Consider the following 57,671-nt stretch of genomic DNA (forward strand, 5'->3'; position numbering starts at 1 on the left):
CTGAAGATACCACTCAACAGCCTATTATTTTAGTCAACAACAAAGAATTGAAGATCGAAGGTGGAAAAGGAATCTATCAGGTTCCGGCTACTTCGCCAGGAACCTATAAATGGGGGGGGATTATAAAATATAAAACTCCCGAAGGCGAGTACAAGAACTACGAATTCGAAGAAGAATACCAGGTTAGCAAACCTTCGGTTACCATATCGCCCATAAAAATGAACGTCTTTTATATGGGTGTTCCTAACCCGGTAAGCGTTTCTGTCCCAGGAGTACCTTCTGAAAACCTGCAAGTTACCATGTCAAATGGTAAAATCGACCGGGATGGCAAAAACTACCTGGTTTATCCAAAGGTGGAAGATATTAATGGAAACCGCACAAAAGTTTCTGTGAGTGCTGACTTTGAAGGCAAACTACGATTTATAGGAAGTATGGACTTCCGGGTAAAACAAGTACCCGATCCTGTAGCAACAGTTGCAGGGCAAAATAGTGGTGTTTTGCGTAAAGAAGATCTTCTGGCTGAAGATGGAATTTTTGCCGCTTTAAAAGATTTTGACTTTGACTTGAAATTTAAAATCACCCAATTTGATATTACATTTACCGGAGCTGGTGGATACAACAATACCTGGTCGTCAACCTCAAATCGTTTTACTGATGAGCAGCGCACTCAGTTTAACACACTTGCTCCCGGAAGTATTATTTACATTGATAATATATTTGCACATGGTGACGATGGAACCGATCGGGAATTGTCTCCAATAAGCTTTAAAATAAGATAAGGCATGAAACGGAATTTGCATACAGCTAAATCACTATAAGCGAATTCCTTCGAATAGTTTTGAACGTTAAAATTGAACGAGATGAAAAAGTTTTTTGTAGCTATAGGAATTGTTTGCTGTGCAGTTAGTTTCTCGGCGAAAGATACACAGGCTCAGATTATTGATGGAGCTTTCAAGCGTAACAATATTGAAAATAAAAAACCCATGGCTTTTGCTCCTATCCGTGAGGCAGATGTGATGTGGTCCAAAAAAATATGGCGAATCATTGATTTAAGAGAAAAAATGAACCAGGTTTTGTATTTTCCAACTACCAATATGGATGGTCGTACAAACTTGATTAATTTATTCATTGAAGGAATAGAAAACGGACAACTGACTGCTTATGATGCCCGTACCGACGATGAGTTTAAAGTACCAATGACATTTGAGCAAGTAAAAGAAGCATTCGGCGCAACAACCCGGACACGACAAGTTCGTAATTTGGATACCGGAGAGTTAGAAGATCGAATTGTAGTAGGAGAAATTCGTGCTGAAGAAGTTAAGCAGTTCATGGTTAAAGAAGAATGGTTCTTCGATAAGCAGACTTCAACACTAAATACCCGCATCATTGGTATTTGCCCAATTCAGGAATACTACCGAGATCAGGACATTAACAGAGAAAATGTTCAACGTCGTCAAGTATTCTGGATCTATTACCCGGAAGCACGAGAACTGATGGCCACACACTCGGTTATCAACCCAAACAATACAGCTCAAAACATGTCTTTCGACGACCTGTTTATCAAGCGTAAATTTAACAGCTACATTGTAAAAGAATCCAACGTATACAACAACCGTGCAGTTAGTCAATACTTAAGCGGTCGTGAAGCCATGCTTGAATCCAGAAAAATTGAACGTGAGATTTTTGATTTTGAACAGGATTTGTGGGCATATTAAAATATTATACGCATACAAAGCTCAAACGCCTTATGAGAATATCTCATAAGGCTTTTTTCAATTTAAGAATTGTACAATATTGATATTTGTAACACGTTAACTTAAAGCGTACCATACTGCCCAATTTTGTAAATGAATAGATCTTTTGTCATATCTGTATTTTTTGTGCTCATTCTCGTCGCTTCGTGCAAAAAGGATGATACACTCAACTACCTGTATCCGGAAGAGTCGAGACCATTTTATGAGCCTGCACCATTTGGAATGACATTTATTGAACGAGGAAGCTATGTGATGGGGGCTGAAGATGACGAGCTACAGAGTTTCAATACAACTTTAAAGCGAGTTTCAGTCGAGGCCTTTTGGATGGACGACACCGAAATTACCAATAACGAATATCGGCAATTCGTTTACTGGGTGAGAGATTCGATTGCCCGCACTCTTCTGTCTGAAACTTATCCCGAATTCATGATCACAGAAGATGACTTTGGGAACTTTTATGAAACTCCTCATTTAAATTGGCAAGACCCGATTGAGTGGAACAACCCGGATTTTCAATTAGCTATGGAAGAGTTGTACATTCCGGAGGAAGAACGGATGTTTTTCTCAAAATCGCTGGATACCAGAAAATATACTTACGATTATTATTGGGTTGATTATAAGCAGGCGGCCAAGAGTCAAAACCGATACAACTACGAAACTCAAACTTACGAAGGATCAATTATTAACCAGGACGGAGAGGAAGTTCCAATTTCAAACAGATCTTCATTTATTTTTAAAGAAAGTGTGCCAATATATCCAGATACCTTGTGTTGGATACGTGACTACACATATTCGTATAATGAGCCCTTAACAAAGCAATATTTTGCTCATGTTGGTTTTGATGACTACCCCGTGGTTGGAGTTAACTGGCATCAGGCAAAAGCCTTTTGCGACTGGCGAACTCAAATGATGAACAAGTATCAAACGTTAATGGAAGCTCCTTCGGTTCACGCCTATCGACTTCCAACTGAAGCCGAGTGGGAATATGCCGCTCGCGGTGGACATGAACGAACCTTGTACAGCTGGGGAAGTTATTACACGCGCAATTTGCCGGGTTGTTTTAAAGCGAATTTCAAGCCGCGCCGAGGGAATTATGTGGCAGATAGCGAGTCGAGCACGACAACAATGAAAGTAGCTAGTTTTGATCCCAACGATTACAAACTATATGATATGGCCGGGAACGTTGCAGAGTGGACCAGTTCTGCATTCAACGAAGCAGCATACGAAAACATCAATGATTTCAATCCGTCGTACGAGTATAATTCTTCGCCAGACGATGCACCGGTTATGAAACGAAAAGTTATAAGAGGAGGTTCCTGGAAAGATGTTGCTTATTATATTCGGAATTCAACTCGAAGCTTTGAATATGAGGATACCACAAAATCGTATATTGGATTTCGATGTGCCCGGACTTCATTTAAAGACGAGTTCAGAGAATAAAAAAAGCTTCCTCATCACTGAAGAAGCTTAAACTTTTCGTCAATATTTTATCTATACAAACTCATCACCTTTCACCATCTTCACATCGCTTACAAACTGACGTATTTGTTGCTCGTCCTTCTTTCTGCAAACAAGCAAGGTATTATCCGCCTCAACAACAATATATCCATCCAGCCCTTGTAAAACGACAACCTTTTCTTTCGGAACATTGACCACGCAATTTTCAGTTTGATAGGTAAAAACATCTCCTCCATTAATTGAATTATTGGCATCATCTTTTTTACCATTTTCATACAACGAGCCCCAGGTTCCCATATCACTCCATCCAAAGTCAGCACATAAAACATATACGTTTTCGGCCTTTTCCATGATGCCATAATCCAACGAAATATTCTGGCATTCAGAGTATGTTTTGTTGATAAAGTGGACCTCATCTTCGGTGCCATACAATTTTATGCCTTTCTGAAATAGGCCTGACACATCCTCAAGGTGTTTGTCAAAGGCTTTCAAAATACTTTTCAGCGACCAAATAAATATCCCCGAATTCCAGAAGAACTCCCCACTTGAAACAAACACCTCGGCCATCTCCCGATTGGGCTTTTCCGTAAATGTCTTCACTTGATACAGGTTCTCGTAGTTCTGGTACTCCGTTTTTCCATCTATCTGAATGTATCCATACCCCGTTTCAGGCCGACTGGGAGTAATCCCTAAAGTCACCAATACATCATTGTTCGAAGCATAATCAATCCCTTTTTGAATTTCTGCTACAAATTCGTTCTCTTTCAAGATCAAATGATCCGAAGGAGCTACAATGACATTGGCATCGGGATTTATACTTTTTATTTTATAACTCGCATAAGCCACACAGGGCGCGGTATTTCTTCTCAGAGGCTCTAATAAAACCTGATCTTCTTTTAACTCAGGTAGCTGATCCAGTACTAACTCTTTATAATCAACACTTGTTACAACATAAAAATTTTCAACCGGACAGACACGTTTAAACCGATCAAATGTCATTTGGATAAATGTTCGACCGGTTCCTAAAATATCTAGAAATTGCTTAGGCATAGAGCTTTTACTCATGGGCCAAAAGCGGCTTCCTATTCCCCCGGCCATAATAATACAATAATTGTTATTCATTCGTCAAATTTTTTTGTGACATACTTCAAATATACCTAATTTGAAGGTAAACCATAAAGTTATTTCGTGGTTTCCTTCTAAGTAGGTTGATCGTTATTCATAGATCTAACGCATAAATAGGTTTTTTCATATGCTATTATTTGTAACTTTAGGCTAAAGTATTGTTATGAAGTTTTTCTTTCACGTAGGACGCTATTTTACTCTGTTGGGGAGAGCTTTTTCCCGCCCCGAAAAGCATCGTATTTATTTACGGAGGCTCTTTATAGAACTAGAACAACTAGGGCTTGATTCGGTTGGTATTGTTGCTATAATCTCCATCTTCATGGGTGGGATTATTACCCTACAAGTTGCCTACAACATGTCAAGTCCGCTATTCCCAAGTTACTTAATCGGACTGGGAAACAGAGATACACTAATTCTGGAATTTTCGTCAACCATTCTGGCGCTGATCATGGCAGGAAAAATAGGATCAAACATCACTTCCGAAATTGGGAGTATGCGCGTTACCGAACAAATTGATTCACTGGAAATCATGGGAATTAATTCTGCAAGCTTTTTGATCATGCCAAAAACATTGGCTGTCGTATTTATTTTCCCCTTTTTGTTTGTGTTGAGCGTATTTTTCGGACTGATTGGAGGTCTCATTGTAGGACCAGCAGTTGGTGCAGTTACTGCTCCCGATTACATCAATGGTATTCAATATATGTTTACGTCATACTATGTTACATTTTCAATGATTAAAACCTTATTTTTTGGTTTTCTAGTGGCCACCGTCCCAGCCTACTTTGGGTATTTTGTTGAAGGAGGAGCATTTGAAGTTGGGGCTGCAAGCACAAGAGCTGTCGTAAATACAAACATATTAATTTTGGTCTTCGACCTGATTCTAACACAACTTTTATTCTAATGATTACCATTCAAAATATATTTAAGTCATTTGAGAACAAACAAGTTTTGAGCAACATCTCTACTGTTTTCGAGCCCGGAAAAACGAACCTGATCATTGGGCGAAGTGGTAGCGGAAAAACTGTTCTGTTGAAATCAATTGTTGGTCTTCATGATGTGGATGAAGGAACTATTTTTTATGACGACCGTAATTTCACTCAAATGAATGAAAAGCTGCGAAAAAAACTACGCCAGGAAATGGGCATGGTTTTTCAGGGTGGTGCTTTGTTCGATTCATTTAATGTTGAAGAAAACGTGAGATTTCCACTTGACATGTTCACAAACAAAACAGCGAAAGAGAAACAAGAACGGGTTGATTTTTGCCTCGACCGGGTTAATATCGACAAAGCCCACAAGCTTTATCCGGCCGAGATATCAGGCGGTATGAAGAAGCGAGTAGCGATCGCCCGCGCCATTGTCATGAATCCGAAGTATTTGTTTTGCGACGAACCAAACTCAGGGTTGGATCCCGAAACTTCATTGGTTATCGATGAGCTGATTCATGAACTCACCGTAGACTTCGAAATGACCACAGTTATTAATACCCACGACATGAATTCGGTAATGGAAATCGGCGATAAAATTTTATTTATCAGTGAAGGAGTAACCTGCTGGGAAGGTGATAAAGATAAAATATTAGAGGCCGAAAACCAGAAGCTCCAGGAATTTGTATTTGCCAACAAAACATACCGCCAACAGCGAGACGACAAAATTGACAGTAAAAATTAAGATTTTGGAGACAATGTAATCACCGGAATAATCATTTCTTCAAGCGATATTCCACCATGCTGATACGTATCGCGGTAATACTGAACATAGTGATTGTAATTATTGGGATAGGCAAAAAAATCGTTATCCATCGCAAAAATATAACTTGAGCTGACATTTCGTCCAGGCAAGTGGGCTTTCTCAGGATTTGTAATTTCAAATACCTGTTTTGCTTTATAGTTTAAATTTCGTCCAATTTTATATCGAAGATTGGTATTCGTCTCCCGGTCACCAATCACTTTCAAGGCATTATCCACTCTTATTGTTCCATGGTCGGTTGTCAAAATCACTTTTATTTTGTGCTCTGATAATGTTTTCAACAGCTCAAACAAGGTCGAGTGAATAAACCAACTCATTGTTAACGAGCGGTATGCTTTCTCGTCGCTGGCCAGTTCTTTCATCATCTCCATTTCGGTACGAGCGTGCGAAAGCATATCCACAAAATTAAACACCATAACCGACAAATCATTTTGCAAGATATTTCCCAGATTATCGTTGAGTCTTTTCCCCGCTCTGGGATTGGTAATCTTTTCAAAGTACAATTTATCCATGCGCCCTCTGCGCTTCATCTGCGTTTGCATCAGCTCACGTTCGTGCACATTCTTGTTGCCTTCGTTGTCGTCGTCCTCCCAATATTCGGGGAATAACTTGGCAATTTCAGCAGGCATTAAACCCGCAAAAATTGAATTTCGGGCATACATGGTTGCTGTGGGTAATATACTATAGTATAGATCTTCTTCTTCGGTTTGATAATACTGACTAACTGCTGAGCTTAGCACACGAAACTGATCATATCGCAGGTTGTCAATAACCAAAACCAGCACTTTGTGTCCTTTATCAAGCTGTGGAAAAACTTTCTTCCTGAAAATATCAGGAGACAAGATTGGCCGATCTTCTGCATTTTTATCGAACCAACTGAGGTAATTTGCTTTAATGTACCGGCTAAACGCTTTGTTAGCTTCAGCCTTTTGCATTTTCAGCACTTCATCCATTGTGGAATCTTGCGAAGCACTCAACTCCAATTCCCAAAACACAAGTTTCCGATACACGTCAGTCCATTCTTTCCAATCCAACCGCTCGTTGATTCGCATACCGATTTTGGCAAATTCGCTCTGGTAAGCTGAAGTAGTTTTTCGAGTAACCAGTTCATTCTGGTCAACATTCTTTTTTATTGTAAGAAGAACTTGTTTGGGATTAACCGGCTTAATCAGGTAGTCAGCCATTTTTGAACCGATGGCCTGATCCATAATATCTTCTTCCTCACTTTTAGTAATCATTACCACCGGAACATTCGGATCAATGGCTTTTATTTCATCCAGTGTTTCCAGCCCGGTTCGCCCCGGCATATTTTCATCCAAAAAGATGATGTCAAAATGATTTTCACGGACAAGGTCGATACTGTCAGCTCCGTTATTCGCTGTCATTACATCATAACCTTTTTCTTGCAGGAAAATAATATGGGCTCTTAATAAATCAATTTCATCGTCAACCCAAAGTATATGTATTGTCTTCATATTTTTTGTCTTTTTAAAGAGATAACACCTATACTAACAAAGAATGTTCCCCAAAATGTATATCCTTAACACAATTTAACGCTACTAGCGATTCAAGTAGTAAGTTTTGTAGAAATCAAGGTATTTACTTGTATCCTTATTGTCAAGCAATATGGATAAATTATCCGGGGTAATTACAAAATTGCGGTAGCTGACTTCCGATAGTGGTTGATAAACCTGCTGATTGCGAACAATGCTTCGGAGATAATTCAAACCCGATTCCTGATCTTGAATACCAGTAACAGTTAGAATGTAGTTGTCAACATTGAACTCGTCTCGTTCAACCGCCAGGTTCATAGTTGGGAAGTTACTTGCATTGTGTGCTTCTATGGCTGACTTAACTGCTGTGTCATCAACTCCATTTTTAGGAATGATCAACACGAAATTTTGCTTGCCGGCTACATTGGTATTGAAAGGCCCTTCGTACGTTGGTTTAGCCGGCTGAACCGGAGCAACCGCTGATGTTGTGTTATTTACTGGTGTTGTTGAAGCTCCTGTTGGGTGTGATTCATTTTCAGCAAAATTACCGCTAATGTAATAATCGCGGAAAAACTCAATATAATCATCAATAGAGCTTTCAGAGATCATTTTCTCCAGGTTCGTCTCCGAAATAACAAAGTTGCGGTAACTGCGGGTTTTCAGACTTTCGTATAAATTACGATTGGCAACCACCTTGCTAAAATACCCCATTGCTTCGCGAATATTAGTTGACGATTTAACGATCATCAGCTGATAATCTCCAAACTTTCGCTGCTCGATCGTCAGATTTTTACCACCAAATTGCGAGCGGTTGTATTGGTTAAATCCAGGAATAAGTGCCCGCAAATCAAACTTCGGATCGTTAACCGCGATGACAAAATACTGAGGCACATCGGTCTCTTTAGTGTACAAACCTTCCGTTTCATCAGCTTTCACCACGACAAAAGAACCTTTTTCAACCAGCTTATCTTCCTCCGCACGAGCTTTTGCCATCAATTCTTCCGGGTCTGCTAATTCATCTGCAGGGAAGTCGTTGCTAATAAATCGACTATAATTCTTAACGAAGTATTTCAGGTATTCCAGGTAACTTTTGTCTGATAAAATTTCGCGATAGTTGTATGACGAAGCCACAAAGTTGACATACTTAATATCCTGAAGGGTTTCAAAAACTTCACGCTTGCGAATGATTGAACGGAAATAAATCAAACTTTGCTCTTTGTCAGGCAGCGGCCTCACCACAACCAATATCGTTTCGTCATTCAAATTTTCGGTTTCAATGTCGAAATCCATCTTTGTATAATGGTCGATGTTATAGTTGGCAATATCGAACTTCAAGCGGTTTAAGTCAACCTCAGCACTCCGGGGAATTGCAATTACGAAATAATGCAGCAATTCTTCATCATACGAAAACTTACCACCAAACTCATCCTGATCGGCCTGATTTTCAGGAAGCAACTCCTGATTCTGAATTTGATCATTCAAGTACCCAATTTCCACCAGCTTCTGATAATCAGCCAGGGTACTATCTTCAATCAATTTAAGTATTTCGTTTGCCAATGGCACGGTGCCGCTTTCAGGATAAGTCTGAACATGTTCATTCAACATCTTCCCAAACTGTGTCCAGTCGGTTTTAATACCATCAGCAATGGTTTCAATAAAAGCAACCTTAGGCATTAGCAAGGTGTCAGGCTCCATGTTTTTGATTTGTCCGGCCAATTCTCCGGCATCTTGATAATTACCTTGCCGATAGTTGTAAAATGCCTTTTGATACAAGTTATTCATGCTGTCTTGCCGGGCTTCAAGCTCAACAAAAAAGAACGGATTAACCAGGTATTTGGCATATTTACTATCGGGGTATTCGGCAACAATCTTGCTTTTGTAATACTCCGATTTTTGGTCATCTCCAAGCTGTTTATATAAATCCCACAACTCAAAATAGGCTGTAAGTTCATATACCGTATTATCATATCTTGTCAGCAATTCTTCATACTCGTTAATTGAGCGCTCGTAATTTTCAAAGTCTTGCTTAAAAATTCGTCCGGCATTATACAAGGCTTCTTTAATTCGCTGATGAGATTCAGCCATTTCCTCTTCTGTTGTTGGAACATCTTGCAGGTAGAATTCACGTTCCATAGGGTCGGCCACCCGCATCTCGCTGCTATCAACACCCGATTCATTATCAACCAACTCGTCCATTTCAAAGTCGCCTGCTGAACCTTTGTTGCTTCGACGCCAGTTGTCCTCCAATTTACGGTCACCCCATATCTGCTGGAATTCAACCTTACCGTAAGCCACCGTTGTTGGGTTGTAAAAATACCAACCACTCCCCTGTCTCTGCTGGCTTAATCCCATACGCGATTGGTTCATTCGGAAAAAATTCCGGTCCATCATCTCTGCATTGGCCAACTGACGCTGGCGTTGCTCCTCTTCGCGTGCTTGGTTAATCCATTCAGTAACTAGATCGTTTCGCTCCTTTTCGCTTAAAGAGGCGATGTGTTGCAAACTATCCTCCCGCTCAACAGTATACAAGTTGTTTGTCAGTCGGGTTAAACTGTTATACCGTTCAACAATTGCTTCATATTTAGGATATGTTTCATCGATAACAACCATGGCGCTATCGTAATAGCTTTGAGCATTTTTATATTCCTGATCATTGAAATAAATATCAGCTAAGGTGAGGCACGACAAGGCGCGCTGGAACGTATTCACGCTACTTGCAGCTGCCGATTGGATATAATTATCAGTAGCGACCTGTTTGTTTCCTTCGGTCATGAAAATATTTCCCAAAGCAAAATAAATCTGATCGCGATATTCATAATTCTTTGAGTCACGCAGCATTTTATTCAACTCCTTTTTCAACTTCGCGACATCGCCTTCACCTGAAAAAGACCCGGCAGCATTGATCCGGGCGTTGAAAGCCATCTCATAGGGAGGATTCATTCTGGCAACTTCGCGATAGGTTTCAGTAGCCAAGGCATTTTGCCCGGTTTCTTCATACAGCTGAGCCAAAATATACTTTAACCGAACTTTATTTTTCTTACCAGAAGTTTTATCTATCGCTACTTTCAGATTTGGGATAGCCTCATTAAATTCATTTTGCCTGAAGTAAAAGTCGGCTACAGCCAGCGCAAACTCTTCGTCGTACTTTTTGGGGAAATCTTCACTGGCATCTACATTTTGGATCAGTTCCAGTGCCTCATTGTAGCGCTCTAATTCAGTATAACAACGAACCAGCCAAACGTATGCCTCATACTTGGTGTCCTCCTCACTGAATTTACGAACCACATGCGACAGGTTCTCGATGGCAGCCATATAGTTTTTCATATAGAAATAGGCCTTCCCCATCAATATATAGCTGTCGTCCACCCAATTGTTATATTCTTCCTTACTTGCCAGTCGTATGTAAGCGCGGCTTCTGTTTTTCCTTCGTTTGGGCTTTTTGGTAATCGAGTGCACCTTTATCAGCTTCGATGCTTTCATGATGGCATACTCCATATCAGATTGGGCCATTTGTCCGGTTCCCGGTTGGCTCGACTTATAAATTGGAAGCAGTTTGGTAAAGTCATCTTCCACTGATTGGTTGATGCGCTCAACGCCGGACTTAAGACTCTCCTTGCCATTGAAATACACATTGTAATGCGATGTCAGGTTGTGATAGGCTCGCGATATACGCGTATTTTTTTCGGTGGAACAACCACTAAGAATTGCCAGTACAAATACGATGAAAAAGGTATGTAGTAAATTTCTGCTCAAACGAGTATATTTTAACACTGTAGGATAAACTTATTTATTCGAATAATATTGTTTGCTTTAACATGGAAAAGTAGCATCTGGAATAATTGATATCGCCTACTTAGCCCGTGCCCACGAAACGCCTTTATCTTTAGTTTATTTCAACTTTCAAAAAGTTTACAATAATACAAAAAACAAGCTAATTTATTGGGACTTGAATGCAAAATGATTTAACCGATGGACGACATCTTTTGAAACAATGGTCCATCAGCATCTACTTCAAAATAAAAATCCCCGGATCACAATGATTCAGGGATTTAAAAGTCATCTCAACGATCGTTTATTTCCTACTTACCTTCACTTTTTTAGTAGGATCTATATCTTTATTTCTCAATGCTACCTGCTTAATCGTATTGGCAGCCACATCGAGGAATGCCTTCCCCATAGGAGACTGTTCGTCAACTGCAGCAGGAACGCCGGAGTCGCCCCCTTCGCGAATTCCCTGCACTAGCGGAATTTGACCCAACAATGGAATCTCCATCTTTTCGGCCAGGTTTTTAGCACCATCCTTTCCAAAAATATAATACTTGTTATCAGGCAGTTCTTCAGGAGTAAACCAAGCCATATTTTCAACCAGCCCTAAAACCGGCACATCAACATTTTTTCCCCGGAACATGCCTACCCCTTTAATGACATCAGCCAAAGCCACATCTTGCGGTGTAGATACTATGACAGCTCCTGTAACCGGAACGGTTTGCACCAAGGTCAGGTGAATATCACTTGTGCCCGGAGGAAGATCAATCAGCAAATAGTCTAACTCTCCCCAATTTCCTTCGGTAATCATCTGCTTCAACGCATTGCTCGCCATCGGGCCGCGCCAAACCAAGGCATCGTCGCCAGCCACGAAAAAGCCGATCGAAAGGATTTTCACCCCATGCTGAAAGACAGGCTCAATCATCTCTCTTCCATCTTTTTTGACTCCGCTCGGCTGAATTTTCTCTGCCCCAAACATTTTAGGCACAGAAGGGCCAAAAATATCAGCGTCAATCAATCCGACTGAAGCGCCGGTTTTGGCCAACGAAACAGCCAAATTAACAGCCACAGTTGACTTCCCAACGCCTCCCTTACCAGACGACACCGCAATAATATTTTTTACGCCCGGTAAAATCGGACGCTCCATTTGATGGATTGCTTTGGCTGTAATATTTCCTTTTATCTCAATATCGGAACCGAGTTCTTGCTCAATGATTTGCTCACACTGCTGGATCACTGTTGCCATGTTCGGATCATCAGAACGCTGAAAGACAAGAGAAAAACTCACTTTCTTTCCAGCTATTCTGATCTCCTGAACCATGTCCAGATCAACAATATTTTCTTTTCCTCCGGGAAATTGTACTTTCCGAAGTACATCGGTTACATTTTTTGGAACGATAAATTTTCTTGGTGTATCAGACATCTTATTTTGTTTTTATTGAATTCCTAACTCTTTGACCGGATCCCAAAATACCTCTTCAAAATTGAGAATTTGGTCATCTTCAACAGTAATCCCTTCACTTTCCAGCAATTCTTTCATCACCTGCTGTCCTTGAAAATGATTTTTACCGGTAAGCAATCCCTTGCGATTAACAACCCGGTGTGCGGGAACATTAACTTTTGATGCACGGGAATTGTTCATTGCCCAACCAACCATTCGAGCAGAACGAGCCGTACCCAAATAACGGGCAATAGCGCCATAGCTGGTCACCCTCCCCACCGGGATCTGACAGGCTACTTCCCAGGCCTTTTCAAAGAAATTATCCATGATGCTTATTCTCTTGCCGAACGACCAAAACTACGGTACGGATCTTTTTCTATCTCAACATCGGGCTCGCGCAATGGTTTATCAGCATTCAGGTGAAACGACAGGTATTTGATCGGAATGCCGCGTTCCCGCCACTGTTTCTCATAAAAAGTTTGAATGGACAGAACTTCATTTGCCGAGGGAGAATGATCAATATCCTCAATTTCTGTCAAAATGGGAAAGTCATTCTCCTTAACCATCGCTAAGGTATATTGATATTGAAAATTACTATCGGTTTTTAAATGAATGACACCTTTCTGCTTCAGGAAACGTCTGTACCGATTCATAAAGGTTGTAGCAGTAAGTCTCTTGGTGTGCTTTTTCATTTGCGGATCGGGAAATGTCAACCAGATTTCGGACACCTCTTCAGCTCCAAAAAAAGAATCTATAATTTCAATATTGGTTCGGATAAAAGCAACATTTTTCAGTCCCTTTATATGAGCTGACTTCGCCCCTCTCCACATTCGGGCTCCTTTTATATCTACTCCTATGAAGTTCATCCCGGGAAAATATTCAGCCAATGAAACGGTATATTCACCTTTCCCACATCCTAATTCTAAAACAATCGGATTTTCATTCTCAAAAAAGTCCTTTGCCCAGCTTCCCTTTAATTCATGATCTTTATGATTATGCTTATTGTAAGGAGCCTGGATAACATGATCAAATGTGGCCATTTCAGTAAATTTGGCCAATTTATTCTTTCCCACTTTTAACGCTAATTATTTAATTTCTCAATTCGAAGTCCAATATCGTGGATACCCGTCAGCATTTCAGTTCGCATGCCTTGTTGAATGCGAAATTGGTACGTGCCCTCTTTCTCAAAAACAACATTTTTTCGATAAACAAACTGATTGTCAAACAAATCGCCAATTCCACTTCCGCGCCATTTTCCCGATTTCTCAGCCAAAATATATTCGACCGTATCGGTTAACAACTTCCCTTCCGGCTCCTGAATTTCCATGAACAACCAGAGGTTACTATTCGGATAATTTCCTTTATTTCGAACATTGATGTAAATATTGTATGGCTGATCTATTTCAGGCACATGGACATCGAACTGAGCAACAGAATCCTTATTCCAACCGGATGGATCGATGGTTTTATAATCCTCATACACTCTGTTGGTATCACAAGCCACCAACAGAAGCAAAGAACCGAAAATGTAAATCAGATTCCTCATTTTTTATTTCTTGGAGGTCGTGATGATTTGTTCTTTGTAAACCGCTTTTTCTTTTTTCGATGGCGTGCCTTAGGCTCATCGAAACGAGTCAGGCTTTCTTGCGGAATGACATCCTCAAAACCTTTGTTCTGTTGCGTTTTGACTTCAATAATACGGTCAGCAACTTTCTCGACCTTTTTGCCTCTTTTATTTAATCGGATGATTTCCTTGGCCCGCTCAACACTAACGGCAACAGGCCCTGAAACAGAACTACTGTTTGATGTGTAATAAAGTGTGCGGTTAAATACATCAGCCTTTTGAAAATAGAATCGTCCCTCTTCTGATTCCAAAGGAATATTACTCGGTGGAAAATCCCTTTGAGCATCAATGTAAGCGTCAACTTCAAAGTTCAAACAACATTTTAGTTTTCCACATTGCCCGGCCAGCTTCTGCGGGTTTAGTGAAATTTCCTGGTAACGGGCAGCATTAGTGGTTACCGAAACAAAGTTGCCGATCCAGGTAGCACAACAAAGTTCACGCCCGCATGGCCCAATTCCACCAATTCTTCCGGCTTCCTGACGAGCACCTATTTGCTTCATTTCAATACGAATACGGAATGTATCAGCCAGCACCCGAATCAGCTGCCTAAAATCAACACGTTCATCAGCAATGTAGTAGAAAATGGCTTTGGTGCGATCCCCTTGGTACTCCACATCGCCAATTTTCATATTTAAACGAAGGTCGGCAGCAATTTTACGTGATTCAATCATCGTTTGGTGCTCCAGACTCATTGCCTCGCGCCATTTGTCAATATCAACTGATTTTGCTTTTCGGTAAACCTTGCGAAGTTCGCCATTAATCAAGGTTACCTTGTGCTTTTTCATTTGGTGTTTCACCAAAGCTCCGGTTAATGTAACAAGGCCAATATCGTGCCCGGGACTTGCCTCTACAGCGATAATATCTCCCGATTTCAGTTTCAGGTTATTTACATTTTTGTAATAATCTTTTCGCGTATTTTTAAACCGAACTTCAATAATATCGTCATCACCTGACTTATTGACCACATCGTCCAGCCAATCGTAAACTTCTAGTTTTGCGCATGTTCCGGCAGATTTCGCACAACATCCCCGCTCGATTGATAGTTGATCATCCATACATTTACAATTAATCCCGGATTGATACTGATCCGGCAACAGCCTTTTGCTATAATCTACAAAAATAATTAATAAAGCTGAGAAACAAAGTACTTGTGACAGATGTCAACAAAATTGACCAACCAGAGAGTCAGACCACAATAATATCTCACGATTATATTGTATAACCTAGATTCTTTCAAAGAATTATTCTAAATTAGTTCTCTGAGGCATTAATATTTTATGAATCGAGGTGAATCCTTCAATTTATTATCGAAGAGTTACATTCAAAATCGACCCAGAAATGACAAACGATTCGTCAAAACTACCACAATATCAATCCGTATTTAGAGAAATCCCTCTGGGTTGCTCGCTCAATAAAATCATTTATAACTCAAAGAATACCCCCATCGATTTTCAGGCTTACGAATTAAATGAGGCATTTGAAAAAGCAATTGGACTTTCCTCAATGCAAGTAATTAACAAACCGGCAACATCGTTATTTAAAGACCTGGAAAACAAGTGGATTAAAAAATTTGCTTCAGTTGTTAGAGCAAAAACTAAAAAGGAATTTATTGAGTTTACTTTTGACGGTAACAGCTTTTATAACATCCTCGTATCTCCGATAGACGAAAACGATTTTGCACTCATACTAAGGGAAAAAATAAAATCCATCAAACCGGAAACAGGCCCAATCCGATTTTATGAACGATTGATGGATCATTTGCATGAGGGGCTTTGGGTTACTGATAAGGAGGATAAAGTTTTCTACACCAATTCAGGAATGACTCTAAACACCGGAACTCCAAGAAATAAGCTTATCGGCAAAAGCATATTAGATCTTGAAAGGCAAAACATCGGGACGTTTATTGACGATTATTTAAAGGCAAAAAACTCATTAAAACCCCGACAATATGAGTCAGAACTAACAACACTTGAAGGAAAGCCTATTGTTATAGCCGGCTGGTTAGTGCCTCTGATCAAAAACTACCGCTTTGATGGGATGATTTGTACTCTCAGAAACATTAGCGAAGAAAAAAAGAACAGAAAAAGAATAAAAGAAAGCGAAGAAAAGCTCCGTAATATTATTGAGCATAGCACAAATGTATTTTACGAACATTCTACCAACCATGAGATCACGTTCATAAGTCCTCAAATTGAGAATTTGGTTGGATACACGCCTAAAGAAGCGATGGTCAAATGGACTTCGCTGGTATCAGATAACCCGGCCAACTCCATTGGTTTTGACTTGACAGTAAGAGCAATTAAAACGGGCGAAATTCAACAACCTTACGAACTTGAAATGGTTCATAAAGATGGAAGTTTAGTTTGGGTTGAAGTGCGCGAAGCTCCTGTTATTGAAAATGGAAAAACAACGGCGATTGTTGGTGCCTTAATCAATATCACCAAGCAAAAAAAAATTACACAAGAATTAATCGAGAATCAAAAAGGGCTGAGAAATCTCGTTGATGAGTCTCCAATTCCAATTGCCATTAACGATAAAAGCGGGGGTGTCGAATACCTGAATAAAGAATTCACCTCAACTTTTGGCTACACAATTGAAGATATTCCTACTGTTGAAAAATGGTTTGAAGCGGCCTACCCCAAGAAAGCTTACCGCGAAAAAATAGAAAACCTCTGGCTTAAAGAACTTGAAAGAAGTCCGGAGAGTAAAAACACCCGGCCTCCTTTTGAAGCAAGAGTCGCGTGCAAAGACGGCACCGTAAAGTTCATCCAGGTATTATGGAGTTATATTGGCGATAAGCTTGTACTTATTTTGAATGATTTGACAAATCACAAGAAGCTCCAAAAGCAAATACTTGAGAAGAATGACGAACTGCAAAATGCATTAAACGAATTGCAGAAGCTAAATGTAGAATTGCAAAAAGCCACAGAGAAAGCCCAGGAAAGTGACCGATTGAAATCTGCTTTTCTGGCTAACATGTCGCATGAGATCCGCACCCCAATGAACAGCATTATTGGGTTTTCAAGTTTATTATCGCTACCATCGGTAGACCAAAAGAAACAGGAAAAGTACACCGAATTTATTCAAAAGTCGGGCACCCACTTACTCCGAATTATTGATGACATTATAGACGTAGCCAAAATTGAATCAAACCAATTAAAAGTTGATAAGAGCTATTTCTCCATTGTCCCTTTTCTAAAAAATATCTACGACTATCACCATCAGAGTCCCTTATTCAACTCAAAACCCAATATTAAACTAGCTACAGAACACCGGATAATCCAGAAACCTTTAATTCTATTTACCGACCCTGTACGGTTAAAACAAGTCTTCGATAATTTGCTAACCAACTCCATGAAAAACACCAATGAAGGATCCATCACTTTTGGTGTTTACTCATTGGTTGAAAACGACATTACCTTTTTTGTAAAAGATACCGGGATTGGAATTCCCGAGAAATTTAAGGACACAATCTTTAACCGCTTCACCCAGGTGGAGTCAAAAAGTATTAAACCGGGAACCGGACTTGGGCTAAGTATCATAAAAGGGATTACAAACCTTCTGAATGGTGAAATTTGGTTTGAATCGGAAGAGTTAGCAGGAACCACATTCTATTTCAAACTTCCTGTACTGCCCAAAGAAAAATCAGATTAGCTCTTACTTTACTTGTTATTTACGGATCAGCTTCACGATCTTCAGTGCCATGTCGGTAAAAATAATCCGAGGATTGCCATTCATTGAAATATGCTGAAACGCTTTCTCCAGCTCTTCACTAATAGGCACGATGTTTCGTTCGTTGATAAATGGCGAGAAACGCGCCGAAAAAGCCTGCTCTTCTTCATGCATATAAGTCAGGGTCGGATTTTTCAGATTGTACACAAAGTTCTCGCGAATTAGCCCCATGCAGTAGTGCAAAAATATTTTTTGCCGCTCGCGCCCCATATTCGATACTTCACTAATCCACTGAAAAAGATCCATAAATTTGCGTCCATACGAAAAGCGCATCAGCTCTTTAAATCGCTCTAAGTTGTAGCGGGTGCTTTCGTTAAGCTCCAATAAGTTTAAGGCCTGCCTGTAATTTCCGCGGCTCAAGTGAACCAGGTTATCGACATCTTTACCGGCAGCTCCTTCTAACTTCCCAATAGCTATTTTCATGGGGTCGGGCTGAATTCCCGGAATTTTAATCAGCTGACAACGCGAGCGAATTGTCGTAATCAACTCCTCTTCATTTTCGGTGACCAGCAAAAACAAGGTCTTCACCGGAGGCTCCTCAATCATTTTCAACAACTTGTTGGAGCAGGAAACGTGCATTTTCTCGGGCATCCAAATAATCATCACCTTGTACTCCGCTTCAAATGATTTCAGGTTGAGCTTGCGAATAATCTCCTCACTTTCGTGTGAGTAAATTAAGCCCTGAGCATTTTCCACTCCTACAAAATTGAACCAGTCTTCGAGGTTGAAATAAGCATTTTCCAATACAAGCTTTCGCCATTCGCCAATAAAATTATCGCTTACCGGATCTTTAAACTTTGGCGTTTTAACTACCGGAAAAACAAAATGCAAATCGGGGTGAATTAACTTACCGTACTTTTTACACGACGAACACTCACCACAGGAATCACCATTTTGCTTATTTAAGCACGAAACATATTGCGCATACGCCAAAGCCAAGGCCAACTTACCCGATCCCTCGGGCCCGGCAAACAATTGCGCATGGCTAATACGCTCTTCATTCACTGACTGAATTAATCTTTTTTTGGTGGCTTCCTGCCCAATTACGTCGCGAAAAAACATAGGCTAATTTTAGTAGAAAACAAAAATAATAAAACCTACCTCGTTTACATCCTTTTCCGATGAAGTTTGTAAAAAAGTGCCTCGACGCAAAATCTTAAAACTCAAGTTTACCTCTGCATTAATATTTCTTTATTAAGCGAATAGACCATACTCAAAAAGCTTGCTTTTTCTTATCTTTGGAACGATTTTTTAAGCAACTAAAAAAAACAATTATGCAGACTATTGAAACCTATGATTTCGCAGGAAAAAAAGCACTAATCCGTGTTGACTTCAACGTTCCTTTGAATGACAAATTCGAAATCACTGACGATACCCGTATGCGTGCTGCCTTGCCAACAATCAAAAAAGTGATTGAAAAAGGTGGTTCTCCTATTATCATGTCTCACCTTGGTCGCCCAAAAAGCGGACCGGAAGATAAATTCTCGTTAAAGCACTTGGTTGGTCACCTATCAGAATTATTGGGTGGTGCCACAGTAAAAATTGCTCCCGATTGTATTGGCGACGAAGCAAAATCAATGGCAGCTGATTTGAAACCGGGTGAAGTATTGATTCTGGAAAATCTGCGTTTCCACAAAGAAGAAACTGCCGGCGACGTAGAATTTGCTAAGAAATTGGCCGAAAACGGCGACTGCTGGATTATGGAAGCTTTTGGTACGGCACACCGTGCTCATGCTTCGACTGCAGTAATTGCTCAATTTTTTCCCAATGACAAATTGTTTGGATACCTGGTTGACAGCGAAGTAGCTAGCTTGGATAAAGTAGTAGCTGATCCTCAACGTCCGATGACTGCCATTATGGGTGGAGCAAAAGTTTCAACTAAAATTACAATCATCGAAAACATGTTGAACACCGTGGACAACTTGATTATCGGTGGTGGAATGATCTTTACGTTCGTAAAAGCAATGGGTGGAAACATCGGCTCATCACTTTGCGAAGATGAATACCTGGAATTGGCCAAAAGCATTATTAAGCAAGCGAAAGAAAAAGGGGTAAACCTGGTAATCGCTTCAGACTGTGTTGCAGCTGATAAATTTGCCGCTGATGCGAATACTGAAATTTGCCCTGCCGGTGAAATTAAAAACGGTTGGATGGGATTGGACGTAGGTCCTGATACCATTGCTACTTTCAACAAAGTAATCAGTAATTCAAAAACGGTACTTTGGAATGGTCCTGCCGGTGTTTTCGAAATGGAAAAGTTTGCCGAAGGAACTAGAGTAATTGGTGATGCTGTTGTTGAAGCAACTAAAAAAGGCGCTTTCTCACTTGTAGGTGGTGGCGACTCGGTTGCAGCGGTTAACAAATTCGGTATTGCCGATGGTGTTTCATACATCTCTACTGCCGGTGGAGCATTGTTGGAATACCTCGAAGGAAAAGTTCTTCCCGGAATTGCAGCTGTTCGCGGCGAGTAATTCTCAAAATTGAAACAAACAACATAACTATAACTCAGGCCCGGAGAATTTTCTTCGGGCCTTGTTTTTGGCTCGAAAAAAAGCCAATCATTCCCCAAACTCCTAAACATTCGGGCAAATTATCGGTTATTGGTGAATACGAGTAACGATTAAAATAAACCCATGGAACTGAAGATTGAAAAGATGGCTTTTGGTGCCAGACCCAACAAATATATGCCCGATCAGGAATTATACAACTACTTGAAAGAGGAAGGTGTGCGCCAAATGGTGAGTGACCATTACGACCTGCTGGCTCAAAGTTCTTTTAAGCACCTGTTTCCATCGAACCCCGTTGGGCTGGATGCTGCCAAAGAACGATCGGCCGACTTTTTTGTTCAGCGACTGGGAGGACCCGACTACTTTAACCAGCACCGTGGGAAACCTGTTTTGGTGCGCAGGCATTTGCCCTTTAAAATTACGCCCGATGCCCGTATTGTTTGGCTCGAATGCTACCGCGAAGTACTGCTGAAACTCGATGCTCCCGAACACTTAGTGAAGGCCTTTTGGCTGTTTTTACACGACTTCTCCAACTGGATGGTAAATACACCCGATGGTTCGTTTTCGATGCCAAAGCATGAAGAAGGGACGGAATAACGATTGGTACATGTTTTCAGTACTGATTTCTGAGAGCGTTCCTGTCCGCGAGGACATGAACTGCGATGCGAGAATCCGCCGTTGATTGCCGCACCGACCCCGCTCTGAAATATGCACTTTGTTAGCGTTTCGTTATTTTATTTCATCATATTCGTATCTATAGATATACTGGCTACAACAAGGAGCAAAACATGGGTCTGTGCCATAATAATTTGTTCGTTTTTCAATAAGTGTCCCATTTTCATACTTTCGGATTTCAATAACATTTTCTTGGTTTATCACTTTGACTAAACGATTTTGCTCATCGTATTCATATTTCGTAATATATTTTGCCCTAAACTCATTTTTAAATCTAAGATGGGTAATCCTATCATAAAATCGACGTAGGTTGTATCTGGCGTTGCTATAAGATACTTTCTTTTCTAATGTATTCTCTTTATTATATTTAAATCTGTTTAGTAATCGGTCGTTTTTAAATTCCTTTAAAACTTTGCCACTTTTGTCATATTCGTAGCTATAAATCTGCATGTTAGAACCACATCTGACTATTTTTCTTAGTAACTGGTCCTCCGTTGAATATTGATAATCATTGGTCAGGTTATTTCCTTTTTCATCAGCAAACCCGGAGTGGATAAGAAGACCTTTAGCATTGTATTTAAAAATCCTGGTTCGCTGAAATACATCATCATATCCTTTGGCACCTACAAACGTTTTTGTTTTTAAAGAATCTAACAGTCCGATGGTTGAGTAATAATATTCCACAATATTTGTATCAGATTCTTCTTTTGTATAAGTCTTAAAAACCTGTTTTAATTTTCCGTCTTCATAATAACTTAAATCTTCAGTCGAGTAATCTTGATTTGGATTTGATTGGCAGGAACATATAACTTTCTTCAACGGAAATGTCGGAAAATCAATTTCTGATGTTATTTGTCCAAAAGATTTTGTAACAATCAAAACCCAAATAAGCAATATAAAATATCTCATCAAAGTGCTGTTTTTCATAATGAACGCTAACATATGTGAAATAGAACTTTTATTCCTCTTATTTTTTCTATAGGTGTGACAAAAGGTGCTGTTTACAATACAATTTACCTGGAAATAACACTTTATTTGTGAATAGTTTATCAATCCACCAAAGTAGTCAATTTATTATAACAATCACGTTTCGGCAGTACATCCTGTTCTTAAAACTTGTCAAAAGATAGTAACTCCATACAGTCAGAGGCAATTTAGTTTCATTCAAAATAAAGTCTATTTAACATGTAAAGGGGTACCCCGGAGGTGCATCAGGGTACTTCGGAAGTGGGGGTACCCACTTCGAACATGCTCGCTTGCACTGTGGTGGTGCAATGGAGCATGAAAAACATTCAAGCGAGTACCCCGGAGATGCAACGCTGCCTGATTTTGATTCAACGGAGCATCTTTTTGGTTCAGCGTTGAAGCTTTTTGTTGAAAACTTCCGCGAAAAATATTCGGGCTTGCAGTATTTTGCTTCAAGCTTGCAGCAAATTGATGAACATTTCCACAAGAAAGATGCAAGCTTGGTGCCCCGAACCGCTCGATTGAATATAAAAGGTGGAGGTTTTCGCTTCCAAACTTCATCGGATCATCGAAATGTTGCATCGCTCCATCATCCTGCTCACTGGTTAAACCCGGGAAGCTGATCATGAAAGGATAACCCTGATTATGAATACGGATAGTATTTTCCTTTCAAAAAAAACGGAAACTTTCAAGAAGTTTCCGTTGAATGGCTTATACCGTTGTCCCATTCTTTGAGGAACTTCTTTTTGCAAAACGTTCCTTCAGATCTTCGTAAATCGTTTTTGCTCCGGGAATACTCAATTTGGCGGCCTGCTTCACCGAGTTGTAATAAGTCAGTGCAGCAGTGTAGCTTTCCGATCCGGCTTCGGTGGTCGTGTCATCCAGGTTCTGCATCAGTTGCTGAACAGGGCGTAAAACAGCCATTAATTTTTCCCAGGCATCCATATCGTTTTTAAAGCCTTCCACATCCAGATAAGGAGGTGCAAACTGCTCATCGCTGTTGCAATAATCGAGACATTTCTCGACAAAAGGAACGGTGCCATCACTCATTTTAGGTAGCGACTGCCGTTCTTCGCTATTTAAGGCAATCAGGTAAGGTTTTAACACGTTGATTGCTTGATTGATTTGATCAGCCGCTTGACCTGCGACATCGTCGGGTAACTGGTAGTTGATTTTATTTTCCATACGTATTGATTAAAAATTAAAAAATGAAGTAACAGGCAACAAGTTAGGATATTGAAAACTAAATGATATAATGTTTTCGAAGTGTTTTATGAATGGGCTGTTTTGCGATGTAAACAAGGCGATTTCTCACACGAACGAACAAAATCAATGCTTTTCCACCTGTTTTTTCGATGAATATTTACTTGGCTTGGAGCCGTTTTTTTCCGAATAAATGTCATTTTTTGTGATTTAGGGGTAAAAAGTCGCAGTGTACAGTTACAGTATTCAGTAGCAATTCCCCCACTTCGCCAATAGGCGAAAAAGCGATGGCCGTCAAAACGCCCGGCCGAGGGTTCGGCTTGACTTGATTTTTCTTTGTTTCGTTTCTTTTCCTTACATGAAAAGAAATGAAATCCCGTCCGGAAGGACAAGACAAAAAGGTAACTGGGGTTTGGGGAAACGCTTCAACCAGTTGGCATAAATTCCGATAGCTATAAAGCCCCATGCAATTGGATTCCAGCAGGCCACAAAGTCCCCTTCAGGGGATTTAGGGGTAAAAAAGCACAACATCCGATTAACAGATTTCAAAACCATTTTCCATTAGGGCGCATAAAACGTTCACACCATTCAACACCCACCGATTGCGCCATTTCAACTACTAACGCATTTTACCCCAGGCGTTGCCTGTGGCTATTGTTGTATAACCCTTTCAGGGTAGAGAAGGAAATTCTAATTGCATTGAGCAACTCGCTAATAGATCCTGAAACAAGTCCAGGATGACGAGCACTCAATTGGGACAGCAAAATCCCCCACTTCGCCGACAGGCGAAAAGCTCGGCCTACGAGGGTTTTGAATCAGAAAACAAGGGAAGGAAACAGCGAAGGGACTCGCTAAGAAAACCCTGTTTGGCGACTGAAAGGAGGAGTTTGGTTTTCGGGCAGTGACTGATCCGTAGTTTTCGTTCAAAAGCATCGTCAGCCTTGATTCTTTTGGTTCCTTTTCTCATCCAAGGAGAAAAGTAACTAGGGCTTGGGGAACACCCCAACACATGCAATAAAAACAAGACCCTAGATATTAGACGTTAGATACAAGAATAAAGAACCAAGAGCCAAGAGGGTGAGATAGCAGTAATCAGCTGAAAGATTGCTTCACTTTGCTCGCAACGACAGAAGCTATTAGAAAAAATTCCAATAGCGATAGAGTTGTATGCAATTGGATTCCAGCAGGCCACAAAGTCTCCTTCAGGGGATTTAGGGATAAAAAAGAGCAATTCAAATCGCAGTGAGCAATCCACTGAAAGATCCCGAAACAACTTCAGGAAGACGAAAAGTCTGGTTATCAGACCCACCGAAAAAGCAAACAGTCACCATTTCTCTTAAATATCAAAACATATGGTCGAATTATCATAACTGTTTTATTCATTCTTCTTATCTTTATATGAAAATTTACCATCATGCAAAAATCAAAAAAAGCATTAGAAAAATTCCCTTCATACAATTGCGCACAAACTGTTTTCTCCACATTTGCAGACGAACTGAATCTGGATGAAGAAACAGCCCTCAAATTAGCCAGTGGTTTTGGTGGCGGCATGGCCCGTGCCGAAACCTGTGGAGCAGTAACAGCCTCATACTTGGTTATTGGACTAAAACATGGTCATGCCAGCACCGACCTGTTAGAAAAAAACAACACGAAAGAACTCATCCTGAAATTCAACGAAAAATTTGTTGCGAAACACGGCTCTCTAATTTGCAAAGAACTGGTTGGCTGCGATATTTCCACACCGGACGGACAAGTAAAAGCCAAAGAAAAAAATGCATTTAATGAGTTCTGCCCTCATTTTGTAGCAACAGCCTGCAACATTTTGGAAAATGACTTTTAACCGGGAGCAAAGGAGAGACGATTCTCCTGGCCAAAGCCTCAAGAAATTAGTTGACTAAAAACAAGAAGGCGGAAAGTGATTGATCACTTTCCGCCTTCTTGTTCTTTTATGAATGAGGCTTCGCTATTTTACTCAGACTTCATGGTTTAAAATAACATACCAGTCCCAATCATCCGGATCACCAGCTCCTACACTCGGTTGATACAGGAATAAACCTACTTTTTTGCCCGAACTGATGTACTCGTCAACAATGCTCAAATCATCAACCGCATCCCAAATGGCAGCATAGTCGATGTTTTCCTCACTTGTGGCACTATGAATTAACTGGAAATTGGTCTCAGCCGGTTGATCAACCGGTGTATCGATCGTTAAAAACGAAGACGGAGCAACCCAATGGTAAGGGTATTTAACTTCGCCTTTTCCATTCCAGACAACTGTTCCGAAGAAAAATACATCATCTGTTGGTGCGTAGTACAACGAAACATTTCCAAAATCGCTCGGTTCGTCGTAATCTACACCAATTGGTATTGTGTCTGAGGTTGATATCGGATCAGAGAAAAGAAACTCTTGTCCAGCCTCCAACTCATAGCTTGAGTAATCAACCTGAAGCATCAATATGCTATTGTTCCAATCGTCAATATAATTGTCATCATCATCATTACATCCAACCAAAAACAGGAAGGCAAAAAGTGTTGCAACAATCTTCAAGTTCATATATTTTCTCATCATTTTTCTGTTTTTAAAGTTTAAACTATTTATTCATTATTGTCCCATAAATAGCCACCATAGTCATTCCAAAATCATTCAACCTGAAAAACTCTCCCGCTGAAAAAACGCTATAAGCAAGACATCATCCAACCTACATTATTATCTCACGCCAAAAAACATAAACCAAGGCCGGCTCCCGTAACCGGATGACACTCTTCTACACCCTGGGTAAGAACTTCAACAAATAAATTCAATCGGAAACCACAAAAAAGGGGATTGCCGCTGCAATCCCCTTTTCGTTGATCCTATTTTGAAGGTAGTTCTATTCTTCTTCAACCACTTTCGGTGTTTGATTATCTTCTGGCAGCAGTCCCATCATCTTTTTAATGCGGAAATTAATCCGGATGGTCAACATGTACATCACCGGAGCAATAAGCAAGGTTAAGAATGTAGCGAATGTTAATCCGAAGATAACGGTCCACGACATGGGTCCCCAAAAAGCCACACTTTCGCCACCCAGCGAGAAGTCAGGTTGAAAATGAGTGTAAAGGGTAATGAAATCGAAGTTTAATCCAACAGCTAGTGGCACCAGTCCGAGCACCGTTGTTATGGCCGTTAAAAGTACCGGCCGCAACCTGGTTTTACCGGCCAGAACCAAACATTCAACCTCAACACCAGCCGGAAGGAAAGCCCCTTCGCTAAAGCCCAATTCCTCACGCTTCTGTTTACGCATCAGGTCGATGTAATCGATCAGCACAATTCCGTTGTTCACCACAATTCCGGCCAACGAGATGATTCCGATACCGGTCATGATCACTACAAATTCCATTTTGAAAGTTGCCAGACCGAGGAATACACCGATAGTACTAAACAACACGGTCATCATGATGATCATTGGGCGGATGAACGAGTTAAACTGGGTAATCATGATCAATCCAATTAACGCAATGGCAACCAACAAGGCAAAAATCAGGAACTCGCTACTTTCGTCCTGCGACTGCTGCTCACCGGTAAAGGCATAATCGTAACCCCGTGGCATATCGTACTCCTGCAATACCTGTCTGATTCGGTTGTTAATCTCGTTGGCGTTGTATCCTTCCACGACATTTGAACTGATGGTAATCGTACGTTTAAAGTCGATCCGGTTTACCTTATCGTAAGTGGAAGAGTACTCGAAGTCAGCTACTGATGAGATCGGAATCTTATTGCCCTCAACCATCAGCTTTTGGTTCATCATGGATGAAACATCGTTGCGGAATTCATCTTTTAGACGAATAAAAATGTCATATTCATCTTCACCATCTTTATAGTCGCCCACGTCATATCCATATAACGAGTTGCGCAGTGCCATGGCAATCTGCTGGGTCGACAATTCATACCGACGTGCTTTATCACGATCAACTTTGATCAGCATTTCCGGCTGATTCACATTGATATCCAGTTTCAATTCGTCAATTCCCGGAATATTGTCTTCGTTGATTTTCGTTACAAAATCGTTGGTAATTTTGATCAGCTGGTCGAAGTCATCACCCGACACTTCAATATTGATAGGAGCTCCAACCGGAGGCCCCTGGTCTTCTTTTTCGACAAATATTTTAGCCCCCACGAATCCTTCCAGGTTTGCTGAAACCTCCTTCATAACATCCGATGTATTGATGTCGTCGCGCAATTTAAATTCGACAAAAGAGATGGTTGTCAGCGATTTATTTGGACTGGAACTATCTGAACTCTCGAACATGCCTCCTTTTCCGGTACCCACCGAAGTTGTTACCGATTTTACAATTTTCTGATAAGGCTCAATGGTTCTGTTGATGATACTTTCAACCCGTCGTGAAACTTCATCGGTTTTCTCAATGGCAGTTCCGAGTGGCAGTTCCATGGTTACATAAATCGTTTGTGGATCGGTATCGGGGAAAAATACGACACTCGGCTGACGGACAATGTAAAAAGAGACAGAACCCATCAGCAATACAAATGTTCCGACAAAATACACGATTGGTTTCCACCCGGTTAACGCTGAACGCAATTGCCCTTCGTAGAAATTCTCTAACCACACCAAAAAGCGCAACTGAAACCATCGGGCCAGAGGGCGAAATGCAACCACATTCAATACCATAATGAGCACAACTGTCATCAGGATATTTCCGATCAAATATATTTTGGTGAAATAGAATACTATAGAAATCAGGGCAAGTATTCCCGCTATTTTAAGCGTCTTCTTCCATTCAACCTTTTCCCGAATATCATCAATCTTCATAAAACGAGCAATAAACGGGGGATTGAGCACGAGTGCTACAAATAAAGATGATGCCAGTACCACAATCAGCGTTTGGGGCAAAATTCCCATAAACTCACCAACAACACCCTCCCAAAACATTAGAGGAACGAATGCTGCCAGCGTGGTCAGTGTGGAAGAAATAATCGGGAATGCAATTTCACTAACGCCCTTCTTTGTTGCTCTGGAGGCTGAGTAGCCCATGCCGTGAAGGCGATAGACGTTTTCAACAACAACAATAGCATTATCGACCAGCATCCCTAAGGCCAAAATCAATCCATACAATACCATCGAGTTAAGTGTAGTACCCGACTGATCAAGAATAACAAAGGACAGGAACATCGACATCGGAATAGCTAAACCCGAAAATAAGGCATTACGGAATCCAAGGAAGAGGTACAAAACGAAAATTACCAAAATCATTCCAAGGATAATGCTGTTTTCCAGAGTCGCAATATCATTCTTCACATAGGTCGACATATCGTTGGTAACGATGATATCCAGGTTTTTGGGCAAATAACCATCATCTACCTGATCTTTCAGCACCTGACGAATCTCGTCGGTTGCTTCCAATATGTTTGCCCCACTCTTTTTTACCAACGACAGCGATACCACCGGCTTATTGTCCAACCTCGAGATGGTCGATTGTTCTTTGTAGCCATCAACAACATTAGCAACATCGCGCACATAAACCGGCTTGCCATTGTTCAGCTTGATAATGGTGTTTCGCAGCTGATCCATATTGGTATAATCGGACTCAGTGCGCACCACCCGGCGGGTGTTATCCGCAGTAAACTGTCCGGCACCAATCGTGACATTTTCGGATTGAAGGGCAAGGGCAATATCGTTGTAACCGACACCACGCGCTTCCATTTTATGTGGATCTACATTGATCTGAATCTCCCGATCGTCGATCCCCTGAATATTCGCTTCAGAAATCTCCGGGAGACTTTCAAATTCATCTTGAAGAATTTCGGCAAAGTCTTTCAACTCACGCATACTGTAGTCGCCCGAAAGGTTGACGTTCAGAATGGGGAACTCGGAAAAATTCAAATCCATCACCAAAGGGTCATTCTCCAGGTCATCCGGCAAATCAGACTGCGCTTTGTCCACATTGTCTTTGGTATCCTGTAAGGCTTGTTTTATTTCAACATTGGTACTAAACTCAACCACAATGGTACTTACATCCTGATACGATGCTGACGACACCTTTTTCACTCCGTCCATTCCCTTCAGTTCCTGTTCAATGGGTCGGGTAATCAGATTTTCGATATCAACCGGCGAGTTTCCCGGGTAAACGGTTTGTACAAAAATGTAGGGAATAACAATCTCGGGCATCGCCTCCCGAGGCATTTGCTGATATGAAAAAAGCCCGAAAAATACCAACATTAACGTCAGAATATAAACCGTAGTTTTATTCTTCAGTGCCAGATAGGTTGGCTTAAACTTCCGTGTTATACTTTGCGACTTGTCGCTTGTTTTTTCTTTATCCATTTTCTGCTTGTTTAAAGCTTTTCAAACTGAATCATTTATTATCACGGATTGGTGAACCGTCAAAAACCTGGCTAAAACCTTCAGAAATGATTTTTGTACCCACACTTAGTCCTTCTTTTACCTCAGTCATATTATTATTGGAAACTCCAGGCGTAACATATACCTTTTTGGCAACCAGTCCACGTTGGCCTTTTTCGGCAACATAGGTGTACTTGCCTTTAAAATCTTCTTTAATCAAAAGCGAAGGAATGACGATAGCCTCTTTGGCAGCATAATCGCGAATTTTAACGACAGCCTCCATGTTGGGTTTAATCATTTTATCCTGATTTTTCAGATCCAGGCGAATGCGGAACGTTCGATTATCCGGATCAATATAATTTCCGATTAGCTGAATTTTTGTTTTACGCTCTTCGCCAATAGCCGGAAAGTAAACCGACACCTTGTCATTTTCATTAATCTTTGTTAGGTACGACTCGGACACATCAGCATAGATTTTAACTTTATCGATATTCACAATTTTACCGAACGGAATCTGTGGGCTGGCAATTTGACCTTGCTTTTGGTAAATTACATCGAGAATTCCGTTAACCGGTGCTTTAATAATCGACATGTCTTTCTGTGCCTGCAAATTTTCCAATTGTTTTTCGAGAGATTCCATACTTGATTTCGCTTGCAGGTATTGCAGTTCCGAACCAATATTTTGGTTCCACAGGTTTTCTTGGCGTTCGAAGGTTGTTTGTGCCAACTGGAGGTTAATTTTAGTTTGTTCTATTGAACGGTCAATTGGCTCGGAATTGAGTACCGCTAAAACGGTTCCTTTCGCTACCCGTTGCCCTTCTTTCACCTTAATATCGAGTATTTGACCTGATCCCTCCGGGCTTACATTCACTTCCTGATCGGCCTCAACGCTACCCGTCACTTCAATAAAGTGATCAAAGTCGGTAGCTTGCAAGTCGGTCAATACAACTTCCACTCTTTCTACATCTGCAGTTTTACTAAGCTCTGCTTCAAGCTCTTTAATTTTCAAATTCAAGTCGTGAGCCTGTTGCTTATATTCTGCCAGTTGAGCCTGCTTTTCCTGCCTGTCATCATTGCCTGCATTTCCTGAAGAGCAAGAAACCAGAGCCACTGCGAATAACAGAATGGCAAAATGGCTCATCAATTGTTTGTGTGTAAATCTTCTGTTCATTGTTTTATTATTTAAAGTTTTCCGATTGCTTTTTCCAATGTAATTTTTGAGTTCAATAGCTGAATGACTGATGCCACCCAGGCTCCCTGAGACTGAATGTACTGAGTTTCGGTTTGCGAAAGCTCTATACTACTGCTGATCCCATTGTTGTATTTTATGGTTGTCTTGTCATAAATCTTCTTCGCCAGTTTCTTATTATCAATGTCATTATGGTACTGGTCGATGGCACTTTCGATGTCTGCCACAGCCGACAGGTAGTCCTTTTTCAAGGTTTGCTCAGCCAGGGCCTGCTCGTTTTCCGACTGTTGATACGAAAACTTGGCTTGCTGTACTTTAGCCATTTGCTGACCTGATGTAAAAATTGGAATCGAAAGATTGAATCCAAACATGGAAGATTTATACCAGGGAACACTGCTTTTATATAAGTTCGCATTGTCTCCGAACGACATTTTGCTCCAATTGTAAAATGCAGTAAGACGAGGCAGATAGGCTGCCTGAGTAAGCCTTAATTCCTTCATGCTTAGCTGACGTTGGGTATCCAACATTCGATAATCGATATGCGAAGAATAGTCGAATCCTCCCAAATTTTCTTCACCATCAAGCAAGGGATTCAAAAACTCAGTCAGAGGTTGAGTCAGTACAATGCTTTCTTCAACATCTATCCCCATCGTATACTTTAACACCATACGAGCCACCCTGATTTCGCGTTCAGCTTTCAAAATCTCATTTTCAGATTTCTGAACCAGCAAGCGCATCTGATCGACATCTTGCTCCTCGGTAAACCCATTTTCGTAAAGTGCCTTGGTGTCCGACTCCAGCTTCTCAGAGTTTTTCAGATTTTCCTTCATTACTTTGAGGTTTTCCTCAGCCGCCAGCACCAAAAAATAAGACTGAGCCACGGCCTGCTTGATTTCTATCTCTGTTTTCTCCTTTGTTTGCGAAGCCATCTGGAGGTAAATCTTCGCAGAATTAACGCCTACAATATAAGAACCATCAAAAATGAGTTGATCGATTTTAAAGCCATAGTCTGCGTTGAATTTTTGAGCAAATGAAATAGGAAACGTACCATCAAGGGGAGTATCCTCCGGAATTCCAAGTTCAGACCAAAAGTCCCGGGGAATAATTGCAACTGGCATTGGGCTTTTGGCTGCATCGATGTTTTTCGTATAATTTGATGTTCCGGAAACCTGAGGGAGCCCCATCGCAATGGTTTCCCATACCTTTTTCTTCGCCACATCAACATCAAGCTTACTGTTCCGGATAACGTAAGAATTGCTTAGCGCATACTCCTGAGCTTCGGCTAAAGTAAAATCGAATTCATCCTGAGCCTTTACCCCGGAGCTGGCAATCAGGAATAAAAGCAAGATAAATAATTGTTTTGTTTTAGTTTTCATTCTGAACTTTGTTTAATTGTTTCTTATAGTATTTTAAGCCTTCGTCGGTACAAATGCCATGAAAATGATAATCCATAACCTGATCGAAAAGACTAATGTTTCGCACCTCATCTTGTGTAAACAAACCGTAATCAGGATTAAAAACAAGCAGGAACCGACCTACGCTCAGTCTCGATACGAAATCTGAATCCACTTCCGCTCTAAAAAATCCTTCTTGCTTCCCTTGTTCTATAACCGAAAAACTATCCTCATAAAACCGCTCTTTCTTGTATTCTGAAATCTTCTTGTACAGTTTTGGGTAGCTCTTTTTCAAATCGTACTCCAAATTATTGTGTGCAAGCTTCAACAAGTTATTTAAATGTTCTCGCATCCAAAACACGCGATCAATTGCATTTAGCGAATCATTTTCATGACAATGGCATTGCTCATCTTTCGATAAAAAAGATTCAACCACTTGTGAAACCAACTCTGCTTTGTCTTTAAAGTTTTGATAAAGTGTTTTCTTCGAAACACCCAATTCTGCTGCAACATCATCCATGGTCACACTTCTGATGCCATGCCGCATGTACATTTTTCCAACCTCCTCTAGAATATACTGTTTCTTGTCTTCCATAATTTCGGCAAATATAAAGCACCTTTTTAAGACGGAAACTATTATAACGACAAAAGTTTCTTTCGTTTACAAAACTTAACGCTAAAAAAAGAAATTCTTTACAATCCGGCACGAAACTATACTATCACACAAAGTTTCCTGAACAATTATCGGTAAACAGAGATATAAGTCGAGGAACGGTGATAAAGCGGCCGATAAAGATTAATATAGCTATTTAGTTGTCGCTACTTCAGCAAGGCTTTTGCAATTAGAAGGTCTTTGGGGCGGGTTATTTTAAGGTTTTCCGTATTGCCATCAACCAAATTGATTGGAACACCATTGGCTTCGCAAACAGAGGCATCATCGGTAAAAAAAGCAAGCTCCGCTTGCTGATACGCTTGTTTAATGATACTGACCTTAAAGGTCTGCGGTGTTTGCACCAATCGGTATCGGCTCCGATCGATATGCTTGCTTTGGTCACCATCAACATACCTTAACGATTCAACAACTGGTGCAACCGGTAGCGCATTCCCTTTTTCAAGTGCCATGCGATAACAGTTATCTATGGTTTCAGCCGAAACCAAAGGCCGAACACCATCGTGAATAAAAACAATTCCTTCGTCAGGAATCTGACTTAGCCCGCTTTTTACAGATTGGAATCGGGTTTCCCCACCTTTTGCCAAGACGATACCTTTGGAGAAATTAAATTCAAGAGCTATTTCCCTCCAATAGTCAAACTGACTCTCTGGTAACACCAGCACAATACTAATATCCTTGTCGAATGCTGTGAATCGTTCAATGGTCCAAATCAATATTGGTTTTCCGGCAATTTGAATGAACTGCTTGGGAACCTCTGCCCCCATTCTTTGGCCAGCACCTCCGGCAACTATTAATGCAAACTTTTTCATGAATTAGAATGTTAAGCAAAAGTAATATTCCATTTTTAAATTCGAGAGGCATAAATAACCAAACAATCTTATTTTTGTTTCCAATGAAGATATTATAATCAGTGCGAATAATTTAGTGTCATGTTTCGAGTCTTTAACAATTTGTGATAGAAGCAAAACCGAAAATATCAAATAGGTCCGTGACCTTAATCAAATAAGTAATCTCATACTCCAAAGCCCATGAAAGCAATTCTAGATTTTTTAAACGAGCTCCGGGAAAATAATAACCGTGAATGGTTTAACGACAACCGAAAACGCTACGAAGAAAGCAAAGAACAAATGTTGTTTTTTACCGAGCTGATGATCCAGGAAATTCATAAATTTGACCCGGAAATTCCATTTCTAAATCCCAAAGATTGCCTATTCAGAATATTCAGAGATGTTCGTTTTTCGAAAGATAAAAGTCCTTATAAAACTCAAATGGGAAGTTTTATTGCCCAACATGGACGTAAAAGCGACCGCGCCGGATATTACATCCACATCGATCCGGGAAATTCGTTTTTAGGTGGTGGAATCTGGCGCCCGCAGGCTGACACTTTAAAGATCATTCGCACTGAAATTTTTGAAAATGCAAACGACTTTAAAGAAATATTAGCTGATAAAGATTTCGCCAAATATTTTTCGCTAATGAATGACGACAAGCTAAAAATGGCACCAAAAGGATTTCCGAAAGACTTTGAAGATATCGAACTACTCAAACACAAATCATATGTTTTTGGCTACCAAATTGACGACAAAACTATTTCCGGAGATCAATTTGTGAGTTTGTCGGTTGATGTTTTCAGGGAGTTACACAAAGCAAATCGGTTCATAAATCATGCTTTGGACAAGAAATAAATAAACAATATATTTTCGCTCGTATGAGATATAGCCCACTTCACACACCAAAAAGTGCAGTTCATCCATTTTTTTAAAAAGTGGGGTTACTTTTTGCTGTATTGGTGAATTAACTATAGAATAGTTTCTTCCCAATCAACTCATTTTATAAAAAGAAAAAACCGGGTATCATCGATATCCGGTTTTTTGTTCCATTCATTCTCCTCCCTAAAATACTTCTCAATCCGTGAACGCAGTCTCATCAAGCATGCTCAGAAAGATTATTTAATACGCTCTGCTAGTGTCAATCTGGAAGTTAAAAGGCACGACATCAAGACCATACCTACATGTTAGATGATCACATCACACTACCTAGCGCAATTCTGGATTGACTATAAAAGCACGATAACTTCCACCACCTACGTAGCTAGATCTATCGAACTGAATCAACCGACTGAAAATTGAAAAAAACAATGTCAATGATATAAGATACTAGCCAGATAGCTGTTTTTTATTATTTTAGCGCATTCATTTCTATTACGAAAACTTAAAAAACAAAACCAAAATGAAGAAATTTTTACTTGCTCTGTTTGTGAGTGTTCTTGCATCGGGTGCTTTTGCCCAAAATGTACAAGTTCATTATGATTTCGGGAAAGACCGTAAACTAATTACTTCGACAGTTGAAATGTTCCGTCCTGATAAATACGGTTCAACTTTCTTTTTTATTGACTTTGATTATGGCTCCGATGTTCGGGATGTCGACACCGGTGCATCGCTCGCTTACTGGGAAATTGCCCGGGCTTTTAAGTGGACGGAAAATCAAAAATTTATGCCGCGCGTAGAGTTTAACGCCGGAGTATTTAAGCTCGACGGAGCCGGCAACCCATTCATTCCTATTGAGAATTGTTGGTTAGCGGGAGTTGAACGTACATGGGCATCGGCCGACTTCTCAAAAATACTAACCTTGCAGGCAAACTACAAAAACATTAAAGACAAAGAAGATGCGTCATTTCAGCTAACTGCTGTTTGGACCGTTCAAATGCTAAAAGGAAAAATGACATTCACCGGATTCGCCGATTTCTGGAAAGAAGAAATGTTCTGGGGTACCGACTACCGCTTTTTAACAGAACCACAACTGTGGTATAACTGCTGTCCTAACTTTGCTGTTGGAACTGAAGTTGAGATCAGTAATAACTTTGTCACGAATGGCACAGTCGTAAATCCAACTATCGCTGCCAAGTGGACTTTTTAATCCCAAATCTCCGATAATATGAAACGTTTTTTCAAACTCGAAGAAAATAATACATCCGTAAAAACGGAAGTATTGGCCGGCATTACCACCTTCATGACAATGGCCTATATTTTGGCCGTAAATCCAAGCATTTTAAGTGCTACCGGAATGGATAAAAACGCACTATTTACAGCTACTGCTCTTGCTGCATTGGTTGCGACCTTAGTGATGGCGTTTGTTGCCCGTTTGCCTTTTGCATTGGCGCCCGGGATGGGACTAAATGCCTTTTTTGCTTTCACCGTTGTGCTGGGCATGGGTTATAGCTGGCAATTTGCTTTAACCGCCGTATTTCTCGAAGGTATCATATTCTTGCTCCTGACAGCCTTTAATATTCGTGAATTAATTGTTAATGCAATTCCACTTTCGTTAAAACATGCTGTTTCTGCGGGTATTGGACTCTTTATTGCTTTTATTGGGCTACAAGGTGCCGGAGTAATTATAAATAATGATGCTGTGTTGGTTGGTCTTGGAGATATGGGATCGCCTAGTGTACTGATTGCATTATTTGGTGTATTACTTACCGGCGTGCTTTTGGCCTTAAAAGTAAAAGGAGCCCTTTTGATTGGTATTTTTTCGGCTACTGTTGCCGGAATCCCATTCGGAGTAACCCAATTGCCTGACGGGCACCTGGTTTCCTTACCCCCTTCAGTCGAACCCATTTTCTGGAAGTTTGACTTTTCACAAGTCTTTACAATCGACATGTTGATTGTGCTTTTTACATTTCTTTTCGTTGATATGTTCGATACGGTTGGCACTCTTGTTGGCGTTTCATCAAAAGCTAACATGCTTACCCCAGATGGAAAAGTACCTCGTGCAAAGCAGGCACTATTTGCTGATGCCATAGGAACAACGTTTGGTGCTATGCTTGGAACCAGTACCGTTACAACTTATGTTGAAAGTGCATCTGGTGTTGCCGAAGGAGGTCGCACCGGATTAACTTCCTTGACTACTGCTGGCTTATTCTTCATCGCCTTGTTTTTCGCTCCGCTGTTTATCATGATTCCGGGAGCAGCCACGGCACCAGCGCTAATCCTGGTCGGTTTGTTTATGCTTTCGCCAATCATGAAAATAGATCTGGAAGATTTTACCGAGTCTATCCCAGCATTCATGACCATCATTATGATGCCATTAACTTATAGCATTGCCGAGGGAATTGTGTTTGGTATGTTGGCTTATGTCCTTCTGAAATTGCTAACAGGCAAGCACAAGGAAATTTCGCCAATCATGTACATTCTGGCAGTACTCTTTATATTTAAGTTTATCATTTAAGAGACAAAATAAACTCAAGCTTAAGAAAGCTCCAAGGGATTAACCTTTGGAGCTTTTTTTCATGTTGACTCGCTCCGAAATCAGCTTACACCGAAAGTAGTACGGTGAAAAAGAGGTAGCAAGTACATTTGTTTATCGATAAGGATTAATCAGCATCCTAAGCATTTACAGTAGTATCTGAGCTTGAAAGAGAAGCTCTTTCAAGCTCAGATACTTATACGGAAATAGGTGATTGTTTTTAAATGGCTTCGGAAAGAGGCTAGCAAAGTACTCACAAGAGAAATAAACGGTAGCACGACCAAATCAGATCAACAAGCCGCTGGAATTGCAGAATAGGCTAATGAAGCACTAAACCAAAAAAACTCAAATTCATACTGAACAAGTCTCTGAATAAGCGGCCAAAAATAAGCGCTCTGGCTACAATTAAAGCGTCCAACATAAACAGACCCCAAGTACTCCTTTAAATAAAACCCCAGACACAACTGAAGAAACAATCTGAAAATAAAATCACCACAAAAAAAACTGGCCGTTTCAAAATTATTTTTTGAAACGGCCAGTTTATATAAGTTTCCTAATCCAATAGCACATTGGCTATTTAGAATAGTAAATTGTGAGCGCTTATTTTACAATCTCTTGAAATTTAGCCTCATTCCAGTATTTTGCAAACTCTAAGTCTGTTGCAGCTTTCTCTTTTAATTCAGGCTTCATTTCAACAGCTTTTTCCAAGCTTTCGTACATCAGGTTTTCCTTGGCGGTACGAGCACCTACAACTGCTTTAAAGTATTCTTTCATGTAGCAACCTTCCCAAGTACAGTTTTCCAATGATTTCAAAGCACCATTGTTGTCGCCAGCCAAAATTTTAGCTAAACCTACGTTTGGAGAATCGCTATCGCCGAACAATTTAACCGCTTTGTCGTATTCACCTTTTTTCAAGGCTACAATACCCAAGTTGTAGTTTACTTCGTCGCCAGCACCTGAAGCTGCTCCGAATAATGATTCAGCTTTTTCAATATCACCATTATGCAACGCAACAGCACCTAAGTTATTTTTAATGATTGGCTCGCTCGAAGCTAAACCTTCAGCTTTTTCAAATAATGGTTTTGCTTCATCAAATTTTCCTTGCTGAGCCAATACCATCCCTGCGTTATTATAACCTCTCCAGTCTTTTGAATATACTTTAGAAAAAGAGTTATAAATAGCTAATTTCTTGTTTTGATCAGTTGTTAAAGTAGCAGCATAAAGCAATTCTGCTGGATTCAACGATGATGGATCAGAATCAGCTAAAGCAGCGATTTCCTCATCAGTTTTTCCAATCAAATCAACGCTAGCTGAAATTTTTGCACGACGTAATTCCGGAAGAATTTTGTCAGCAACTACCGTAAACGCTTGAGATAAATTTCTGATTTCACGCTCACGAACTTCAGGATCAGAATACATAGAAAGAACACGCAAGATCAACTCTTTATCCTGAATGTCTGATTCTTCCATTTTTTCTTTAAAACCTTCCCAATCTTCAGGAGTGAATTTTGTTTTCAACTCAGCCTCAACGTCATCTCTTTTAAGTTGACGAGAAACTACTTTGTTTGAAGATCCTTCGCGTTGTTCCGAAAGTTTAGCGTTCCAATCCAACTCACCATCAGGAGATGCATAAGCTGAAATCTCAACACCTTTCAATTCTTTACGTTCTGCTTCAAAAGCGTCTTTTGTATAAGCATACAATTTTTCAATGTCATCACCTTTCAGTTCAGTTCCGCGAACATAAGAACTGTTGATCAGGTAATGAATGTCAGCGACATACTGATCAGGAACAACACGTTGAAATTCATCAATATTCGGATCGTAAATACCTGTAGTATTTTTCTCACGTTGAACACCCAAAATAGGAGCAGGATAGTTGATTACCATTTCTGAAGTCGCGATTACACCATCAGCAACTTTGATTGGCTCAAAGTCAAGGCTTTTGGTTCCTTGCGAAGCAGTAATACGAATTTCAAGATCTGACATGCGCATGTCGTCTTTATAATCAACTGCATCTTTATATGCAAAGCTTCCTCCATTTGTGTAGCTGATAACTTTATTGTTGGCATCAACCTTTTCACCCTGCAATGTTACGGGCTCAAATGCTGTTTCACCACCCTCGTAGGTTAACACCGGAGTGGCAACCAAGGTAGCTTTTTTGTTGAAGTATTTCGCGGGAAACCGACCATTGATCGCAACATCCACATCGCCACCATGGGCTTCTAATATTTCAGGTGTTACATTAAAATCGATTTGGTCTGCATTCTTCTTCATCTTTTGTAAGCCAGAACAGCCTGCAAAAAGCACAGCAGCCAGAGCAAAAAAAGCAAGAGGTTTTAAGCTAAATTTTTTCATGTCGACAGTATTAAAATATTTGATTTTATAATTATTCAGTACTCGTTCACAAAATTAGCAATGTTTTAGTGAAATAAAAGAATATCGAACACTTTTTTAATCCATTAAAAACCTGTTAACCCCAGTAGAATAGTCGTTTTCGAAAATAGCAGAACACAATCTTTTATACTGATTCTCATCGGCGACGAAATCAATTTTAGTGGTATCAATAATTAAAATCGGGAACTCATTTTGCCTCTTGAAGAACGAAAAATAATCGGTTCTGATTTTCTCTAAATAATCGGGATCAATGTTTCGTTCATAATCTCGTCCTCGTTTTTTTATATTCTGAATTAATTTATCGACATCGGCATGCAAATAAACGTACAAATCGGGCTTTGGAAGTTTATCGTAAATAATCGTAAAAAACCGTTCGTACAGCAAATATTCATCTCGGGAAAGTGTATTCTGAGCAAAGATTAACGATTTCATGAAGTAATAATCAGAAACCAGAAAGGAGCTGAACAATTCAAATTCGCGAATATTGTTTTTCAGCTGGTTATAGCGATCTGCCAAAAAAGACATTTCGAGCGGGAAAGCAAACTTCTCTCTGTCTTCATAAAATTTTGGTAAAAACGGGTTATCCTCAAACCCCTCAAGCAATTTCCTGGCTCCAAAGTCTTTGGCAATGCGGTTCACCAGGGTCGTTTTACCCGATCCAATATTTCCTTCAATGACTAAATAGTTGATCTTCATAACAAAAAAATTCCGAAAGCATTTTGACTTCCGGAACATAAAAGTACAATATTTCCTGCTGAATAATAAACTCAGAATTACATCTTCATTCCTAAATAATAGAAGAGAAGTGACCACACATTCGTGTACTCTTCAATCACTTTATTTTTGATGCAATAGTTCAGCGAATCGGCAATAACAACTTTATATTCTTTTCGTGTAAAGACATCAATCCAGCCCCGCCTGCCCGTTTGAGCGAAGCGGCAACGAGGGGTTAGCTGTTTTGAGTTTGTAACTCATCTCGCAATACTGTTTGAACATGCACAAATCCTTTCTCCTCGGCTGGATTGGATTTGCAATCCGATCCCTTGTAATCCAGGATTTGCAATCCTGTTAAACCAACTGCCATTGTCATACAAATTCAATTTTAACCAGACCTTTTTTCCCCGGCATAATCTCTTGCCGAACTGTATAAATAGTCTTCCGGGCCTGCAACTAGTTCAGCTTTGACCGGGTTGTTGTGGATATACTCCATCTTTTCTTCCAGAAACGCTGTCATGTGAATTTCCTTTGCATCGTTGCCATCCTGCCAGACTTTATAATTGCGGATCTTCTTATTGTTCCTTCCCGCGTACCAAAACAAGTTCAGCAACCAGTCCCTACGGCTTTCATGCACTGTTTTTATGTCATCAATCAGAGCTTTGCTGGTAAACTTCTTGAAATCGCGGAGGATATCCGACAAGATTTCTTCATCGGCAGCCCCGGCAATCAGGTGCAAGTGGTTCGACATCAGACACCAGCAGTAAACCCTTAAACCTTTATTGGCAATACAATAATTCAATGAATCAACTATAAGGTGTTTGTAAACAGGGCGTGTAAAGATATCAACCCACTCCACTACTGTTAATGTTAAGTAATAGGTATATCCCGGCGATATCTTGTTGCGTATTCCCATAGGCGTGAAGGTATAAATTATTTGGTCTATTGGGATTGCAAATCCATGGTTAGCACGGATCGGATTGCAAATCCGATCCAGCCTCTATCTGCTTTCGACAGATCCCGATGAGCAGGTAATTGATGAACCTTAATTAACAAGACATAAGTTATCACATTTATTTTAAATAGAACAAATGTTTCTTAACAATTTTGTTAATAATTTTGATGTGAAACAAGTTGCCTTTTGCTATTACATGATTCTAGATCAAATAGTGCGGCAACATTGTAGTGAAAGAAATCGGGGGTGGCCTGCCTGACGATAACGAGATGCGCGAAATGAAATCAAAAAAGTCGGTGAGACTCGAAATAAATAATTGATCTTCATAACAAAAAAATCCCGGCAGCGTTTTCACTCCCGGGACATAAATGTACAATATTTCCTGTTGAATTATAAATTCAGCGTTACATCTCAACATCCAAATAATAAAGCATAAACGACCAAACATCGGTATATTCCTCGATCACCTTGGCAGTGGGTTTTCCTGCTCCATGGCCGGCTTTTACATCAATACGAATCAAGGTTGGCATTGGCCCGGTGTGATATTCCTGTAAACGGGCAATGTATTTAAACGAGTGTGCGGGAACAACCCGGTCATCATGGTCGGCAGTTGTTACCAGCACCGCCGGATAATCAACTCCTTTTCGGATGTTGTGATATGGCGAATAGTGATACAAGTAGTCGAACATTTCCTGACTATCTTCGCTGGTTCCATAATCGCCGGCCCAAGCCCAGCCAATGGTAAACTTATGAAAGCGGAGCATGTCCATTACGCCAACAGCCGGCAAAGCCACTTTGAACAAATCAGGGCGCTGATTAATTACCGAACCAACCAACAAACCACCATTCGATCCGCCCATCAAGGCCAGTTTTTCTTTTGAAGTATATTTCTCAGCAATCAAATGTTCGGCAGCCGCCATGCAATCGTCGAACACATTTTGCTTATTCAGCTTTGTTCCTGCCTGATGCCAATCCTCACCGTACTCGCCACCTCCACGTAAATTTACCACCGCATAAACTCCTCCATTCTGCATAAAAGCCATCCGGGTGGCGGAAAATGTTGGTGTCAGGCTGACATTAAATCCACCATAACCATACAACAAGGTAGGATTATCGCCATCCAACTCAATTCCTTTTTTGTGTGCCATAAACATCGGAACACGCGTTCCATCCTTCGACTCGAAAAACTCTTGTTTTACCACAAAATCATCAGGATTAAACGTTACTTCAGGGCGATAAAACAGCTCTGATTCCTTTTTATTAAAGTCGTAACGGTAAATTTCGCCCGGGGTATTATAGGATGAATAGCTATAAAAAGCAACGGATTCATCTTTTTTACCGGAGAAGCCGCCAACACTGCCAATTCCGGGTAATTCTATTTCATATTCATAGGTGCCATCATAATTATAAATTTCGACTACACTGTGTGCATCCTCCATGTAATCGGCTACTATTTTACCGCCCACAAAACTTGTCCCTTCCAGTATTTCATCTCCTTCCGGAATAACCTCAACCCAATCTTTCTCTTCGGGTTTGTTGATATTGATCTTCAACAGGCGATACCTGGGTGCGTTATAATTGGTCAGCACAAATAGATCTTCACCAATATTTTCCTGAACATGAAATTCATAGTTGATTTCTTCCATCAATGGAATGTAATCCGCGCCTTTTTTTGTCAGATCTTTAACCGACAACGCATTTCCATGAGAAGCCTCGCTCATTGAGATTAACAGGAAGCGCTTATCATCCGTAATTCCAGCTCCAAACATGCGATTCGGATTTGTATCGTCCTTCATGATCAACTGATCATCTTTCTGCGGAGTGCCTAACTTGTGATAGTAAATCTTTTGGTATTGGTTAGATGCAGACAGCTCATCTCCTTCATTCGGCTCATCATAAGCACTATAGTAAAACCCATTATCGAACCACGCCAAACCTGAGAATTTCACCCACTCAATATGGTCGCTCAGCGTCTCTCCTGTCTCAATATCTTTTACAAAAATCTCATTCCAATCGGAACCAGACTTGGCGACCATGTAAACGAGGTATTTCCCATCCTCGGACAGCTCAGTTCCGGACAAAGCGATCGTTCCGTCTTCTGAAAAGGTATTCGGATCCAAAACAACCTGAGCCCTTTCATTCAAAGCCTCAGTCCTATAAAGCACGTTTTGATTTTGAAGACCATCATTCTTGAAAAAGAAATATTTACCGGCCTTTTTAAATGGCGTCCCGTGCCTCGGATAATCCATCAGCTTGGTTAGCTGCTGCTTAATTTTTTCACGATTTGGCAACGAGTTCAGATAATCAAAAGTGACGTTGTTTTGAGCTTTTACCCATTCGGCTGTTTCTTCCGAATTGTCATCTTCCAACCAACGATATGGATCTTTGACAACGGTTTCGAAATAAGTATCTTCAATATCTCCTTTTGGGGTAATAGGATAGTCAATTGTCGTTTTCTTACTGCAAGAACACATCAGTATTATGAATAAATGTAGTTTAATTTTGTCATGATAATATCTCTTCAAGCTTTTCTTAAGCTACTTGCAATGAACCTGTTGGAAATATTACAGTATTTTTTGATTTGCTCTGATCCTGGCATCTTTCTGTCCTCCGACAAACTGCCCAACAAGCAATCCAACAACCAACGGCGGAATAATAAAAAACCAGCGATCGATCGACGAAAAGAAGAAGCTTGTCAACAAACCTAAAACTCCACCAATCAGCGTATAAAAAAAGCTCAATGAATAGCGATAGAAGAATGGCGGGTAAAAACCGTGTTCCTTTTTCATATGTCGAGCCAGCCGGTCAATGTGTCGATCGTAATTTCGCCGATCTTTTCCGGTGTTATTAATCGCGCGACTAATCGTATCCAGTTGCAGTTCTATTTCTTTCTGAAATTGCTGACATTGATCACAATTTTTCGAAAAATCGTCGACACGTTTTACCATTCGCAGGTATTCTGCCACACGTAAAAAACGCAGGTCGCTATCTTTTGTGCCCGATAATTCGTGCTCAATGTCGGCAGTAATTTTTTGACTCCATTCACCCATAACTAATGAAAAAAAATGCCCGACAAGCGGGCATTTATATAAATTTAAACGTTGAACTAATCTCTGTTTTCTCTTGGTGGTCTGCTACCTCCGCGACGATCACGGTTATCGCGATTTCCATCGCGGCCACCGCCATCACGACGCGGTGGACGACGATCGCCTCCACGGTCGCTGCGCTCACGCTCTACATAACCTTCGGGTTTTGGCAACAAGGCTTTACGAGAAAGTTTCAGTTTTCCATCGCGGTCGATGTCCAATAGTTTGACTTCAACTTCTTCACCTACTTTAAGGGCATCTTCAACATTGGATAAACGCTCCCAGGTAATTTCAGAAATATGAAGCAAACCTTCTTTTCCAGGCATAATTTCAACAAAGGCTCCAAAGGTTGTGATATTTTTTATTTTCCCTTTGTAGGTTTCGCCTTTCTCCGGAAGAGCAATAATACGCTTCACACGTTCTTTTGCAGCATCCATCGCTTCTTTATTCAAGCCCGAAATTTCAACCCACCCAAAGTCATCACGTTCTTCAATAACGATAACGGTGTTGGTTTCTTCCTGCATTTGCTGAATATTTTTACCTCCAGGCCCAATGATTGGTCCAATCATATCCTTCGGAATCTGAATGGTTTCAACACGTGGAACATTTGGTTTGTATTCTACCCGAGGCTCAGGAATAACTTCAAGGATTTTTCCAAGAATATGCTCACGACCTTCTTTGGCCTGATGTAGAGCTTGTGACAACACTTCGTATGAAAGTCCGTCAACCTTAATATCCATTTGGGTTGCTGTAATACCTTTTTCAGTTCCGGTTACTTTGAAGTCCATATCACCCAAGTGATCTTCATCACCCAAAATGTCTGAAAGTACCGCAAACTTATCCGAATTCTTATCGGTAATTAGTCCCATGGCGATACCCGAAACCGGACGCTTCATATTCATTCCGGCATCCATCATACACATGGTTCCGGCACAAACTGTTGCCATTGATGATGATCCGTTTGACTCCAAAATATCAGAAACAACACGAACAACATATGGAAAATCTTCAGGAATCATACGCTTCAAGGCACGGAAAGCCAGGTTACCATGACCAATTTCACGACGTCCTAATCCACGAGGTGTTTTCGCATCACCCACACAAAATGGAGGGAAATTGTAATGCAACAAGAACCGCTCAGTTCCCTGGAACGTTACATTATCAATCTTTTTAATGTCCATTTTAGTTCCCAAAGTGATTGAAGAAAGCGACTGTGTTTCACCACGAGTAAAAATGGCTGAACCATGAGCTCCCGGCAAATAATCAACTTCTCCCCAAATTGGGCGAATTTCATCTGTTTTACGACCATCCAAGCGAATACCTTCATCCAAAATCATGCGACGCATAGATTCGCCCTCTACTTTGTGGAAGTATCGGCGGATAAGCTTTTCATCTTGAACTAAGTCTATTTCTTCGTTTTCAGCATTTTCTTCAAGGTACTTCTCAACATAGTCATCTACAATTTTAGCAAATGACTCAATGCGAAGCTGTTTATCTTTTAGTTGCTGTTTTGCAATATCGTAACAAGCATCAAATAAGTCTGCTTCTACTTTAGCTTTCAGTTCTTCGTTGTTTACTTCGTGACAATACTCACGTTTAACAACACCAACTTCTGCAGCTAACTCTTCCTGTACTTTACAGTGAATTTTAATGGCTTCGTGAGCAACTTTAATGGCTTCAAGCATCTCTTCTTCTGACACTTCATCCATCTCGCCTTCAACCATCATGATATTGTCGTAAGTGGCAGCTACCATAATATCAATATCGGCTTCAGCCAACTGAGCGCTACTTGGGTTGACAATCATTTCGCCATCAACGCGTCCAACACGCACTTCGGAAATTGGTGCTTCAAAAGGAACGTCAGACACAGCGATTGCTGCTGATGCAGCCAATCCGGCCAACGAGTCGGCCATAACGTTTTGGTCATAGGAAATAAGGCTGATCATTACCGCAGTTTCAGCATGATAATCAGCTGGAAAGAGTGGACGAAGGGCACGGTCTACCAGACGGGCAACCAAAATCTCATCGTCACTCGGGCGAGCTTCACGTTTTAAAAACCCACCAGGGAAACGACCTGCAGCAGAAAATTTTTCGCGGTAATCAACTGATACCGGCATAAAGTCAACATCTTCTCTGGCTTCTTTAGCTGAAACCACAGTGGCCAGCAACATGGTGTCACCCATTCTAACGACAACTGCACCATCAGCTTGTTTGGCTAAACGACCTGTTTCAATCGTAATTTGCCGGCCATCGCCGAGGTCAATTGTTTTAATAATTTGATTCATAATCAATTTTTGTGATAAAATTTAACAATACGAACTTTGTCGAATGGTGGTGGGGATTTCAAAAATAAGAAAAGGCAATAAATATATTGCCCTTTCTGTGTATAAAATTATCGACGTAATTTCAATTCTTTTACAATTGCACGATATCTTTCGATATCTTTCTTTTTAAGGTAGTCGAGTAAACTACGACGTTTACCCACCAAGCGAACCAACGAACGCTGTGTGCTGTAATCTTTTTTGTTCTTTTTCAAGTGCTCGGTTAAGTGAGAGATCCGGTATGAGAACAAGGCAATTTGCCCTTCGGCTGTACCCGTGTCTTTTGCATCTTTACCAAACTTTTCAAAAAACTCTGTTTTCTTTTCTGAAGTTAAATACATTTTCTTTAATATTTAAAAGTGATACAATTTTTAAACCGTTGCATCGCATTCAATAACAACCGCTTAAAATTAATTTCAAAAACTAGCGCAAAAGTAATCAAAAAACTTTGATTTTCAATCTCATGGTGAGAAAATAGGCAGTAGCTATTGAAAATGGTTTTTATTTAATCCTTACTTTTATTAGCAAATATGCACCTCTGTAATTTCGAAAAACAACCAGGTACATCCAACGCAAGCCAAAACCATACAACATTGAAGCGTTACGAATACTTAGGCGATTCCAGCGACTCTCTGAAAGATTTCACTTGCTCGGGCGAACCAATGACAAACAGCTGATCGCCACGACTCAATGTCAAATTCGGGTCAGGATTAAACACATACTTGGCACCACTAATTTTAATTCCAATAATGTTGACTCCCGAAGAATCTTCGCCCTTCAATATACTAATAGGCTTATTCACAAAATAATCAGCCATGTTATTACAGTTGATTTCCTCTAAACTAACATCTTTACTTTTCTGCAGTAAAATGTATTCGAGAAACTCAACCACATCAGGCTGAGTAACTAATTTAGCCATGCGCTGACCTCCGATACGTTCGGGCATAATAACATTCGTTACTCCTGCACGCTTCAGCTTCATATCCGATTCCATTTCAGAAGCGCGGCTTACAATTCGTAAACTTGGATTCATACTTCGGGCTGTAAGAGCTACAAAAACATTATCGGCATCATTCGGGGTAGTGGCAATCAAAGCTCGTGCCCGTCCAACACCGGCTTTTTTCAAAACTTCTTCATGTGTCGCGTCTCCCTGAATATATAGCAACCGAACATCCTTGCGGATACGTGCCAAGACATTTTCGCGGCGTTCGATAATCACAAATTTAACTCCATGATCACGCAGCTCTATGGCCGCTTGTTCTCCGTTACGTCCGTAACCGATAATAATAACATGATCTTTCAATTTCACGATTTTTTTATCCACGCGATAGGTTTTTAAATAGTTCATTAATTCGCCATCGAACACAAAGCTGGCCATACTTGAACCGACATAAGCCAAACTACCCAGGCTGAAAAATATTAATCCGGAAGTGAACAACTTGCCTCCATCAGACAGCGGATGAACTTCGCCAAAGCCAACTGTCGAGATGGTTATAATGGTCATAAAGAACGCATCAATCAGCGAAAAATCTTCAATGTACCAAAAGCCAGCCGTTCCAAGCGAAACCATGAAAATCAGCAAAAAAATACCGGTTTGGATTGTTCTATGTGAAACTTCCTGAAATTTATTCATGGGCTAACTTATTTCCCCTTTAATCGCATGATTAATTAATTTGGTTCCTACGTGGCAATTTAAACATTTTTTGGGATTGCAATAACAATTTTTCAACTGAATCAATGCTTGGCTGTCATATGCCGAGCGAACATCAACCCCCAGTTTTTGCCAATTTGAAATGATTGAGTTTTTCTCAGCCGGCATACGTTCAAGAAAATCAAGTGCTTTCTCTTTCAAGTGAGCCTGATTGTGGTACTCACCATAAATAAAAAGAAAGGGCACCACGGTATTAATCATCAGGTTTTGAAATGCGGTATCGCCAAGTACTTTTTTTCGTTTCGCTGAATTTTTATTAAACCGATAATGAGTATCCCAGTACACCGAAGCTTGCACCTTAAACAGTTTTTGAATTTCGGACAAATCATCCAATTCAACGAGCGATGAAAATAATGCTGAAGATTGGTGAATGAGTGCGGCAAATTCGGCCAAACGAACTGTTGGAAAGTTAACCGGACGCAAACGAAAAAACTTCCACACATGTGTTTCAACGGGCTTTAACCGGTATTTTTTGTATAAAAATGAATATTCCTTCCGCAAAGCCAAATAATAATCGTCGCCCAACAACTGTTCGTTCAACAAACCGGCTGTTCCAAAAAGCAATGCTTCAACCTGAAACAAGTTATTTTTATGCTTGCCTAAAATTTGCAAAGGCAAGGCCCGAGCCAGCATTTCAAATGGTTGGTCATTCACTTTAAATCCAAAATTACGGGCCAGCATCTGGTAGAACGTTTCGTTCCAATCGTTTTTGTTCTGCTCCAGCCTATCAACAATGTTTTGTGTCTTTTGCTGAAGCCGCTCAATCATCAAACCATGAAACCAAATTTGCAAAGCCATCGAATCGGTTTCGTGGAAACGATCAGCGCAGGCAATCCACCGGTGCGATTTTAAAAGTTGCTGGTAATTCACCTCCAAATGTTTCGGATAATCCAACACCATGGCCGGAATTAATTCGCCCTTTGAATTACGAATTTCTTCATCATTTTCTCGAACCACATGCAAAATCACGTTATTGTACGCCTCATCCGTTTCATGCTGATGTCGATACCAGTCTGAAGCTTTTTGATGGATCTCCACATTTCCGGCCCAGGTGGTTTGTCCAATTTTAATGCGTGAATTAAAGAAGTCGGGGCCGGCATCCGAATTATGTTGCCCCACTTGAAGAATTTGAACTGGCTGACTATCAACTTTCAACTGTTCAGCGCTGAATAACTTATGTTTCCAAATAAACTGAAGAAAAGCTTCATTCATAACAGGGTGATTTTTCACTAAAGTTATGAAAAATACCAGAAACCATGAAAATCAGTTACCGAAGCTATTCAACATCTTTCAGCTTTGATCTCAATCTCTCAATCACTTTTTCCTGATTCGCTATTTGGCTTTGAATATCCTGTTGCTGCTTATAATTCCGTCTCATCCTTCTCTCATAGCCTTTGAGCTTTCGCTTCTGGCCTTTTGTAGAACCATCAATTTCTACCGGATCATCTAAAACTACAAGCTCCCCGAAATATTCATCTTTTCTATTAGCCATCTTCTTTCGAAGCCTCTTGCCTTTCTTCTTCAACTTTCGGAGTTTCTTCTCAAGCTTAGCCAACGCTTTCTTCTCATTGTCAATTTCAGTCTGAATAGTCTGCTGTGAAAGCGTTACGGCATATTGTTGAACAAAGCTCTCTGCGTTTCGAATAACCTTCGCTGGATTATAGTCGGAAGATCCTAAAAACCGAGCGTCCTGAATAAAGAAAAAACGCACGTAGGTCAAGTCATCATAATCAGCCGCTTGAAAAAGAACAACCATCGGTTTATCACTCACTGTCTTAAAATCAAACTCTTCAGTCATCCACTCGTCTCCGCTCTTTTTCGAATCAGCCTTCTTCTTGATCAATCCAAAGAACTTTTTCTCGTGCATCGAATTTTTGAACAACTCTTCGGCGTCCTTCACACTGGCATTGGGCACAGCTACTTCAAAAGCCGGATGAATCCCCATGGAGGATGGTCGTTCAGCCATTTCAACCTTTAACGGCTGTTGAGAAAATACGGTTATCTGAATAAATAATAGGGAGAGTAAAAATATTTTTTTCATCGATTATTTTTTTAGTCAATCCAAGGATCAGAAATAAGCACTAACAATCAGCGACTTGGTTTTCCAAAATATTGAACCTGGGAAAAGCTTGTCAACAAACTGGCTGATATCAACTAATTCACAAATCCAATCCTAAATGCACATTATTTATAAAACAACAAATCTGCCTGAATAGTTGTTGAGCACTATCTTTATACCTGAGCCCAAAAGCCCGTCTCAAAAAGCTCAATTTTTAAATACAATCTGACTTCGACAATGAAGCAGTCAACCTGACATTTGTAGTTTTATTCCACAATAATATGGCTATTTTTGCCACCGTAAGCCAATTAAGCTTGAGGAAGAAAACTGAAGTTTTCAGTAATTTCTTAAAAAAATAAATAGTTATGCAGATTAAACATGCCAGCGCCCTTATCCAAAACGATGCCGTAACTTTAGGTCTTTTACTCCTATTATTGGCCGGGATATTCTATACCAGCAATTCAAAGAACCCAATTTTCAAGAAGTTTTATAGTGTAATACCAATGCTGCTTTTGTGTTACTTTTTGCCCAGCCTGCTAACTACTTTTGGCATTGTTGATGGCGAAAACTCGCAGCTCTATTTTGTGGCCTCGCGCTATTTGCTCCCTGCCAGTTTGGTTCTACTCACGCTCAGTATCGATTTAAAAGAAGTTTTTAAACTCGGAAGCAAAGCGCTAATTATGTTCGTGACCGGAACTTTTGGGGTGATTATCGGAGGACCATTGGCAATCTTGATCACCTCTGCCATTAATCCTGATTTAATTGGAGGAGCTGGTCCCGACGCAGTATGGCGAGGCATGACAACCATTGCCGGAAGCTGGATTGGAGGCGGTGCCAACCAGGCGGCTATGTACGAAATATTTGAACCCTCTGACCGGCTCTATTCCATCATGATTACCGTTGATGTTTTAGTAGCAGAGGTTTGGATGGCTATTTTATTGATCGGTGTTGGTAAAGCTAAGCAAATCGATAAATTCTTCAAGGCAGATGCTAGCAGTGTTGAACACCTGCAAAAAAAGATGCACGATTTCAGCTTGAAAACGGCACGAATACCAAGTACCACTGACCTGATGGTTATTCTGGCGATTGGACTTGGAATAACAGGATTCGCACATTTCGTTGCTGACGCAATTGTTCCCTACATCGAGATTCATGCTCCATCTCTCAACAAATTTAGCTTGACATCCAGGTTCTTTTGGTTGATTATTCTATCGACAACAATCGGCATTGGACTATCATTTACCAAACTACGAAATTACGAAGGCGCCGGAGCTTCAAAAATCGGAACCATTTTTATTTATGTGCTCGTGGCAACCATCGGGATGAAAATGGACATCACGAAGATTTTTGACAACATCGGTTTGTTTGCCGTTGGAGGTATCTGGATGTTGATCCATGTAGTTCTTTTACTGATTGTTGGGAAAATGATCAGAGCCCCCTATTTCTTTTTGGCAGTGGGAAGTAAAGCCAACATTGGCGGTGCAGCAAGTGCTCCGGTTGTTGCAGCGGCTTTTCATCCGTCGTTGGCTCCAGTTGGCGTTTTGCTAGCCGTTCTTGGATATGCAATGGGAACCTATGGAGCCTGGATGTGTGGATTAATTATGCAGGCGGTTGCACCGTAACATCGCTAGAACAAGAAGCCCGACAAATAGCCGGGCTCGATATAAGATAAAAAATCGTTCTTACAACAATTCTGCTTCAAGCAGTAGTTCTTCCATATCAACTTGCACATCCATTGCTGCCTCTCTGGCTTTTTCAGCAAAGTCAGTATCGGCTGATGCGTAAATAATTCCACGCGACGAGTTCACCAACAATCCACACTGGTCGTTCATACCGTATTTTGCAACTTCCTCCAGACTTCCACCCTGTGCTCCAACTCCTGGAACCAATAGAAAATGCTCAGGAATAATCGCACGAATTTCTTCCAACTTCTCAACTTTGGTGGCACCAACAACGTACATCATGTTGTCAGAAGTTCCCCATGTTTGAGAGGTTTTCAGAACCGACTCATACAGCATGTCCCCATTCTCTTCATTTTTGATGAACTGAAAATCGAATGCTCCTTTATTTGATGTCAGCGCCAATAGAATCACCCATTTATCCAAATAAGTCATAAATGGTTTTACTGAATCTTCTCCCATGTAAGGCGCGACTGTCACCGCATCAAAATCCATACGATCGAAAAAAGCACGCGCATATAAATTGGATGTATTCCCAATATCGCCGCGCTTCGCATCGGCAATTATAAACTGCTCCGGATACTTTTCACGAATATAACGCACCGTTTTATCCAGGCTTTCCCAGCCGACAACTCCCAGACTCTCGTAAAAAGCCAGGTTTGGTTTGTAAGCCACGCACAAATCTTGTGTGGCATCAATAATTTCTTTGTTGAAAGCAAATATCGGATCGGTAGTTTCTTTCAGGTGAGCCGGGATTTTGAGGATATCAGAATCCAATCCAACACACAAAAAACTTCTTTTTTTCTTGATCTGTTCAAATAATTGTTCGCGGTTCATTTGTATCGTATTCGTTAGAGAGCGGGTGACTTCGAAGTCACCCGCTCTCTATGTATTTTAGAATTAAATTTCTGCTTCTTTCAGTCTTTCTGAGTTTTCTTCCACCATCAACTTCTCGATAATCTCATCGATATCACCATTAATAATAGCTTGCAAATTATAAAGCGTCAGGTTAATTCGGTGATCAGTCACCCGTCCTTGCGGCCAGTTGTATGTGCGAATTTTTGCCGAACGGTCGCCGGTTGAAACCATCGTTTTTCGTTTCGAAGCAATTTCATCCAGATACTTTTGGTGCTCCATATTGTATATCCGCGACCGTAATTCAACCATCGCCTTATCCAGGTTTTTCAGTTTCGATTTTTGATCCTGACACTGCACAACAATTCCGGTTGGGATGTGTGTCAGTCGAATGGCTGAGTAAGTTGTGTTTACCGACTGCCCCCCAGGTCCTGAAGAGCAGAACTCGTCGCGGCGGATATCTTCGTTACGCAAATCGATATCAAATTCTTCAGCTTCGGGAAGCACAGCTACCGATGCAGCAGATGTGTGTACACGTCCCTGTGTTTCGGTTTGTGGCACACGCTGTACCCGGTGTACCCCTGATTCGTATTTCAGGATACCATAAACGCCTTCGCCTGAAACATTAGCCACAATTTCCTTGTAGCCACCCGAAGTACCTTCATTGACGGTAGTAACTTCCATGCGCCAGCCCTTTTTTTCGCAGTATTTGGTGTACATGCGGAACAAATCCCCGGCAAAAATACTGGCCTCATCGCCACCTGTTCCGGCACGAATCTCGAGGATTGCATTTTTGCTATCTTCAGGATCAGCAGGAACCAAAAGCATTTTGATTTCTTTTTCTTTTTCAGGAAGTTGTTCTTCGCTGCCTTCCATTTCTTCTCTGGCCATTTCACGAATTTCCTCATCCGTTTCCTGTGCCAGCATTTCTTTGCCTGATTCAATATTATCGACCAGACTTTTATATTCTTTGAACGCTGTTACCAGCGACTCTAGTCGTTTGTATTCCTGGCTAAGTTTCACATAGCGCTTCATGTCAGCCATCACCGACGGATCGGTAATTTGCTGTCCTACTTCATCCAGCCGGTGCTGAATAGCTTCGTATTTTTCTAATATTGAATGGTCTGCCATAATTTTAAGATTCAAGATAAAAGATACTAGATTCAAGATAAAAGATCAGGAATGATGTATCCGGGTATTTAATACTCAAAAGTTCCGTACTCCGAATCGATGGTGAGTTTTTTACCGTCAAAGGCTTCAACCTTACCAACAATCTGTGCATCGATGTTAAATGATTTTGAGATTTCGATGATCGATTCAGCCAGTTCTGGTTTCAGATAAACCTCCATTCGGTGTCCCATATTAAATACCTTGTACATCTCAGCCCAGTCGGTTTTAGATTCTTCCTGAATCAATTTAAACAACGGCGGAACCGGAAAAAGGTTGTTCTTGATCACATGAACACCATCAACAAAATGCAGTACTTTGGTTTGTGCGCCACCCGAGCAATGCACCATTCCATGAATATCTGCACGGTGCTCATCCAATATTTTTTTGATGACGGGCGCATAAGTGCGAGTTGGAGATAAAACAAGTTTACCGACATCCAACCCAAGACCTTCTATCGCTTCTGTAAGTTTTTTGCTTCCTGAATAAACCAAATCAGCCGGCACTTCCGAGTCAAAACTCTCGGGATACTTCTCAGCCAGGTAATTTGCAAATACATCGTGCCGGGCAGAAGTTAATCCGTTGCTGCCCATACCGCCATTGTATTCCTTTTCGTAGGTTGCCTGTCCAAAAGACGATAATCCTACGATCACATCGCCGGCCTGAATATTATCAGCAGAGACCACGTCTGCACGCTTCATGCGACAAGTAACCGTTGAATCAACGATAATGGTTCGAACCAAATCACCCACATCGGCGGTTTCGCCACCTGTTGGAAAAACACCAACACCCATTTTCTGCAATTCCTGGCACAACTCGTCAGTACCATTTATAATGGCTGCGATTACTTCTCCCGGAATTTTATTCTTGTTTCGGCCTATGGTTGACGACAACAAGATATTGTCGGTTGCACCCACACAAAGGAGGTCATCAATATTCATGATTAACGCGTCCTGCGCGATACCTTTCCAGACTGAAACATCACCGGTTTCTTTCCAGTACATGTAAGCCAATGAGGATTTTGTACCGGCACCATCAGCATGCATAATGTTGCACCAGTCCGGATCACCTCCCAACACATCGGGAATAATTTTGCAAAATGCTTTGGGAAACAGTCCCTTGTCAATATTTTTAATAGCCTGATGGACATCTTCTTTCGATGCAGAAACGCCCCTTGCCATGTACCTGTTATCGCTCATAAAATCAGTCTGTATTTTCAGGCCACAAAGTTAATATTTTTAAGTGATTCTGAAATTAGTAATTTGAAGATCCGTCGACTAACTCGGTTTTGATGGATTGACTCCCAACCTCATCAACCAAGCATCGCTCCCATCTTTATAATACCGTTCGCGTATTCCAGTGATTTGAAACCCCAATTGCTGGTACAGCTGTATAGCTGAAAAATTAGCTTGGCTGACTTCAAGGTGTAAGAAACTCTTTCCTAGATTCGTAGCTACCTGTCCAGCTTTCGATATAAGTTGTTTTGCATATTGGTTCCCTCTGTATTCGGGTGAAACGGCCAGCGAATAGATTCGCACCCCCAGCGAACTTCTACGTACCAGCAAAATCATAAATCCAGCAATATTGCTATTTTCAGTTAACACCAAAAATTCACCTTTTGAACGAGATACCAGATAACTGATTTGGCGGCGTGAAAAACGTTCTGTCTCAAAACAAAGCTGCTCCAAGCGATATAGCTCGGGGACATCAGCTCGTTGTGCGACTCTGATATTTACAATTCCTGCCATCTATCGACGCTTTTGTTCCAGACGCTCTAAAATTTCCCGCAAAACAAGACGATACAATTCATCTCCCAACACCAAATCTTCCACCCCCTGATCAATGGACGGATTGTCGTTCACTTCAATAACCACCGAGCGGCTATCAATCTCCTTCAAATCAACACCGTACAAACCTTTCCCTATTAAAGACGCAGCCTTTACCGCATTTCGGATAACGTGCTTTGGAACCTGACCAACTGGTACCGTTTCAAATGCTCCCGAACGGGTCTTGCCATTATCCTGATGGTCGTATATTTGCCAGTGTCCCCGCGCCATGAAATACTTACAAGCATACAGAACTTCGCCATTTAGCAATCCAATCCTCCAATCGAAGGGTGTTGGCATAAATTCCTGAGCCAGAAAAACAGACGACTTTTCAGACAAGATCTCCAGTGCATCGCTGTATTCAATGGAGTTGGTCACTTTGTACATACCCACCGAGAATGAACCATCCGGAACCTTCAGAACAATTGGATTACCCAAACAGCTTTCGAGCTCTTGAAATGACAGCAGATTGTTTTTAAAAATCAATTTTGACTTTGGCGTGGGAACTCCTTCCCGCTCCAGAAGCTCCTTCAAATAAACTTTGTTGGTGCACCGAATAATTGAAATCGGGTCGTCAATGACAACCATATCGGCTTGACGAGCCTGCTGAGCCATACGATAAGTCACATGGTTTAATGCCGTAGTTTGACGAATAAACAACGCATCAAATTCCAGCAGGCGAATGGAATCCTTTTCAGTAATTAGTTCCGCATTGATGTTCATTTTTTTTGCTTGCGCCAGAAACCGATTCAATGCCCCTTTATTGCTTGGAGGAAGTAGTTCGTTCGGATCATGCAAGACTGCTAAATCAAAACGGGTTGATTTATGCGAACGGGGTTGACGCCAAACTTTTTTACTGAAATTATCCAACGCCTGTGCAAACAAATCCTGCTGTTCATCCGCCAGTTCATTTAAGCTTAACGATCGGATGTTCTCAATCTGGTTTTTCGGTCTGTTGGCAAATTGCACTCGTAAAATTGGACAAGGCAACTGCTCAAATATAAAACGAGCCACTTTACTCATTTCAGACACATTGCAGGTACCAAAGTAAATATCCAGATTCGTCAGCTCTTCCTTCTGCGATAGCAGCGACTGAATCCAACGATACGTGATTTTCTGAAGGCTGTCGTCCAAACGCGAAATTGCACCGCTTTCGAGTCGGTTCAATACATCCACGTCGGGTAATACTTTATGTCCACGAGCCTGAGCCAACAACGAACAGTAGTAACCTTCAGTATGGTATTGTAAGTTTTCGCAAAGATTAATGACGAGCAACGGATTTTTGCTCAGGTGTTCATCCTGCAAGTAATTCGCAGCAATCGTAATGGTTTCCGTTTCGTAGTATGGTTTCCATTGCGTGATCGAATCTAAAAGAATTAAAGTGGATTGCATGTTTTAATTTTCAGTCAAAAAAATAACAGTAATTATTATTCAATTTCATCACGATCGACAGTAATTGATTATCGCAACCAGCAAATCAATCAGAACACTCACTATCAAATATTTAAAGGCTTTCTAACTTTTGTGTGTTTTCATTGCAATTGTACACATTTTATTGATTAAATATTCAACCAGCCAATTT

The 57,671-nt window shown here is 40.7% G+C and carries 47 protein-coding genes (1 of these 47 only partly in view); 14 read left to right on the forward strand and 33 right to left on the reverse strand.

Features of this window, described 5'->3' with window-relative positions:
* The 3 genes from porM to porK form a co-directional block, all read left to right on the forward strand.
* Positions 1-779, forward strand: partial view of a type IX secretion system motor protein PorM/GldM gene (gene porM, locus ACTB00_RS00460; protein WP_463297980.1) — the final stretch only. It extends 835 nt beyond the left edge of the window; the window shows 779 of its 1,614 coding nt (coding positions 836-1,614); the start codon falls outside the window, past its left edge; the stop codon is at positions 777-779.
* An 81-nt stretch (positions 780-860) separates the two neighbouring features.
* Positions 861-1,715, forward strand: coding sequence for a type IX secretion system ring subunit PorN/GldN (gene porN, locus ACTB00_RS00465; protein ID WP_463297981.1), 855 nt, complete (start codon positions 861-863; stop codon positions 1,713-1,715).
* A gap of 132 nt (positions 1,716-1,847) precedes the next feature.
* Positions 1,848-3,194: a T9SS ring complex lipoprotein PorK/GldK gene (porK, locus tag ACTB00_RS00470; protein ID WP_463297982.1), complete on the forward strand. Its 1,347-nt coding sequence runs from the start codon at positions 1,848-1,850 to the stop codon at positions 3,192-3,194.
* Positions 3,195-3,245: 51 nt separating this feature from the next.
* Here the strand turns inward: porK and ACTB00_RS00475 are convergent, their stop codons facing one another.
* The gene (locus ACTB00_RS00475) at positions 3,246-4,334 is read right to left on the reverse strand and encodes a mannose-1-phosphate guanylyltransferase (RefSeq protein ID WP_463297983.1); all 1,089 of its coding nucleotides are present in this window, start codon (positions 4,332-4,334) and stop codon (positions 3,246-3,248) included.
* Between the two features lie 166 nt (positions 4,335-4,500).
* Between ACTB00_RS00475 and ACTB00_RS00480 the strand changes: the two genes are divergently transcribed.
* Together ACTB00_RS00480 and ACTB00_RS00485 are read left to right on the forward strand one after the other, a co-directional pair.
* Positions 4,501-5,238 carry an MlaE family ABC transporter permease gene (locus tag ACTB00_RS00480; protein WP_463297984.1) on the forward strand — a complete coding sequence of 246 codons (738 nt, stop codon included), beginning with the start codon at positions 4,501-4,503 and terminating at the stop codon, positions 5,236-5,238.
* Complete coding sequence (locus ACTB00_RS00485; RefSeq protein WP_463297985.1) at positions 5,238-6,005, forward strand: ABC transporter ATP-binding protein; 768 nt, start codon at positions 5,238-5,240, stop codon at positions 6,003-6,005. The genes ACTB00_RS00480 and ACTB00_RS00485 overlap by 1 nt, the downstream gene beginning before the upstream one ends.
* Here the strand turns inward: ACTB00_RS00485 and porX are convergent.
* From porX to ACTB00_RS00520, 7 genes are all read right to left on the reverse strand, one after another.
* On the reverse strand, positions 6,002-7,558 hold the full coding sequence (gene porX, locus ACTB00_RS00490) for a T9SS response regulator signal transducer PorX (protein WP_463297986.1): 1,557 nt from the start codon (positions 7,556-7,558) through the stop codon (positions 6,002-6,004). The genes ACTB00_RS00485 and porX overlap by 4 nt on opposite strands.
* Before the next feature lie 84 nt (positions 7,559-7,642).
* A complete protein-coding gene (gene porW / locus ACTB00_RS00495; RefSeq protein ID WP_463297987.1) occupies positions 7,643-11,329 on the reverse strand; it encodes a type IX secretion system periplasmic lipoprotein PorW/SprE in 3,687 nt (1,228 codons plus the stop codon).
* Positions 11,330-11,648: 319 nt separating this feature from the next.
* Positions 11,649-12,764: an Mrp/NBP35 family ATP-binding protein gene (locus ACTB00_RS00500; protein ID WP_463297988.1), complete on the reverse strand. Its 1,116-nt coding sequence runs from the start codon at positions 12,762-12,764 to the stop codon at positions 11,649-11,651.
* A 12-nt stretch (positions 12,765-12,776) separates the two neighbouring features.
* Entirely contained in the window at positions 12,777-13,109 is a 333-nt protein-coding gene (locus ACTB00_RS00505; protein ID WP_463297989.1) for an MGMT family protein, read from the reverse strand.
* Positions 13,110-13,114: 5 nt separating this feature from the next.
* Entirely contained in the window at positions 13,115-13,855 is a 741-nt protein-coding gene (trmB, locus tag ACTB00_RS00510; protein ID WP_463297990.1) for a tRNA (guanosine(46)-N7)-methyltransferase TrmB, read from the reverse strand.
* Positions 13,856-13,863: 8 nt separating this feature from the next.
* Complete coding sequence (locus tag ACTB00_RS00515; RefSeq protein ID WP_463297991.1) at positions 13,864-14,328, reverse strand: gliding motility lipoprotein GldH; 465 nt, start codon at positions 14,326-14,328, stop codon at positions 13,864-13,866.
* Positions 14,325-15,461: a PSP1 domain-containing protein gene (locus tag ACTB00_RS00520; RefSeq protein ID WP_463297992.1), complete on the reverse strand. Its 1,137-nt coding sequence runs from the start codon at positions 15,459-15,461 to the stop codon at positions 14,325-14,327. The genes ACTB00_RS00515 and ACTB00_RS00520 overlap by 4 nt, the downstream gene beginning before the upstream one ends.
* Before the next feature lie 283 nt (positions 15,462-15,744).
* Between ACTB00_RS00520 and ACTB00_RS00525 the strand changes: the two genes are divergently transcribed.
* Positions 15,745-18,060, forward strand: coding sequence for a sensor histidine kinase (locus ACTB00_RS00525; RefSeq protein WP_463297993.1), 2,316 nt, complete (start codon positions 15,745-15,747; stop codon positions 18,058-18,060).
* 15 nt (positions 18,061-18,075) lie between these two features.
* Here ACTB00_RS00525 and ACTB00_RS00530 read toward each other — a convergent pair whose 3' ends face one another.
* On the reverse strand, positions 18,076-19,200 hold the full coding sequence (locus tag ACTB00_RS00530; RefSeq protein ID WP_463297994.1) for a DNA polymerase III subunit: 1,125 nt from the start codon (positions 19,198-19,200) through the stop codon (positions 18,076-18,078).
* A 212-nt stretch (positions 19,201-19,412) separates the two neighbouring features.
* On the opposite strand from ACTB00_RS00530, the gene ACTB00_RS00535 reads away from it, so the two are divergent.
* Together ACTB00_RS00535 and ACTB00_RS00540 are read left to right on the forward strand one after the other, a co-directional pair.
* Positions 19,413-20,609: a phosphoglycerate kinase gene (locus ACTB00_RS00535; protein ID WP_463297995.1), complete on the forward strand. Its 1,197-nt coding sequence runs from the start codon at positions 19,413-19,415 to the stop codon at positions 20,607-20,609.
* A 162-nt stretch (positions 20,610-20,771) separates the two neighbouring features.
* Positions 20,772-21,242 (forward strand): globin domain-containing protein, encoded by a 471-nt coding sequence (locus tag ACTB00_RS00540; protein ID WP_463297996.1) that lies wholly within the window; start codon positions 20,772-20,774, stop codon positions 21,240-21,242.
* Positions 21,243-21,374: 132 nt separating this feature from the next.
* Here ACTB00_RS00540 and ACTB00_RS00545 read toward each other — a convergent pair whose 3' ends face one another.
* Positions 21,375-22,229: a hypothetical protein gene (locus tag ACTB00_RS00545; RefSeq protein WP_463297997.1), complete on the reverse strand. Its 855-nt coding sequence runs from the start codon at positions 22,227-22,229 to the stop codon at positions 21,375-21,377.
* A gap of 365 nt (positions 22,230-22,594) precedes the next feature.
* Here ACTB00_RS00545 and ACTB00_RS00550 point away from each other — a divergent pair, with 365 nt between their 5' ends.
* Positions 22,595-22,909 carry a hypothetical protein gene (locus ACTB00_RS00550; RefSeq protein ID WP_463297998.1) on the forward strand — a complete coding sequence of 105 codons (315 nt, stop codon included), beginning with the start codon at positions 22,595-22,597 and terminating at the stop codon, positions 22,907-22,909.
* Positions 22,910-22,997: 88 nt separating this feature from the next.
* Here the strand turns inward: ACTB00_RS00550 and ACTB00_RS00555 are convergent, their stop codons facing one another.
* Positions 22,998-23,471 carry a hypothetical protein gene (locus tag ACTB00_RS00555; RefSeq protein ID WP_201301038.1) on the reverse strand — a complete coding sequence of 158 codons (474 nt, stop codon included), beginning with the start codon at positions 23,469-23,471 and terminating at the stop codon, positions 22,998-23,000.
* Positions 23,472-24,903: 1,432 nt separating this feature from the next.
* Here ACTB00_RS00555 and ACTB00_RS00560 point away from each other — a divergent pair.
* Positions 24,904-25,329 (forward strand): C-GCAxxG-C-C family protein, encoded by a 426-nt coding sequence (locus ACTB00_RS00560; protein ID WP_463297999.1) that lies wholly within the window; start codon positions 24,904-24,906, stop codon positions 25,327-25,329.
* A gap of 132 nt (positions 25,330-25,461) precedes the next feature.
* On the opposite strand, the gene ACTB00_RS00565 is transcribed toward ACTB00_RS00560, so the two are convergent.
* The 6 genes from ACTB00_RS00565 to ACTB00_RS00590 form a co-directional block, all read right to left on the reverse strand.
* Positions 25,462-26,058, reverse strand: a complete 597-nt coding sequence (locus tag ACTB00_RS00565; RefSeq protein WP_159521700.1) for a hypothetical protein — start codon at positions 26,056-26,058, stop codon at positions 25,462-25,464.
* Between the two features lie 301 nt (positions 26,059-26,359).
* Positions 26,360-29,806: an efflux RND transporter permease subunit gene (locus tag ACTB00_RS00570; protein ID WP_463298000.1), complete on the reverse strand. Its 3,447-nt coding sequence runs from the start codon at positions 29,804-29,806 to the stop codon at positions 26,360-26,362.
* 31 nt (positions 29,807-29,837) lie between these two features.
* A complete protein-coding gene (locus ACTB00_RS00575) occupies positions 29,838-30,995 on the reverse strand; it encodes an efflux RND transporter periplasmic adaptor subunit (RefSeq protein ID WP_463298001.1) in 1,158 nt (385 codons plus the stop codon).
* 11 nt (positions 30,996-31,006) lie between these two features.
* Positions 31,007-32,389: a TolC family protein gene (locus tag ACTB00_RS00580; protein ID WP_463298002.1), complete on the reverse strand. Its 1,383-nt coding sequence runs from the start codon at positions 32,387-32,389 to the stop codon at positions 31,007-31,009.
* Complete coding sequence (locus tag ACTB00_RS00585) at positions 32,379-33,002, reverse strand: TetR/AcrR family transcriptional regulator (RefSeq protein WP_463298003.1); 624 nt, start codon at positions 33,000-33,002, stop codon at positions 32,379-32,381. Before ACTB00_RS00585 ends, ACTB00_RS00580 begins: the two co-directional genes overlap by 11 nt.
* A 224-nt stretch (positions 33,003-33,226) precedes the next feature.
* Positions 33,227-33,889: a 2-C-methyl-D-erythritol 4-phosphate cytidylyltransferase gene (locus tag ACTB00_RS00590; RefSeq protein WP_463298004.1), complete on the reverse strand. Its 663-nt coding sequence runs from the start codon at positions 33,887-33,889 to the stop codon at positions 33,227-33,229.
* A gap of 219 nt (positions 33,890-34,108) precedes the next feature.
* On the opposite strand from ACTB00_RS00590, the gene ACTB00_RS00595 reads away from it, so the two are divergent.
* The 3 genes from ACTB00_RS00595 (at position 34,109) to ACTB00_RS00605 (ending at position 37,304) form a co-directional block, all read left to right on the forward strand.
* Positions 34,109-34,765 (forward strand): DUF2461 domain-containing protein, encoded by a 657-nt coding sequence (locus tag ACTB00_RS00595; protein ID WP_463298005.1) that lies wholly within the window; start codon positions 34,109-34,111, stop codon positions 34,763-34,765.
* A 544-nt stretch (positions 34,766-35,309) separates the two neighbouring features.
* Positions 35,310-35,996 (forward strand): DUF5020 family protein, encoded by a 687-nt coding sequence (locus ACTB00_RS00600; RefSeq protein ID WP_463298006.1) that lies wholly within the window; start codon positions 35,310-35,312, stop codon positions 35,994-35,996.
* A gap of 18 nt (positions 35,997-36,014) precedes the next feature.
* Entirely contained in the window at positions 36,015-37,304 is a 1,290-nt protein-coding gene (locus ACTB00_RS00605; RefSeq protein ID WP_463298007.1) for an NCS2 family permease, read from the forward strand.
* A gap of 618 nt (positions 37,305-37,922) precedes the next feature.
* On the opposite strand, the gene ACTB00_RS00610 is transcribed toward ACTB00_RS00605, so the two are convergent.
* The 11 genes from ACTB00_RS00610 to ACTB00_RS00660 all read right to left on the reverse strand — a co-directional run bounded on the left by ACTB00_RS00610 (position 37,923) and on the right by ACTB00_RS00660 (position 50,544).
* Positions 37,923-39,677, reverse strand: a complete 1,755-nt coding sequence (locus ACTB00_RS00610; protein WP_463298008.1) for a tetratricopeptide repeat protein — start codon at positions 39,675-39,677, stop codon at positions 37,923-37,925.
* Between the two features lie 96 nt (positions 39,678-39,773).
* Complete coding sequence (locus ACTB00_RS00615; RefSeq protein ID WP_463298009.1) at positions 39,774-40,412, reverse strand: deoxynucleoside kinase; 639 nt, start codon at positions 40,410-40,412, stop codon at positions 39,774-39,776.
* A gap of 253 nt (positions 40,413-40,665) precedes the next feature.
* Positions 40,666-40,806 (reverse strand): hypothetical protein, encoded by a 141-nt coding sequence (locus ACTB00_RS00620; protein WP_463298010.1) that lies wholly within the window; start codon positions 40,804-40,806, stop codon positions 40,666-40,668.
* Positions 40,807-40,818: 12 nt separating this feature from the next.
* Positions 40,819-41,346, reverse strand: coding sequence for an REP-associated tyrosine transposase (locus ACTB00_RS00625; protein ID WP_463298011.1), 528 nt, complete (start codon positions 41,344-41,346; stop codon positions 40,819-40,821).
* A 443-nt stretch (positions 41,347-41,789) separates the two neighbouring features.
* Positions 41,790-43,859 carry a prolyl oligopeptidase family serine peptidase gene (locus ACTB00_RS00630; RefSeq protein WP_463298012.1) on the reverse strand — a complete coding sequence of 690 codons (2,070 nt, stop codon included), beginning with the start codon at positions 43,857-43,859 and terminating at the stop codon, positions 41,790-41,792.
* 90 nt (positions 43,860-43,949) lie between these two features.
* Positions 43,950-44,435, reverse strand: coding sequence for a hypothetical protein (locus tag ACTB00_RS00635; RefSeq protein WP_463298013.1), 486 nt, complete (start codon positions 44,433-44,435; stop codon positions 43,950-43,952).
* 56 nt (positions 44,436-44,491) lie between these two features.
* A complete protein-coding gene (pnp, locus tag ACTB00_RS00640; RefSeq protein WP_463298014.1) occupies positions 44,492-46,756 on the reverse strand; it encodes a polyribonucleotide nucleotidyltransferase in 2,265 nt (754 codons plus the stop codon).
* 107 nt (positions 46,757-46,863) lie between these two features.
* Positions 46,864-47,133: a 30S ribosomal protein S15 gene (gene rpsO, locus ACTB00_RS00645; RefSeq protein ID WP_321286519.1), complete on the reverse strand. Its 270-nt coding sequence runs from the start codon at positions 47,131-47,133 to the stop codon at positions 46,864-46,866.
* A gap of 260 nt (positions 47,134-47,393) precedes the next feature.
* On the reverse strand, positions 47,394-48,425 hold the full coding sequence (locus tag ACTB00_RS00650; RefSeq protein WP_463298015.1) for a potassium channel family protein: 1,032 nt from the start codon (positions 48,423-48,425) through the stop codon (positions 47,394-47,396).
* A 3-nt stretch (positions 48,426-48,428) separates the two neighbouring features.
* Positions 48,429-49,715 (reverse strand): DUF2851 family protein, encoded by a 1,287-nt coding sequence (locus ACTB00_RS00655; RefSeq protein WP_463298016.1) that lies wholly within the window; start codon positions 49,713-49,715, stop codon positions 48,429-48,431.
* A 64-nt stretch (positions 49,716-49,779) separates the two neighbouring features.
* Complete coding sequence (locus tag ACTB00_RS00660) at positions 49,780-50,544, reverse strand: hypothetical protein (protein WP_463298017.1); 765 nt, start codon at positions 50,542-50,544, stop codon at positions 49,780-49,782.
* Positions 50,545-50,927: 383 nt separating this feature from the next.
* Here ACTB00_RS00660 and ACTB00_RS00665 point away from each other — a divergent pair, with 383 nt between their 5' ends.
* Positions 50,928-52,184, forward strand: coding sequence for a DUF819 family protein (locus tag ACTB00_RS00665; protein ID WP_463298018.1), 1,257 nt, complete (start codon positions 50,928-50,930; stop codon positions 52,182-52,184).
* Between the two features lie 60 nt (positions 52,185-52,244).
* Here the strand turns inward: ACTB00_RS00665 and pyrF are convergent, their stop codons facing one another.
* The 5 genes from pyrF to ACTB00_RS00690 all read right to left on the reverse strand — a co-directional run bounded on the left by pyrF (position 52,245) and on the right by ACTB00_RS00690 (position 57,481).
* On the reverse strand, positions 52,245-53,078 hold the full coding sequence (gene pyrF / locus ACTB00_RS00670) for an orotidine-5'-phosphate decarboxylase (RefSeq protein ID WP_463298019.1): 834 nt from the start codon (positions 53,076-53,078) through the stop codon (positions 52,245-52,247).
* A gap of 63 nt (positions 53,079-53,141) precedes the next feature.
* The gene (gene prfA, locus ACTB00_RS00675) at positions 53,142-54,227 is read right to left on the reverse strand and encodes a peptide chain release factor 1 (protein WP_463298020.1); all 1,086 of its coding nucleotides are present in this window, start codon (positions 54,225-54,227) and stop codon (positions 53,142-53,144) included.
* Between the two features lie 68 nt (positions 54,228-54,295).
* On the reverse strand, positions 54,296-55,462 hold the full coding sequence (locus ACTB00_RS00680; RefSeq protein ID WP_463298021.1) for an AIR synthase related protein: 1,167 nt from the start codon (positions 55,460-55,462) through the stop codon (positions 54,296-54,298).
* A gap of 78 nt (positions 55,463-55,540) precedes the next feature.
* A complete protein-coding gene (locus ACTB00_RS00685; protein ID WP_463298022.1) occupies positions 55,541-56,011 on the reverse strand; it encodes a GNAT family N-acetyltransferase in 471 nt (156 codons plus the stop codon).
* The gene (locus ACTB00_RS00690; protein ID WP_463298023.1) at positions 56,012-57,481 is read right to left on the reverse strand and encodes a RimK family protein; all 1,470 of its coding nucleotides are present in this window, start codon (positions 57,479-57,481) and stop codon (positions 56,012-56,014) included.
* Positions 57,482-57,671: the final 190 nt, after the last annotated feature.

Source organism: Sunxiuqinia sp. (genome assembly GCF_055140945.1).

Excerpts from the sequence above, each read along its gene's own strand:
- porN (WP_463297981.1), top strand. The coding sequence starts at position 861 with ATGAAAAAGTTTTTTGTAGCTATAGGAATTGTTTGCTGTGCAGTTAGT.
- porK (WP_463297982.1), top strand. The coding sequence starts at position 1,848 with ATGAATAGATCTTTTGTCATATCTGTATTTTTTGTGCTCATTCTCGTC.
- ACTB00_RS00475 (WP_463297983.1), bottom strand. The coding sequence starts at position 4,334 with ATGAATAACAATTATTGTATTATTATGGCCGGGGGAATAGGAAGCCGC.
- ACTB00_RS00480 (WP_463297984.1), top strand. The coding sequence starts at position 4,501 with ATGAAGTTTTTCTTTCACGTAGGACGCTATTTTACTCTGTTGGGGAGA.
- ACTB00_RS00485 (WP_463297985.1), top strand. The coding sequence starts at position 5,238 with ATGATTACCATTCAAAATATATTTAAGTCATTTGAGAACAAACAAGTT.
- porX (WP_463297986.1), bottom strand. The coding sequence starts at position 7,558 with ATGAAGACAATACATATACTTTGGGTTGACGATGAAATTGATTTATTA.
- ACTB00_RS00500 (WP_463297988.1), bottom strand. The coding sequence starts at position 12,764 with ATGTCTGATACACCAAGAAAATTTATCGTTCCAAAAAATGTAACCGAT.
- ACTB00_RS00505 (WP_463297989.1), bottom strand. The coding sequence starts at position 13,109 with ATGGATAATTTCTTTGAAAAGGCCTGGGAAGTAGCCTGTCAGATCCCG.
- ACTB00_RS00515 (WP_463297991.1), bottom strand. The coding sequence starts at position 14,328 with ATGAGGAATCTGATTTACATTTTCGGTTCTTTGCTTCTGTTGGTGGCT.
- ACTB00_RS00520 (WP_463297992.1), bottom strand. The coding sequence starts at position 15,461 with ATGGATGATCAACTATCAATCGAGCGGGGATGTTGTGCGAAATCTGCC.
- ACTB00_RS00525 (WP_463297993.1), top strand. The coding sequence starts at position 15,745 with ATGACAAACGATTCGTCAAAACTACCACAATATCAATCCGTATTTAGA.
- ACTB00_RS00530 (WP_463297994.1), bottom strand. The coding sequence starts at position 19,200 with ATGTTTTTTCGCGACGTAATTGGGCAGGAAGCCACCAAAAAAAGATTA.
- ACTB00_RS00535 (WP_463297995.1), top strand. The coding sequence starts at position 19,413 with ATGCAGACTATTGAAACCTATGATTTCGCAGGAAAAAAAGCACTAATC.
- ACTB00_RS00540 (WP_463297996.1), top strand. The coding sequence starts at position 20,772 with ATGGAACTGAAGATTGAAAAGATGGCTTTTGGTGCCAGACCCAACAAA.
- ACTB00_RS00545 (WP_463297997.1), bottom strand. The coding sequence starts at position 22,229 with ATGAGATATTTTATATTGCTTATTTGGGTTTTGATTGTTACAAAATCT.
- ACTB00_RS00550 (WP_463297998.1), top strand. The coding sequence starts at position 22,595 with ATGGAGCATGAAAAACATTCAAGCGAGTACCCCGGAGATGCAACGCTG.
- ACTB00_RS00555 (WP_201301038.1), bottom strand. The coding sequence starts at position 23,471 with ATGGAAAATAAAATCAACTACCAGTTACCCGACGATGTCGCAGGTCAA.
- ACTB00_RS00560 (WP_463297999.1), top strand. The coding sequence starts at position 24,904 with ATGCAAAAATCAAAAAAAGCATTAGAAAAATTCCCTTCATACAATTGC.
- ACTB00_RS00565 (WP_159521700.1), bottom strand. The coding sequence starts at position 26,058 with ATGATGAGAAAATATATGAACTTGAAGATTGTTGCAACACTTTTTGCC.
- ACTB00_RS00570 (WP_463298000.1), bottom strand. The coding sequence starts at position 29,806 with ATGGATAAAGAAAAAACAAGCGACAAGTCGCAAAGTATAACACGGAAG.
- ACTB00_RS00575 (WP_463298001.1), bottom strand. The coding sequence starts at position 30,995 with ATGAACAGAAGATTTACACACAAACAATTGATGAGCCATTTTGCCATT.
- ACTB00_RS00580 (WP_463298002.1), bottom strand. The coding sequence starts at position 32,389 with ATGAAAACTAAAACAAAACAATTATTTATCTTGCTTTTATTCCTGATT.
- ACTB00_RS00585 (WP_463298003.1), bottom strand. The coding sequence starts at position 33,002 with ATGGAAGACAAGAAACAGTATATTCTAGAGGAGGTTGGAAAAATGTAC.
- ACTB00_RS00590 (WP_463298004.1), bottom strand. The coding sequence starts at position 33,889 with ATGAAAAAGTTTGCATTAATAGTTGCCGGAGGTGCTGGCCAAAGAATG.
- ACTB00_RS00595 (WP_463298005.1), top strand. The coding sequence starts at position 34,109 with ATGAAAGCAATTCTAGATTTTTTAAACGAGCTCCGGGAAAATAATAAC.
- ACTB00_RS00600 (WP_463298006.1), top strand. The coding sequence starts at position 35,310 with ATGAAGAAATTTTTACTTGCTCTGTTTGTGAGTGTTCTTGCATCGGGT.
- ACTB00_RS00605 (WP_463298007.1), top strand. The coding sequence starts at position 36,015 with ATGAAACGTTTTTTCAAACTCGAAGAAAATAATACATCCGTAAAAACG.
- ACTB00_RS00610 (WP_463298008.1), bottom strand. The coding sequence starts at position 39,677 with ATGAAAAAATTTAGCTTAAAACCTCTTGCTTTTTTTGCTCTGGCTGCT.
- ACTB00_RS00615 (WP_463298009.1), bottom strand. The coding sequence starts at position 40,412 with ATGAAGATCAACTATTTAGTCATTGAAGGAAATATTGGATCGGGTAAA.
- ACTB00_RS00620 (WP_463298010.1), bottom strand. The coding sequence starts at position 40,806 with ATGACAATGGCAGTTGGTTTAACAGGATTGCAAATCCTGGATTACAAG.
- ACTB00_RS00625 (WP_463298011.1), bottom strand. The coding sequence starts at position 41,346 with ATGGGAATACGCAACAAGATATCGCCGGGATATACCTATTACTTAACA.
- ACTB00_RS00630 (WP_463298012.1), bottom strand. The coding sequence starts at position 43,859 with ATGTGTTCTTGCAGTAAGAAAACGACAATTGACTATCCTATTACCCCA.
- ACTB00_RS00635 (WP_463298013.1), bottom strand. The coding sequence starts at position 44,435 with ATGGGTGAATGGAGTCAAAAAATTACTGCCGACATTGAGCACGAATTA.
- pnp (WP_463298014.1), bottom strand. The coding sequence starts at position 46,756 with ATGAATCAAATTATTAAAACAATTGACCTCGGCGATGGCCGGCAAATT.
- rpsO (WP_321286519.1), bottom strand. The coding sequence starts at position 47,133 with ATGTATTTAACTTCAGAAAAGAAAACAGAGTTTTTTGAAAAGTTTGGT.
- ACTB00_RS00650 (WP_463298015.1), bottom strand. The coding sequence starts at position 48,425 with ATGAATAAATTTCAGGAAGTTTCACATAGAACAATCCAAACCGGTATT.
- ACTB00_RS00655 (WP_463298016.1), bottom strand. The coding sequence starts at position 49,715 with ATGAATGAAGCTTTTCTTCAGTTTATTTGGAAACATAAGTTATTCAGC.
- ACTB00_RS00660 (WP_463298017.1), bottom strand. The coding sequence starts at position 50,544 with ATGAAAAAAATATTTTTACTCTCCCTATTATTTATTCAGATAACCGTA.
- ACTB00_RS00665 (WP_463298018.1), top strand. The coding sequence starts at position 50,928 with ATGCAGATTAAACATGCCAGCGCCCTTATCCAAAACGATGCCGTAACT.
- pyrF (WP_463298019.1), bottom strand. The coding sequence starts at position 53,078 with ATGAACCGCGAACAATTATTTGAACAGATCAAGAAAAAAAGAAGTTTT.
- prfA (WP_463298020.1), bottom strand. The coding sequence starts at position 54,227 with ATGGCAGACCATTCAATATTAGAAAAATACGAAGCTATTCAGCACCGG.
- ACTB00_RS00680 (WP_463298021.1), bottom strand. The coding sequence starts at position 55,462 with ATGAGCGATAACAGGTACATGGCAAGGGGCGTTTCTGCATCGAAAGAA.
- ACTB00_RS00685 (WP_463298022.1), bottom strand. The coding sequence starts at position 56,011 with ATGGCAGGAATTGTAAATATCAGAGTCGCACAACGAGCTGATGTCCCC.
- ACTB00_RS00690 (WP_463298023.1), bottom strand. The coding sequence starts at position 57,481 with ATGCAATCCACTTTAATTCTTTTAGATTCGATCACGCAATGGAAACCA.